55 protein-coding genes, 1 tRNA gene and 1 riboswitch (2 of these 57 only partly in view) are annotated in these 55,774 nt (G+C 62.2%); of the genes, 26 read left to right on the plus strand and 30 right to left on the minus strand.

Annotation, left to right across the window (positions count from 1 at the left end; genetic code table 11):
• The 4 genes in view from FDP25_RS07310 to FDP25_RS07325 are tightly spaced (at most 15 nt apart) and all read right to left on the minus strand, a layout consistent with a single transcriptional unit that may run on beyond the window.
• Positions 1-375 carry the 5' end (the start) of an acetylornithine deacetylase/succinyl-diaminopimelate desuccinylase family protein gene (locus FDP25_RS07310; RefSeq protein ID WP_154150340.1) on the minus strand. The gene continues 900 nt to the left of window position 1, outside the view, so 375 of the gene's 1,275 nt are visible here — the first part of the coding sequence; the start codon lies at positions 373-375; its stop codon lies off the left edge, out of view.
• A gap of 3 nt (positions 376-378) precedes the next feature.
• Positions 379-1,497, minus strand: coding sequence for a CaiB/BaiF CoA transferase family protein (locus tag FDP25_RS07315; RefSeq protein WP_154150341.1), 1,119 nt, complete (start codon positions 1,495-1,497; stop codon positions 379-381).
• Positions 1,494-2,168, minus strand: coding sequence for a DsbA family protein (locus FDP25_RS07320; protein WP_154150342.1), 675 nt, complete (start codon positions 2,166-2,168; stop codon positions 1,494-1,496). The genes FDP25_RS07315 and FDP25_RS07320 overlap by 4 nt, the downstream gene beginning before the upstream one ends.
• Before the next feature lie 15 nt (positions 2,169-2,183).
• Positions 2,184-2,693 (minus strand): DUF721 domain-containing protein, encoded by a 510-nt coding sequence (locus FDP25_RS07325; RefSeq protein ID WP_154150343.1) that lies wholly within the window; start codon positions 2,691-2,693, stop codon positions 2,184-2,186.
• An 80-nt stretch (positions 2,694-2,773) separates the two neighbouring features.
• Between FDP25_RS07325 and mutY the strand changes: the two genes are divergently transcribed.
• Positions 2,774-3,853: an A/G-specific adenine glycosylase gene (gene mutY, locus FDP25_RS07330; protein ID WP_154150344.1), complete on the plus strand. Its 1,080-nt coding sequence runs from the start codon at positions 2,774-2,776 to the stop codon at positions 3,851-3,853.
• Positions 3,854-3,889: 36 nt separating this feature from the next.
• Positions 3,890-5,032 (plus strand): alkane 1-monooxygenase, encoded by a 1,143-nt coding sequence (locus tag FDP25_RS07335; protein ID WP_154150345.1) that lies wholly within the window; start codon positions 3,890-3,892, stop codon positions 5,030-5,032.
• A gap of 69 nt (positions 5,033-5,101) precedes the next feature.
• On the opposite strand, the gene glpK is transcribed toward FDP25_RS07335, so the two are convergent.
• The 8 genes from glpK to glpD form a co-directional block, all read right to left on the minus strand.
• The gene (glpK, locus tag FDP25_RS07340; RefSeq protein WP_154150346.1) at positions 5,102-6,610 is read right to left on the minus strand and encodes a glycerol kinase GlpK; all 1,509 of its coding nucleotides are present in this window, start codon (positions 6,608-6,610) and stop codon (positions 5,102-5,104) included.
• A 163-nt stretch (positions 6,611-6,773) separates the two neighbouring features.
• On the minus strand, positions 6,774-8,495 hold the full coding sequence (locus tag FDP25_RS07345; RefSeq protein WP_154150347.1) for an ABC transporter substrate-binding protein: 1,722 nt from the start codon (positions 8,493-8,495) through the stop codon (positions 6,774-6,776).
• Positions 8,496-8,583: 88 nt separating this feature from the next.
• A complete protein-coding gene (locus FDP25_RS07350; protein WP_154150348.1) occupies positions 8,584-8,856 on the minus strand; it encodes a DUF2160 domain-containing protein in 273 nt (90 codons plus the stop codon).
• Between the two features lie 15 nt (positions 8,857-8,871).
• On the minus strand, positions 8,872-9,723 hold the full coding sequence (locus FDP25_RS07355) for a carbohydrate ABC transporter permease (RefSeq protein WP_154150350.1): 852 nt from the start codon (positions 9,721-9,723) through the stop codon (positions 8,872-8,874).
• Positions 9,724-10,599, minus strand: coding sequence for a carbohydrate ABC transporter permease (locus tag FDP25_RS07360; RefSeq protein ID WP_154150352.1), 876 nt, complete (start codon positions 10,597-10,599; stop codon positions 9,724-9,726). It lies immediately after the preceding gene.
• The gene (locus FDP25_RS07365; protein ID WP_154150354.1) at positions 10,599-11,675 is read right to left on the minus strand and encodes an ABC transporter ATP-binding protein; all 1,077 of its coding nucleotides are present in this window, start codon (positions 11,673-11,675) and stop codon (positions 10,599-10,601) included. Before FDP25_RS07365 ends, FDP25_RS07360 begins: the two co-directional genes overlap by 1 nt.
• Before the next feature lie 14 nt (positions 11,676-11,689).
• Positions 11,690-12,778 carry an ABC transporter ATP-binding protein gene (locus FDP25_RS07370; RefSeq protein WP_154150356.1) on the minus strand — a complete coding sequence of 363 codons (1,089 nt, stop codon included), beginning with the start codon at positions 12,776-12,778 and terminating at the stop codon, positions 11,690-11,692.
• A gap of 33 nt (positions 12,779-12,811) precedes the next feature.
• Entirely contained in the window at positions 12,812-14,404 is a 1,593-nt protein-coding gene (gene glpD, locus FDP25_RS07375) for a glycerol-3-phosphate dehydrogenase (protein ID WP_343031984.1), read from the minus strand.
• A 274-nt stretch (positions 14,405-14,678) separates the two neighbouring features.
• Here glpD and FDP25_RS07380 point away from each other — a divergent pair, with 274 nt between their 5' ends.
• The gene (locus FDP25_RS07380) at positions 14,679-15,440 is read left to right on the plus strand and encodes a DeoR/GlpR family DNA-binding transcription regulator (RefSeq protein ID WP_154150358.1); all 762 of its coding nucleotides are present in this window, start codon (positions 14,679-14,681) and stop codon (positions 15,438-15,440) included.
• Here FDP25_RS07380 and FDP25_RS07385 read toward each other — a convergent pair.
• The gene (locus tag FDP25_RS07385) at positions 15,437-16,354 is read right to left on the minus strand and encodes a LysR family transcriptional regulator (protein ID WP_154150360.1); all 918 of its coding nucleotides are present in this window, start codon (positions 16,352-16,354) and stop codon (positions 15,437-15,439) included. The two genes, FDP25_RS07380 and FDP25_RS07385, sit on opposite strands and share 4 nt — an antisense overlap.
• 104 nt (positions 16,355-16,458) lie before the next feature.
• Here FDP25_RS07385 and metF point away from each other — a divergent pair, with 104 nt between their 5' ends.
• The gene (metF, locus tag FDP25_RS07390) at positions 16,459-17,325 is read left to right on the plus strand and encodes a methylenetetrahydrofolate reductase [NAD(P)H] (protein WP_154150362.1); all 867 of its coding nucleotides are present in this window, start codon (positions 16,459-16,461) and stop codon (positions 17,323-17,325) included.
• A 64-nt stretch (positions 17,326-17,389) separates the two neighbouring features.
• A complete protein-coding gene (locus tag FDP25_RS07395) occupies positions 17,390-17,875 on the plus strand; it encodes a PaaI family thioesterase (RefSeq protein WP_154150364.1) in 486 nt (161 codons plus the stop codon).
• 85 nt (positions 17,876-17,960) lie between these two features.
• On the opposite strand, the gene FDP25_RS07400 is transcribed toward FDP25_RS07395, so the two are convergent.
• The 3 genes from FDP25_RS07400 to FDP25_RS07410 all read right to left on the minus strand — a co-directional run bounded on the left by FDP25_RS07400 (position 17,961) and on the right by FDP25_RS07410 (position 22,571).
• Positions 17,961-19,022 (minus strand): DUF2235 domain-containing protein, encoded by a 1,062-nt coding sequence (locus FDP25_RS07400; protein ID WP_154150367.1) that lies wholly within the window; start codon positions 19,020-19,022, stop codon positions 17,961-17,963.
• A complete protein-coding gene (locus FDP25_RS07405) occupies positions 19,000-21,297 on the minus strand; it encodes a xanthine dehydrogenase family protein molybdopterin-binding subunit (protein ID WP_154150369.1) in 2,298 nt (765 codons plus the stop codon). The genes FDP25_RS07400 and FDP25_RS07405 overlap by 23 nt, the downstream gene beginning before the upstream one ends.
• Positions 21,298-21,440: 143 nt before the next feature.
• On the minus strand, positions 21,441-22,571 hold the full coding sequence (locus FDP25_RS07410; protein ID WP_154150371.1) for a type III PLP-dependent enzyme: 1,131 nt from the start codon (positions 22,569-22,571) through the stop codon (positions 21,441-21,443).
• A gap of 114 nt (positions 22,572-22,685) precedes the next feature.
• Between FDP25_RS07410 and FDP25_RS07415 the strand changes: the two genes are divergently transcribed.
• The gene (locus tag FDP25_RS07415) at positions 22,686-23,120 is read left to right on the plus strand and encodes an Lrp/AsnC family transcriptional regulator (protein ID WP_154150373.1); all 435 of its coding nucleotides are present in this window, start codon (positions 22,686-22,688) and stop codon (positions 23,118-23,120) included.
• A 28-nt stretch (positions 23,121-23,148) separates the two neighbouring features.
• Here the strand turns inward: FDP25_RS07415 and FDP25_RS07420 are convergent.
• Together FDP25_RS07420 and FDP25_RS07425 are read right to left on the minus strand one after the other, a co-directional pair.
• Positions 23,149-23,224, minus strand: a tRNA-Ala gene (locus FDP25_RS07420).
• 97 nt (positions 23,225-23,321) lie between these two features.
• Entirely contained in the window at positions 23,322-23,645 is a 324-nt protein-coding gene (locus tag FDP25_RS07425; protein ID WP_154150375.1) for a TIGR02300 family protein, read from the minus strand.
• Positions 23,646-23,746: 101 nt separating this feature from the next.
• On the opposite strand from FDP25_RS07425, the gene FDP25_RS07430 reads away from it, so the two are divergent.
• Genes FDP25_RS07430 through FDP25_RS07440 form a run of 3 tightly spaced genes read left to right on the plus strand, consistent with a single transcriptional unit; the run spans position 23,747 to position 26,289 of the window.
• Positions 23,747-24,439: a M48 family metallopeptidase gene (locus FDP25_RS07430; protein ID WP_154150377.1), complete on the plus strand. Its 693-nt coding sequence runs from the start codon at positions 23,747-23,749 to the stop codon at positions 24,437-24,439.
• Positions 24,440-24,470: 31 nt separating this feature from the next.
• Positions 24,471-25,118 carry a GntR family transcriptional regulator gene (locus tag FDP25_RS07435; protein ID WP_154150379.1) on the plus strand — a complete coding sequence of 216 codons (648 nt, stop codon included), beginning with the start codon at positions 24,471-24,473 and terminating at the stop codon, positions 25,116-25,118.
• 4 nt (positions 25,119-25,122) lie between these two features.
• The gene (locus FDP25_RS07440) at positions 25,123-26,289 is read left to right on the plus strand and encodes a cation:proton antiporter (RefSeq protein ID WP_154150381.1); all 1,167 of its coding nucleotides are present in this window, start codon (positions 25,123-25,125) and stop codon (positions 26,287-26,289) included.
• Here the strand turns inward: FDP25_RS07440 and FDP25_RS07445 are convergent.
• Positions 26,286-26,738, minus strand: a complete 453-nt coding sequence (locus FDP25_RS07445; protein ID WP_154150383.1) for an Lrp/AsnC family transcriptional regulator — start codon at positions 26,736-26,738, stop codon at positions 26,286-26,288. The two genes, FDP25_RS07440 and FDP25_RS07445, sit on opposite strands and share 4 nt — an antisense overlap.
• Positions 26,739-26,811: 73 nt before the next feature.
• Here FDP25_RS07445 and FDP25_RS07450 point away from each other — a divergent pair, with 73 nt between their 5' ends.
• The 6 genes from FDP25_RS07450 (at position 26,812) to FDP25_RS07475 (ending at position 31,710) form a co-directional block, all read left to right on the plus strand.
• Entirely contained in the window at positions 26,812-27,414 is a 603-nt protein-coding gene (locus FDP25_RS07450; RefSeq protein ID WP_154150385.1) for a LysE family translocator, read from the plus strand.
• Between the two features lie 41 nt (positions 27,415-27,455).
• Positions 27,456-28,442 carry a hypothetical protein gene (locus FDP25_RS07455; protein WP_154150387.1) on the plus strand — a complete coding sequence of 329 codons (987 nt, stop codon included), beginning with the start codon at positions 27,456-27,458 and terminating at the stop codon, positions 28,440-28,442.
• Positions 28,439-29,050, plus strand: a complete 612-nt coding sequence (locus tag FDP25_RS07460; RefSeq protein WP_154150389.1) for a hypothetical protein — start codon at positions 28,439-28,441, stop codon at positions 29,048-29,050. Before FDP25_RS07455 ends, FDP25_RS07460 begins: the two co-directional genes overlap by 4 nt.
• Before the next feature lie 92 nt (positions 29,051-29,142).
• Entirely contained in the window at positions 29,143-29,556 is a 414-nt protein-coding gene (locus tag FDP25_RS07465) for a hypothetical protein (RefSeq protein ID WP_172982765.1), read from the plus strand.
• A 137-nt stretch (positions 29,557-29,693) separates the two neighbouring features.
• The gene (locus FDP25_RS07470) at positions 29,694-30,659 is read left to right on the plus strand and encodes an acetyl-CoA carboxylase carboxyltransferase subunit alpha (RefSeq protein WP_154150393.1); all 966 of its coding nucleotides are present in this window, start codon (positions 29,694-29,696) and stop codon (positions 30,657-30,659) included.
• Positions 30,660-30,747: 88 nt separating this feature from the next.
• The gene (locus FDP25_RS07475; protein ID WP_154150395.1) at positions 30,748-31,710 is read left to right on the plus strand and encodes a hypothetical protein; all 963 of its coding nucleotides are present in this window, start codon (positions 30,748-30,750) and stop codon (positions 31,708-31,710) included.
• A gap of 8 nt (positions 31,711-31,718) precedes the next feature.
• Here the strand turns inward: FDP25_RS07475 and FDP25_RS07480 are convergent, their stop codons facing one another.
• From FDP25_RS07480 to FDP25_RS07495, 4 genes are all read right to left on the minus strand, one after another.
• Positions 31,719-33,158, minus strand: a complete 1,440-nt coding sequence (locus FDP25_RS07480; RefSeq protein ID WP_154150397.1) for a mannose-1-phosphate guanylyltransferase/mannose-6-phosphate isomerase — start codon at positions 33,156-33,158, stop codon at positions 31,719-31,721.
• Positions 33,159-33,252: 94 nt separating this feature from the next.
• Entirely contained in the window at positions 33,253-33,855 is a 603-nt protein-coding gene (locus tag FDP25_RS07485) for a glutathione S-transferase (RefSeq protein WP_154150399.1), read from the minus strand.
• A gap of 51 nt (positions 33,856-33,906) precedes the next feature.
• Complete coding sequence (dacB, locus tag FDP25_RS07490; RefSeq protein WP_154153243.1) at positions 33,907-35,397, minus strand: D-alanyl-D-alanine carboxypeptidase/D-alanyl-D-alanine endopeptidase; 1,491 nt, start codon at positions 35,395-35,397, stop codon at positions 33,907-33,909.
• A 41-nt stretch (positions 35,398-35,438) separates the two neighbouring features.
• Positions 35,439-36,056, minus strand: coding sequence for a nicotinate-nucleotide adenylyltransferase (locus tag FDP25_RS07495; RefSeq protein WP_154150401.1), 618 nt, complete (start codon positions 36,054-36,056; stop codon positions 35,439-35,441).
• 196 nt (positions 36,057-36,252) lie between these two features.
• Between FDP25_RS07495 and FDP25_RS17390 the strand changes: the two genes are divergently transcribed.
• Entirely contained in the window at positions 36,253-38,043 is a 1,791-nt protein-coding gene (locus FDP25_RS17390; protein WP_154150403.1) for an EAL domain-containing protein, read from the plus strand.
• A gap of 75 nt (positions 38,044-38,118) precedes the next feature.
• Positions 38,119-39,774: an energy-dependent translational throttle protein EttA gene (gene ettA, locus FDP25_RS07505; protein WP_154150405.1), complete on the plus strand. Its 1,656-nt coding sequence runs from the start codon at positions 38,119-38,121 to the stop codon at positions 39,772-39,774.
• 156 nt (positions 39,775-39,930) lie between these two features.
• Here ettA and FDP25_RS07510 read toward each other — a convergent pair whose 3' ends face one another.
• Complete coding sequence (locus FDP25_RS07510) at positions 39,931-40,326, minus strand: BrnA antitoxin family protein (protein ID WP_154150407.1); 396 nt, start codon at positions 40,324-40,326, stop codon at positions 39,931-39,933.
• Between the two features lie 156 nt (positions 40,327-40,482).
• On the opposite strand from FDP25_RS07510, the gene FDP25_RS07515 reads away from it, so the two are divergent.
• The 3 genes from FDP25_RS07515 (at position 40,483) to FDP25_RS07525 (ending at position 42,713) form a co-directional block, all read left to right on the plus strand.
• Positions 40,483-41,643 carry an NAD(P)/FAD-dependent oxidoreductase gene (locus FDP25_RS07515; RefSeq protein ID WP_154150410.1) on the plus strand — a complete coding sequence of 387 codons (1,161 nt, stop codon included), beginning with the start codon at positions 40,483-40,485 and terminating at the stop codon, positions 41,641-41,643.
• Between the two features lie 76 nt (positions 41,644-41,719).
• Positions 41,720-42,286 (plus strand): L,D-transpeptidase, encoded by a 567-nt coding sequence (locus FDP25_RS07520; RefSeq protein ID WP_154150412.1) that lies wholly within the window; start codon positions 41,720-41,722, stop codon positions 42,284-42,286.
• A 220-nt stretch (positions 42,287-42,506) separates the two neighbouring features.
• The gene (locus tag FDP25_RS07525) at positions 42,507-42,713 is read left to right on the plus strand and encodes a cold-shock protein (RefSeq protein ID WP_154150414.1); all 207 of its coding nucleotides are present in this window, start codon (positions 42,507-42,509) and stop codon (positions 42,711-42,713) included.
• A 54-nt stretch (positions 42,714-42,767) separates the two neighbouring features.
• Here FDP25_RS07525 and FDP25_RS07530 read toward each other — a convergent pair whose 3' ends face one another.
• Positions 42,768-43,421 (minus strand): arylesterase, encoded by a 654-nt coding sequence (locus FDP25_RS07530; RefSeq protein WP_154150416.1) that lies wholly within the window; start codon positions 43,419-43,421, stop codon positions 42,768-42,770.
• Positions 43,422-43,461: 40 nt separating this feature from the next.
• Between FDP25_RS07530 and FDP25_RS07535 the strand changes: the two genes are divergently transcribed.
• The 3 genes from FDP25_RS07535 (at position 43,462) to FDP25_RS07545 (ending at position 47,617) form a co-directional block, all read left to right on the plus strand.
• Positions 43,462-44,160 carry an ABC transporter ATP-binding protein gene (locus FDP25_RS07535; protein ID WP_154150418.1) on the plus strand — a complete coding sequence of 233 codons (699 nt, stop codon included), beginning with the start codon at positions 43,462-43,464 and terminating at the stop codon, positions 44,158-44,160.
• Complete coding sequence (locus FDP25_RS07540) at positions 44,151-46,670, plus strand: ABC transporter permease (RefSeq protein WP_154150420.1); 2,520 nt, start codon at positions 44,151-44,153, stop codon at positions 46,668-46,670. Before FDP25_RS07535 ends, FDP25_RS07540 begins: the two co-directional genes overlap by 10 nt.
• A gap of 86 nt (positions 46,671-46,756) precedes the next feature.
• Positions 46,757-47,617 (plus strand): inositol monophosphatase family protein, encoded by an 861-nt coding sequence (locus tag FDP25_RS07545; protein WP_154150422.1) that lies wholly within the window; start codon positions 46,757-46,759, stop codon positions 47,615-47,617.
• A gap of 85 nt (positions 47,618-47,702) precedes the next feature.
• On the opposite strand, the gene gcvP is transcribed toward FDP25_RS07545, so the two are convergent.
• From gcvP to FDP25_RS07565, 4 genes are all read right to left on the minus strand, one after another.
• Positions 47,703-50,552: an aminomethyl-transferring glycine dehydrogenase gene (gcvP, locus tag FDP25_RS07550; protein WP_154150424.1), complete on the minus strand. Its 2,850-nt coding sequence runs from the start codon at positions 50,550-50,552 to the stop codon at positions 47,703-47,705.
• A gap of 93 nt (positions 50,553-50,645) precedes the next feature.
• Complete coding sequence (gene gcvH / locus FDP25_RS07555) at positions 50,646-51,005, minus strand: glycine cleavage system protein GcvH (protein ID WP_154150425.1); 360 nt, start codon at positions 51,003-51,005, stop codon at positions 50,646-50,648.
• Between the two features lie 17 nt (positions 51,006-51,022).
• On the minus strand, positions 51,023-52,150 hold the full coding sequence (gene gcvT, locus FDP25_RS07560) for a glycine cleavage system aminomethyltransferase GcvT (protein ID WP_154150427.1): 1,128 nt from the start codon (positions 52,148-52,150) through the stop codon (positions 51,023-51,025).
• Positions 52,151-52,311: 161 nt separating this feature from the next.
• Positions 52,312-52,398: riboswitch (glycine riboswitch) on the minus strand.
• 25 nt (positions 52,399-52,423) lie between these two features.
• Positions 52,424-52,876: an RrF2 family transcriptional regulator gene (locus FDP25_RS07565; RefSeq protein WP_154150430.1), complete on the minus strand. Its 453-nt coding sequence runs from the start codon at positions 52,874-52,876 to the stop codon at positions 52,424-52,426.
• 93 nt (positions 52,877-52,969) lie between these two features.
• Here FDP25_RS07565 and FDP25_RS07570 point away from each other — a divergent pair, with 93 nt between their 5' ends.
• The 3 genes from FDP25_RS07570 to FDP25_RS07580 all read left to right on the plus strand — a co-directional run bounded on the left by FDP25_RS07570 (position 52,970) and on the right by FDP25_RS07580 (position 55,521).
• The gene (locus FDP25_RS07570; RefSeq protein WP_154150431.1) at positions 52,970-53,536 is read left to right on the plus strand and encodes a gamma-glutamylcyclotransferase family protein; all 567 of its coding nucleotides are present in this window, start codon (positions 52,970-52,972) and stop codon (positions 53,534-53,536) included.
• A 55-nt stretch (positions 53,537-53,591) separates the two neighbouring features.
• The gene (locus FDP25_RS07575; RefSeq protein ID WP_154150433.1) at positions 53,592-54,860 is read left to right on the plus strand and encodes a DUF2254 domain-containing protein; all 1,269 of its coding nucleotides are present in this window, start codon (positions 53,592-53,594) and stop codon (positions 54,858-54,860) included.
• A gap of 232 nt (positions 54,861-55,092) precedes the next feature.
• Positions 55,093-55,521, plus strand: coding sequence for a GFA family protein (locus FDP25_RS07580; protein WP_154150435.1), 429 nt, complete (start codon positions 55,093-55,095; stop codon positions 55,519-55,521).
• Between the two features lie 239 nt (positions 55,522-55,760).
• Here the strand turns inward: FDP25_RS07580 and gltX are convergent, their stop codons facing one another.
• A protein-coding gene (gltX, locus tag FDP25_RS07585; RefSeq protein WP_154150437.1) for a glutamate--tRNA ligase crosses the window boundary here: on the minus strand, positions 55,761-55,774 show its end. The gene runs 1,312 nt beyond the window's last position; only the last 14 of its 1,326 coding nucleotides appear in the window; its start codon lies beyond the right edge, outside the window; it ends in the stop codon at positions 55,761-55,763.

Genomic DNA, 55,774 nt, shown 5'->3' on the forward strand with positions numbered 1-55,774 from the left:
GTCACAGGCCCCGCGGCCATAGATGCGGCCCTCTTTCACCTCGCCGCCGAAGGGGTCGGTCGTCCAGCCGTGGCCTACTTCGACCACGTCGATATGACTGTTGAAATGCACGCATTGGCCGGGGGCTTTCCCCTCGCGCCGCGCCACGATGTTCCAGCGGGGGTGTTTGTCACTGTCGCCGATGGCGCCCTCGGCGCGGATCAACTCGGTATGGAACCCCGCGCGCAGCAGGCGGCGGTCGAGGTAGTCGCAAATCTCGCGGTAATTGGCCCCCGGCGGGTTAAGCGTGGGAATGCGGATCAGGTCTTGGGTCAGGGCGATCAGGTCTTCGCGCCGCGCGGCGATATCTTCGTGAAGGCGCGCGCGGATGTCCATGGTTCAGCTCCCGTTATCTTCGCCCAGTTTGGGCGAGGGGCGGGCAAGGTTCAACTCGGCCCCCGAAAAGCGGAAAGGCGAGCGCACGCCGGGAACGCCATCCAGATCGACGCGCATGTTTCGGGCCTTCACCTGCGGGTCGTCAAAGACCTCCTGCAAGTCATTTATCGGTCCGGCGGGCACGCCCTGCGCCTCGCAGGCGGCCAGCAGATCGGCCTTGGTGAAGGTGCTTGTGCGTTCGGTCAAAAGCGCATCGAGGCTTTCGCGGTTCGCGACACGGGCGGGATTGGTGGCGTAGTCCTCGTGCGTGGCCAGATCGGCACGCCCCAGAAGCTCGCAAAGACGCGCGAACTGCCCGTCATTCCCCACGGCGATGATGATATGACCATCGGCGCAATCGAAGACCTGATAGGGGGAAAGGTTGGGGTGGTAATTGCTCAAGCGCCCCGGCGCGGTGCCGGTCGAGAGGTAATTCATCGCCTGATTGGCGGTGACGGACACCGCCACGTCCAGCAGGGCCATGTCGATCTGTTGCCCCTGCCCGGTTGCGTGGCGTTGATGGAGGGCGGCCAGAATGGCGGTCGTGGCATAGACGCCGGTGAAGACATCGGTGATCGCCACGCCGACCTTTGTGGGCTGGCCCTGCGGATCGCCGGTGATCGACATCAGGCCGGACATGCCTTGAATGATGTAATCATACCCGGCGCGGTGGGCATAAGGCCCGTCCTGACCGAACCCGGTGATGGAACAGTAAATCAGGCCGGGGTTGATCTCTTTCAGGCTGTCGTAGTCCAGTCCATACTTGGCAAGCCCACCCAGCTTGAAGTTCTCGATCACCACGTCGGCCTCGCGCACCATGTCGCGCACCTGCGCCTGCCCCTCGGGCGTGCGGAAATCCACGGTGACACTGGATTTGCCACGATTGCAGGAATGAAAATAGGCCGCCGAGCGGTCATCCTCGCGGTCGATGAAGGGCGGGCCCCAGTTGCGGGTATCGTCGCCTGCGGGGCTTTCGACCTTGATCACCTCGGCGCCCAGATCGGCCAGCGTCTGACCGGCCCAGGGGCCGGCCAGAATACGGGCCAGTTCAATGACTTTCAGGCCGGCAAGCGGGGTGGTCATTCCTGGGCAAGCTCCGCCTCGACGATCTCCTTGAGGTCGGCGTAGGACATGTTGGAGTGTTTCTCGCCGTTGATGATCAGCGTCGGTGTGGCGTTGATCTCGTCCTCTTCGGCGTGTTGCTGGAACCACGCGACAAGGGCCTTGGCCTTGTCATTGTCTTGCAGGCATTGTTCGACCTGATCGTCGTCCAGACCTGCGGTCTTGCCGATCTTGCGCAGGTTGTTGGCGATCTCGACGGGATCGCCCGAGCCGATCCAGTCTTTCTGTTGCTTGTAAAGCATGTCGGCAATGCCGAAGAAACGATCCCCGCCATCACAACGCGCGATCATCGACGCCCAGAGGCCGAAGCGATCGAAGAACACGTCGCGATAGACGAATTTCACATCACCGTTGTCGATGTACTCGGCCTTCAGCTTCTTGCCCGGGCCTGTGTGGAAATTGGCGCAATGCGGGCATGTGAAGGAGGCGTATTCGACCACCGTAACCGGCGCATCCTCGGCGCCCATGGTCATTTCCACGATGCCCGAGGTATCGACCGCCTCGTCGCTTTCCTGCGCGTTGGCCGCGCCAAGCGAGATGCCCGGTTCATTTGCCGGGGTGCTGGCCAGCCAATAGGCGGCGCCTGCGACGATGGCGAGGGCCGCGGCCCCGGTAAGGAGTTTGCGTTGCATGTGCTTCCCTTTGTGTCAGCGTTTGGTCTTGGATAGTACGTTCCGCCCCAAGGCTTCAAGCGCATCGCGAAGCCCTGTGTCGCCCACTGGGGCGGCCAGCTCACTGGCGGCTCTGGTCACGGCCGGGTCGGGCTTGGCCGGGGCTTGCTTCTTGGGGCGGTGATCGAAACTGGCCTGCCCCTCGGCAAAGCCTGTGGGGGCGGTTTGGGTGATGCGGATGCGCGAGATGGCGTTGTAGCCGTAAACCCCGTTCACCTTTTCGCGCAGTTGTTCCTTTTGCATTTCCAGCATCGGGGCCTGCGCGCCGGTGGTCAGGAGGGTCAGCGTCGCGCCAAAGCCTTGGCGACCGTATTTCACATCGACGGGGCGGGCGATGGCGGCCACGTCTTCGCCCACGATCTCGGGCCAATGGGTCAGCAGCCGCGATTGCGCGAAGCCACGCGTTTCCGAGGCCCGCCTGATGCGGTCCTGCAAGAGGTTCGCGGTGCGTTTGAAACCACGGGTGGTGGAATCGCGGCGGGGCATGGTGGACTCCTGTACTTGCGTCCTATCTTAGGGCATGTAACGGGCCATGCCAGCCCATAAGGCGCGATGAGGGATAACACATGCGTGACGCCGCTTTGGACGTGCCGAAAGCCGCCGATCTGCTGGCGTGGTACGACCGCCACGCGCGTGATCTGCCGTGGCGGGTGTCGCCCGGTGACCGGGCGGCGGGGGTGGTGCCCGATCCTTACCGCGTGTGGCTGTCCGAAGTGATGTTGCAACAAACCACCGTGGCTGCCGTCAAAAGCTACTTTGAGCGGTTCACAACGCTTTGGCCCACGGTGGGCGATCTGGCCGCCGCCCCCGATGCGCAGGTCATGGGCGAATGGGCGGGGCTTGGATATTACGCGCGGGCGCGCAACCTTTTGAAATGCGCGCGGGTGGTGGCCAAGGAGCATGGCGGCACCTTCCCCACCACGCGCGAGGGCCTTTTGGCCCTGCCTGGCATCGGGCCTTATACCGCCGCCGCAATCTCGGCCATTGCCTATGATGCGCCCGAGGTGGTGGTGGATGGCAATGTCGAACGCGTGATGGCGCGGGTGCATGACATTCGCACCCCGCTTCCCGCCGCCAAGCCCGAGTTGACCGAGGCAGCTGCACACCTGACGCCGGACGCCCGCGCCGGGGATTATGCGCAGGCGGTGATGGACCTTGGTGCCACGGTCTGCACCCCGAAAAGCCCTGCCTGTGGGGTTTGCCCGTGGATGGGGGCCTGCGCCGCGCGGGCCGCCGGGGTGCAAGCCGAGTTGCCCTTGAAGACCCCCAAGAAACCCAAGCCAACCCGGCTTGGCATTGCCTATGTCGCGCGCCGGGAGGATGGGGCGTTTCTTTTGGAAACCCGGCCCGAGAAGGGCCTGTTGGGCGGGATGCTGGGCTGGCCCGGAAGTGCGTGGAACGAGGCCCCGGAACCGGCCCCGCCACTGGATGCGGATTGGCAGGACATTGGCGAGGAGGCCCGCCATACCTTCACGCATTTCCACCTGCGGCTGACCATCCGTGTGGCGCGGGTGCCGCAGGGCGTCACACCTGACCGGGGTGATTACCTGCCCAAGACCGCCTTTCGCCCCTCGGATTTACCCACCGTCATGCGCAAGGTATTTGACCTTGCGCAAGGCGCGCTGGCAAAAGGTGACGCAGGTTAACCCCAGTTTCCAGTATCGCCCTTCGGAGAAAACCCCATGATCCCCGCCACCCAAGTCGCCAAGTTCCGCAATGCCGTACCGTTCTGGATGTCGCTGCTCCTGGTGCCGGTCGCCATTCTCGGGGCGCTCAAGGGCGGGTGGACCGTTGTACTTTTGCCGGTGATGACGTGGTACCTGTTTTCAATCCTCGATGCCTTCCTCGGCCTCAACCTTGAAAACGCTGATCTGGAAACCGGCGAGGACCAGTTGAAGTGGTACAAGGCGATTACCCTGCTTTGGGCCCCCATTCAGTTCTGCCTTTTGTTCTGGATGGTCTGGTACGTGCCGGGGGCCGAGCATCTGTCGGCGCTGGAAAAGATCGTGCTGTTCTTTGGCGTGGGGGTGATCACCGGGACCGTGGGCATCGTCTATTCGCACGAATTGATGCACCAAAAGGACAAGGGTGAGCGGTGGCTGGCCGACGGATTGCTGGCGATGGTGCTGTATTCGCATTTCCATACCGAGCATTTGCAGGTGCATCACCGCTATGTCGGCACCCCGCGTGATGCGGTGACGGCGCGGTATAACGAAGGGTTCCACCGCTATTTCGCGCGGGTTCTGGGCGAGACCTATGCCTCGGCCTTCCGGGCGGAAAAAGCGATGCTGGCGCGCAAGGGGCTGCCGTGGTGGCACCATACGAACCCCTTCTGGAAATACTGGGCGCTTGATCTTTACATGATCGTGCTGGCGGTGCTTCTGGGCGGGTGGATTGGCCTGTTGCTGTTCGTCTGGCAGGCTTTCGTGTCGGTCTGGCAGTTGGAACTGACCAACTACGTCGAACATTATGGGTTGACCCGCAAACATCTGGGCGAGGGCAAGTATGAGCACGTCAAACCGCGCCATAGCTGGAACGCGGCGCATAAGGCGTCGAACTGGCTATTGATCAATCTGCAACGGCACTCGGATCACCATTACAAGCCCGACCGGCGGTTCCCACTTTTGCAAAACTATACCGAGGCCGAGGCACCGCAGCTTCCCTATGGGTATCCGATCATGACCATGGCGGCGATGGTGCCGCCCATCTGGCGGCGGGTGATGAACCCGCGTGTGCGCAAATGGCGCAAGATGTATTACCCCGAGGTGAGCGACTGGAAACCCTATAACAAGGCGCAAACCCCGATGCCGCGCGGGGCGTCGTGAGATAGGCTAAGGTTTTGGAATGGTGCGCAATGAATGCGCACCCTACGAAGTGGTCATACCCCCCGCGTTTCAAAAACTCAGCGTCGCATTCACCGCGCGTTTCCAGGCATCATATTTGCGGGCGCGGGTGGCCTCATCCATATCGGGCGTGAACTTGCGGTCCAGCGCCCATGTCTGGGCAAAGTCCTTTAGCCCCGGGTAAAGCCCCACCTGCATTCCCGCCAGCCATGCAGCACCTAGCGCGGTGGTTTCCAGAACCTCGGGGCGATCAACGGGCGCATCGATAATGTCGGACAGGAATTGCATCGCCCAATCGCTGGCACTCATCCCGCCATCGACGCGCAGGGTTTCGGCCCCGCCATCGCGCAGGGCCGCGCCGCCGTGGCTGGTCCAATCGCTGCGCATGGCCTCCAGCAAATCGCGGGTTTGATAGCCCACGCTTTCAAGGGCGGCGCGGGCGAATTCCTGTGGTCGGGAATTGCGTGTCAGGCCAAAAACAGCGCCCCGGCATTCGGCGTTCCAATAGGGCGCCCCAAGCCCGGTGAAGGCCGGCACCAGCACCACGTTTTGCGCGGGGTCCGCGGCCTCGGCCAAGGGTTGGGTTTCCGAAGCCTCGCGGATGATCTTGAGGCCGTCACGCAGCCATTGCACCACCGCACCGGCGATAAAGATCGACCCTTCCAGCGCATAGGTGGGCTTGCCATCCAGTTGATAGGCGATGGTCGTCAGCAGCCGGTTCTGCGACACAACGGGCGTGTCCCCGGTATTGAGCAGGGCAAAACAGCCCGTGCCATAGGTGGATTTGAGCATCCCCGGCGCAAAACAGGCCTGCCCGACGGTGGCGGCCTGTTGGTCGCCCGCGACGCCGCGAATGGGGATTTCGCGACCGAACAGGTCATCGCGGACCATGCCGTAATCGGCGGCGCTGTCGCGCACTTCGGGCAGCATGTTTTGCGGAATATCCAGCAACTCGCAGATGGTCGAACTCCACCGTCCCTTGCGGATGTCGTAAAGCAATGTGCGCGCGGCGTTGGTGGCGTCGGTGGCATGAACCGCCCCCCCTGTCAGCTTCCAGATCAGGAAGGTATCGACAGTGCCGAACAGCAGCTCACCCGCCTCGGCCTGGGCACGGGCGCCTTCGACATTGTCCAAAATCCACTTGAGCTTGGTGCCCGAAAAATAGGGATCAAGCAAAAGGCCGGTGCGGTCTGTGACCATCTCTTCGTGGCCTTCGTCGCGCAATTCGCGGCACAGGTCGGCAGTGCGGCGATCCTGCCAGACGATGGCGTTATAAACCGGCTCGCCGGTTGTTTTGTCCCAGACAAGGGTCGTTTCGCGTTGATTGGTGATGCCGATGGCCGTGATGTCGCGAACCCGCAGGCCCGCACGTTCGATCACCGCCCGGCATGTGCCAGCGGTGGTCGACCAAAGATCGTTCGGGTCATGTTCGACCCAGCCGGAATCGGGGTAGTGCTGGGTGAATTCTTCCTGCGCGGTGGCGACCAGTTTCATGTCTTGGTCGAACAGGATGGCCCGGCTGGAGGTGGTGCCTTGGTCGATGGCCAGAATATGGGTCATGTCATTTATCCCCCGCGCGTCGTGTTGGTCATGAAAAAGCGGCCGCCAGAGGCCCCAGCGGCCGCAGAGTAATCGGCCAGAGACATCTTGCAAGCGATGCCTTCCTTGCCGTCAGGGAGAGAAAAGGCCGGGACCACGCGGACGGCGGCCCCGGCCAATGGACTTACTGCCAGCTGGCAACCAGTTCGTCATAGCTGACGGTGATCGGCTCTTCGTCCTCGTTGTCCAGTTTCGGCTTGGGCGCCCCGGGCTGTGACAACCAGTATTCGGCGCCTTCTTCGTCATTCATGGCCGGGCCGATGTCGCCCTGGATGCCGGCGCGTTCCAGACGTTCCATCACGCTTTCCATGTCGCCGCAGAGGCTATCCAGTGCCTCTTGTGCGGTTTTCGCACCGGACATGGCATCGCCGATGTTCTGCCACCAAAGCTGTGCCAATTTGGGGTAGTCGGGCACGTTGGTGCCGGTCGGTGACCACTGGGTACGGGCGGGGCTGCGGTAGAATTCCACGAGGCCGCCCAGTTTCGACGCGCGCTCGGTGAAGCTGTCGTGATTGATCGTCGACTCGCGGATGAAGGTCAGGCCGGTATGCGCCTTCTTCACGTCCACGGTTTTCGACGTCACGAACTGTGCATACAGCCAAGCGGCCTTGGCGCGATCCACCGGGGTGGATTTCATCAAGGTCCAGCTGCCCACATCCTGGTAACCGACTTTCATGCCGTCTTCCCAATAGGCGCCGTGCGGGCTGGGGGCCATGCGCCACTTGGGCGTGCCGTCTTCGTTCATCACAGGCAGGTCAGGCTTGACCGATGCCGCAGTGAACGCGGTGTACCAGAACATCTGTTGCGCCACGTTCCCCTGCGCAGGGACCGGGCCCGCCTCGGAAAAGGTCATCCCCATGGCCGAGGGCGGCGAGTAGTTCTGGAGCCACTCGATGGCTTTATCCACAGCGTAGACCGCAGCCGGGCTGTTGGCCGCGCCGCCGCGGGCCATGCAGGCGCCCACCGGCTGGCTGTTGTCGTTGACGCGGATGCCCCATTCATCGACCGGCAGGCCGTTGGGTTCGCCCTTGTCGCCCATCCCGGCCATGGACATCCACGCGTCGGTATAGCGCCAACCAAGGCTGGGGTCTTTCTTGCCATAGTCCATGTTGCCGAAGACTTCGCCTTCGACGCCCAGGTGGCTCAGGTCGCGACCCGTGAAGAACTCGGCAATATCCTCGTACGCCGACCAGTTGACCGGAACCCCCAGATCATAGCCATAGGCCTCTTTGAAATCGGCCTTGTTCTTCTCGTCGTTGAACCAGTCGTAGCGGAACCAGTAAAGGTTCGCGAATTGCTGGTCGGGAAGCTGATACAGCTTGCCATCGGGCGCCGTGGTGAACTCGGTGCCGATGAAATCTTCTAGGTCGAGGCCCGGGTTGGTCGCGTCCGCCCCTTCGCCGCCCATCCAGTCGGTCAGGTTGCGCACTTGCTGATAGCGCCAGTGGGTCCCGATCAGGTCACTGTCGTTGACATAGGCGTCATAGATGTTCTGGCCCGACTGCATCTGTGTTTGCAGTTTCTCGACGACATCGCCCTCGCCGATCAGGTCATGGGTGACGTTGATACCAGTAATCGCCGTGAACGCCGGGGCCAGAACCTTGGCCTCGTATTCATGGGTGGCGATGGTTTCCGACACAACGCGGATGTCCATGCCCGCAAAGGGCTGTGCCGCGTCGATGAACCATTGCATTTCGGCCTCTTGCCCGGCGCGATCCAGCGCCGACAGCTCGCCGATTTCCGCGTCAAGGAACTCTTGCGCTTCCTCCATCCCGGCAAGGGCCGGTCCGGTCAGAAGCGACAAGGCAAGGCCCAGCGCGGTTGTGGATTTGAGGTTAAGGTTCATAGCTTTCCTCCCAGTTAGAACCAATCGTATCTTTGAGGATATTGAAGGTTGGCGCCCGGTCTCCTCCGCTCCCGGGCGCATGTCCGCCCTACACCCAGCGAAAGACCGCCGCGGCATAGATCAGGCAAAGGATCAGCGCATAGGGCTGATGCGCCCCGACAAGGGCCAGCCAGGCCAGGTTGATGAAGGCCGAGCCCAGAAGCGTGATGAAAAGACGATCACCGCGCGTGGTCTCGATCCGCAGAATCCCGGTACGCGGGGTCTCGGGGAATTTCACCGCGAGGATCGAAAAGGTGATGAGCAACAGGGCGATCACCCCGAAGAATGCGGCGGTCGGTAGGGTCCATGCCATCCAGTCCATAGTGTGTTTCCTCCCTTACACGCGGCCCAGGGCAAAGCCCTTGGCGATGTAATTGCGCACGAAGTAGATCACCAAGGCCCCCGGCACGAGCGTCAGCACCCCGGCGGCGGCCAACACGCCCCAATCGATCCCCGACGCCCCAATCGTACGCGTCATGGTGGCGGCGATGGGTTTGGCATCGACGCTGGTCAAGGTGCGCGACAGCAGCAGTTCCACCCACGAGAACATGAAGCAGAAGAAGGCCGCCACGCCGATACCCGAGGCGATCAGGGGCGTGAAAATCTTGATGAAGAAGCGGCCAAAGCTGTAGCCGTCGATATAGGCGGTCTCGTCGATTTCCTTGGGTACGCCGCGCATGAACCCTTCAAGGATCCAGACAGCCAACGGCACGTTGAACAGACAGTGCGCCAAGGCCACGGCGATATGCGTGTCGAACAAGCCGACCGAGCTGTAAAGCTGGAAAAACGGCAGCGCGAACACGGCGGGCGGGGCCATCCGGTTGGTCAGCAACCAGAAGAACAGGTGCTTGTCGCCCATGAAGTGATAGCGGCTGAAGGCATAGGCCGCCGGAAGCGCCACCGTGACCGAGATCACGGTGTTCATCACAACGTATGTCAGCGAATTGACGTAGCCCATGTACCAGCTTGGGTCGGTCAGGATGGTGACATAGTTCTGCAAGGTCAGGTCCCGCGGCCAGAGCGAGAACTCTCCCAATATCTCGGCATTGGTTTTCAGGCTCATGTTCAGCAGCCAATAGATCGGCAGCATGAGGAACACGAGGTAGAGGGCCATCACCACCGCGCGGCTGTTGATCCGCGGCAGGGCACGGGCACGGCGGGCACTTTGATTCACGGTCATATCGGCCATTTACTTGCCCTCCGCTTTGTCGAGGTTGGTCATCACCGTGTAGAACACCCACGAGATCAGCAGGATCACGAGGAAATACATGATCGAGAAGGCCGCCGCCGGTCCAAGGTCGAACTGCCCCAGTGCCATCTTCACAAGGTCGATCGACAGGAAGGTGGTTGCATTGCCCGGGCCGCCGCCGGTCACCACGAAAGGCTCGGTATAGATCATGAAACTGTCCATGAAGCGCAGCAGGATGGCGATCATCAGAACACCGGCCATCTTGGGTAGTTCGATATAGCGGAAGACCTTCCAGCGGCTGGCCTGGTCGATCTTGGCCGCTTGGTAATAGGCGTCGGGGATGGATTGCAGACCGGCATAGGCCAGCAGCGCCACAAGCGAGGTCCAATGCCAGACATCCATCACGATAACGGTGGCCCAAGCGGCAATGAAATCCTGCGTGTAGTTATAGGAAATACCCAGCTTATCCAGCGTATAGCCCAGAAGGCCAATATCGACGCGACCGAAGATTTGCCAGATGGTGCCGACCACGTTCCACGGGACCAGCAAGGGCAGCGACATCAGGACCAGACAGAAACTGGCCCAAAATCCGCTTTTGGGCATGTTGAGCGCGACGAAAATGCCAAGCGGCACCTCGATGGCCAGAATGATCGCAGAAAAGGCCATCTGACGGCCCAGCGCATTCCACATCCGTTCGGAATGAAGAAGGTCCTTGAACCATTCCAGACCCGCCCAGAAAAACTGATTGCCGCCGAAGGTGTCCTGCACCGAGTAGTTGACCACCGTCATCAAGGGGATGATCGCCGAGAAGGCCACCAGCACCAGTACCGGCAGCACAAGGAACCATGCCTTTTGGTTGACTGTTTTCTCCTGCATTACGCAGCCTCCCCCTGCACCCGCCAGTCATTGGCGTAAACGTTGACATGCGCAGGGTCGAAGGTGACGCGCGTCTTGTCCGCGCCAATCTCTTCGCCTTCACCTGCGATGATATTGATATCGTTGCCGAAAAACTCGGCGCGCACGATCTTGTGGCGGCCAACGTCCTCGACCCGGCGCACCTTGACGGGCAGGCCGTCGCTTTCGGAAAGGCGGGCGAATTCGGGCCGCACGCCGATTTCCACCTTGCCGTCCAGCGCGCCATAGGCCGCGCCCAGATCAAGGGCAGACCCATTGATATAGGCTTGCTTGCCTTCGACCTTGGCCGGGATCACGTTCATCCCCGGCGAGCCGATGAAATAGCCCACGAAGGTATGCTCGGGCCGCTCGAACAGTTCTTCGGGCGTGCCGATCTGCACCACGCGGCCATCGTACATGACCACCACCTTGTCAGCGAAGGTCAGGGCCTCGGTCTGGTCGTGGGTGACATAGATCATCGTGTGGCCGAAATCGTGGTGCAGCTTCTTGAGCTGCGTCCGCAATTCCCATTTCATATGCGGGTCGATCACTGTCAGTGGCTCATCGAACAGCAGGGCATTCACATCCTTGCGGACCATGCCGCGGCCAAGGCTGATTTTCTGCTTGGCATCGGCGGTCAGGCCCCGCGCCTTGCGCGACAGTTCCTCTTCCATGCCGATCATGCGGGCCACTTCCTGAACTCGCTCGGCGACATAGGCCTCGTCCCGGCCCCGGTTGCGCAGCGGGAAGGCAAGGTTATCACGCACGGTCATGGTGTCGTAGACGACAGGAAACTGGAACACCTGCGCGATGTTGCGTTCGGCGGTTGGCGCGTTGGTGACATCCTGCCCGTCAAACAGGATGCGGCCCTGACTGGGCTGCAACAGCCCCGAAATGATGTTCAGAAGCGTGGATTTCCCACAGCCCGACGACCCCAGAAGCGCATAGGCCGCGCCATCGTCCCAATCATGGTTGAGTTCCTTGAGGGCATAATCCTCCTCGCCCTGCGGCTTGGGCAGGTAGGAGTGCGCGAGGTTATCCAATGTTATCTTTGCCATCTCGTGCCCCTCCCTCAGGCCGCAAGCGCATAGGCGGCAGGCGCGACAAGCGCGCCATCCTCGCCAAAGACATAAACGTGGCTGGGATCGAGGTAGACATCCAGATCGGCCCCCAACGTCAGGTCATGCACCCCGTGCACCAGACCGACCCAGCGTTCGCCGTGGTGGTCCAGATGCACGAAGGTTTCCGAGCCGGTAAGCTCGGTCACGCTCAGTTGCGCGGTAAATTGCATCGCATCCGCCGTGTGCTTGCCGATCTCAAGGTGGTTGGGGCGGAACCCGGCGGTGTAGCGACCATCCGCCAGTTCGGCCAGCTTACCTGTGGCGGGGGCGGTCTGCCCATCACCGAACATCAGTTTGCTACCGGTTTTCGAGACTTGCAGGAAGTTCATCGGCGGGTCACTGAAAACCCGCGCGGTGGTGGCGTCGACGGGGCGGCGGTACACCTCGGGCGTACTGCCGAATTGGGTCACGCGGCCTTCCCAAAGCGTCGCGGTATTACCGCCCAGCAAAAGCGCCTCTTCCGGCTCGGTCGTGGCGTAAACGAAGATCGCGCCGGATTCCTCGAAAATCTTGGGGATTTCGATGCGCAATTCCTCGCGCAGCTTATAGTCAAGGTTCGCCAGCGGTTCGTCCAAAAGGACCAGCCCCGCGCCCTTGACCAGCGCCCGTGCCAAGGCACAGCGCTGTTGCTGCCCGCCCGATAGTTCCAGCGGCTTGCGATCCAGCATCGGGGTCAGCTTCATCAGATCGGCGGTTGCCTTCACCGCGGCGTCCACCTCGGCCCCCTTCTTGCCCATCAGGCGCAGGGGCGAGGCGATGTTGTCATACACACTCATCGACGGGTAGTTGATGAACTGCTGATAGACCATCGCCACCTGACGATCCTGCACGCGCATGCCGGTCACGTCCTTGCCATCCCACAGGATGCGCCCCTCGTTCGGCACGTCCAGCCCGGCCATCAGGCGCATGAGCGAGGTTTTCCCCGCAAGCGTCGGCCCCAGAAGCACGTTCATCGTGCCCTTTTCCAACGTCAGGTCGGTGGGGTGGATATGCACCTGCCCGTTCACCACCTTGGTCACACTATCCAGTGTCAGCGTCATCCGCGTCTTTCCTCCTTCACGCCGCGGCCTGCCTTATTCGGCGGCCATGGCCTCCCCCGACGTCATCCAATCATCCAGCGCCTTGATCTGCCCCTTGGTCATCCGCAGGCCCAGACGGGTGCGGCGCCAGACGATATCCTCGGCCCGGCGGGCATATTCGTGGCGCATCATCCATGCAACTTCGCGCGCGGTCAGAGTTGCGCCGAAATCCTGCCCCAGATCCTCGATCGTTGCGGCATCGCCCAGAACCTGCACCGCCTCGGTGCCATAGGCGCGCACCAACCGCCCGGCCCAATAGTCATCCAGAAACGGGTATGCGGACTTCAGATCATCAACCAGACGCTGCACGCCGTCCACCGCGAAATCACCCCCCGGCAGGGCAACACCCGCCGTCCAGTCACCCTTGGCGTGATCGAAGAACGGCGTGATCTTGGCCAGTGCCGCCTCGGCGAGCTTGCGATAGGTGGTGATCTTGCCACCAAAGACATTCAACACAGGCGCACCAGCTGCATCGTCCAGCTTCAGCACATAGTCGCGCGTCGCGGCCGTCGCTGATTTAGCGCCATCGTCATAAAGCGGCCGCACACCAGAGTAAGTCCAGACGATATCGTCGCGCGTCACGGGCTGCTTGAAGTATTCCGATGCGAAATCGCACAGATACTGCGCCTCGGCCTCGGTGCATTCGGGTTTGGCCGAGGGGTCTTCGTGCTCCACATCGGTGGTGCCGATCAGGGTGAAATCTCCCTCGTAAGGAATCGCGAAAATGATCCGCCCATCAGCGCCTTGGAAGAAATAGCATTTGTCGTGATCGAAAAGTCGCCGGGTCACGATATGGCTACCGCGCACAAGGCGCACACCTTCGCTGGCGTTCTGGTGCAGGGTGCTGGTGATCACGTCCTTCACCCATGGGCCACCGGCATTGACCAAGGCGCGCGCCTTGACGGTTTCGTGCCGTCCCGTCTCGGTGTTTTCCAGCTCGACAACCCAAAGGCCGTCTTGGCGCGTTGCGGTCATCACCTTGGTCCGCGTCATGATCCGCGCGCCCCGCGCCTCGGCATCCCGCGCGTTCAGCACCACAAGGCGGCTGTCTTCGATCCAGCAATCGGAATATTCGAACGCCCGTTGGAACTTGCCCTTGAGCGGCGCACCCTCGGGGGCATGGCCCAAGTTCAGCGTTTTGGTTCCGGGCAGGATTTTGCGCCCCCCCAGGTGATCATACATGAACAGGCCCAGCCGGATCAGCCACGCGGGCCGCCGTCCCTTCATCCATGGCATGACGGCATTGAGCAGCTTGGACGTGGGCGTTTCTCCCTCGAACCGCATGTCCTTGTGATAGGGTAGGACAAATCGCATCGGCCAGCTGATATGCGGCATGGCACGCAGCAGGGTTTCACGCTCGATCAGGGCCTCGCGGACGAGGCGCACCTCGAAATACTCAAGATAGCGCAACCCGCCGTGAAACAGCTTAGTCGAGGCCGAAGACGTAGCAGAGGCCAGATCGTTCATCTCGGCCAAGGTAACACTCAGGCCACGACCCGCCGCATCCCGCGCGATACCACAGCCGTTGATACCGCCGCCGATGACGAACAGATCAACCGTATCACTGGATGTGCCTTTGCCGCCCACGCGCGCTCTCCTCCCACACTTCGGGTCTGCGACAAAACGAACCACAAACGCGCGGCAATCGTCAATGAATATTGTTCGTTTATGTTCGCTTTTGGCATTTCGCTTTGTTTTTACTGGTATTTTCTTTCGAAAAGCGTCCGCTTTGTCATGACGTCTTTACAAACGAGCAACTCAACGACCCGCGAATCAATAGACTCGCACCAAAATTCATCGGATTTCTTGATTTGCCGAAAAAAACGAACATAATCGAAAAAAACACGGCAATGAGGGGCCCATGTCGCAGACGTTCCGCCAACCCGACATTCTGGAAATCGCCCGGACCGAAGGCAAGGTCATGGTCGAAGATCTGGCCGAACGCTTCAACGTCACGGTGCAGACCATCCGCCGCGACCTGACCGAACTGGCCAACGCCGGGAAGCTCGAAAGGGTCCATGGCGGGGCGATTCTGCCCTCGGGCGTCACCAATATCGTCTACGAGGAACGCCGCCGCCTGCACGAGGACGCCAAGCAATCCATCGCCCGGGCCTGCGCCGCCGCCATCCCCGACGACGCCTCGGTGTTCCTCGATATCGGCACCACGACCGAAGCCGTGGCACAGGCCCTGTTGGATCACAGCAACCTCATGGTGGTGACCAACAACATGAACGTGGCCAATATCCTGCTGGCCAACCCCGATTGCGAGATCGTGGTCGCGGGCGGCACCTTGCGCCGGTCCGACAATGGGCTGGTGGGCAACATCACCGCCCGCACCATCGAGAATTTCAAGTTCGACCATGCGATTCTTGGCTGTTCGGCCATGGACGAAGATGGCGACCTTCTGGACTTCGACATTCAGGAGGTGCTGGTCGGTCAAACCCTTCTCAAACGCTCGCGCGAAGTTCTTTTGGTGGCAGATCACTCCAAGTTTCAGCGCAACGCACCGGTGCGCATCGGCTCGCTTCAGGATATCGACCGGTTCTTCACGGATCGCCCCCTACCCCCTACCCTGATGGACCGCTGCGCAGGATGGGGAACCGAGGTGTCGATCACCGGCTAGGCTGGCTCCAACCCCCGCTGCAAGCGCACGGGTATTTCCCGCGCCAACCGGATAAGATGTGCCATGTAGGGTTTATCTGCATCGTCCTCGCGAATGGCCGCATATAGCCGCTTGGTCAGGCCAGATTCCGTAATCGGCCTAGTGACGTAGTCGCGGCTCGCCCGCGCCTCACGCACCACCCAATCGGGCAAAACCGCAACGCCTCGGTTCGAGGCCACCAAAAGCAGGATCACCGCTGTCAGTTCCACTTGGCGAATGGCGCGCGGCTCCACCTTGGCCGGGGTCAAAAGCTCGGTAAAAACATCAAGACGCGAACGATCCACGGGATAGGTGATAAGAGTCTCGTCGCGAAAATCGCCCGCCTCGACATAGGGTTTCTGCGCCAGTGGATGCTGGCTTGAGGCGACGAACACCGGCTCATAATCGAAAAGCGGCTTGAAGGTGATCCCCGGAAGGGTTTCGGGATCTGACGAGATCACCAGATCTACCTCTTCTTTCTGAAGCGCGGGCAATGCATCGAAGGCCAGACCGGGCCGAATATCAACATCCACTTCGCCCCAGTTCTTGCGAAACTGCTCCAGCACCGGGAACAACCACTCGAAACAGGCGTGGCATTCGATGGCGATATGCATGCGCCCGGCACTGCCCTCGCGCAGACCGCCGAACTCGGACTCCAAAGCCTCGATCTCGGGCAAAACCTTCTCGGCCACCCGCAACAATCGCTGCCCCGCCGCCGACAGGCGCAGGGGCTTCGAGCGGCGCACGAAGAGCTCCACCCCGGCCTGATCCTCCAAACCCTTGATTTGGTGACTCAAAGCCGATTGCGTGATGTGCAAAAGTTCGGCCGCACGGGCCAGGCCGCCTGCCTGATGAATGGCCCGGATCGTGCGCAGGTGGCGAAATTCGATGTGCATATTGTGAATGAACCTCATTCAAACCATGAATGTTATGAGGTTGTCTCACAATGCTGCACCTGCAACAAGAGGCCAGACAAAAGAATCTTGCAGGATTGAGACCGATGACCACGCCCAGCATTTCGTTCGAATTCTTCCCGCCCAAATCGCTTGAGGCGTCGTTTCGCCTGTGGGACACGGTGCAAACGCTGGCCCCGCTTGATCCGCGCTTTGTTTCGGTCACATATGGCGCTGGCGGGACGACCCGCGAATTGACGCGCGAGGCGGTGGGCACCCTGCACAAATCCTCGGGTCTCAACGTGGCAGCGCATCTGACCTGTGTCGAAGCCACCCGTGCCGAGACCCTGGAGATCGCCGACAGTTTCGCCGCCGCGGGCGTCAGCGAGATCGTCGCCCTGCGCGGCGACCCCCCCAAGGGCGCGGGCCGTTTCACGCCGCACCCCGACGGCTTTGACGACTCCTGCGAATTGATCGAAGCCCTGGCCGAGACCGGCAAATTCAACATCCGTGTCGGCGCCTATCCGGAAAAACACCCCGATGCCGCCAACGCCCAAGCCGATGTGGACTGGCTCAAACGCAAACTCGATGCCGGGGCCTCCGAGGCGATCACGCAATTTTTCTTCGAACCGGAAACCTTCTTTCGCTTCCGCGACGCCTGTGAAAAGGCAGGCATCGACGCGCCGATCATCCCCGGCGTCCTGCCGATCGAAAACTGGGCCGGTGTGCGCAAGTTCGCGCAGGCTTGCGGCACGCAAATCCCTGCGTGGCTGGATGATGCCTTCGCCAAGGCCAAACGCGACGGACGCGAAGACCTGCTGGCCACGGCGCTGGCCACGGAACTGTGCAGCGAGTTGATCGAAGGCGGTGTCGAAGACCTGCATTTCTATACGCTCAACCGCCCGGAACTCACCCGCGATGTCTGCCACGCGCTTGGCGTTACCCCGAAAGTCACGCTGCGCGACGTCGCCTGAGTCTTTCCCTTTTCAAAAAGCTGACCTAGCGTGCCCTCGGACAACACCACCCGGGGGCCGCATAATGCATATCGCTGAAACACTCGACCAACTGCCCGACATGAATGACCTTCAGTCCCGCTCGGGCCTGGAGTTCATGCAAGACATGGTGGCAGGCCGCCTGCCCGGCCCACCCATCGGCGCGACCATGGGGTTCTGGCCGATCTCGGCCGAGGACGGGTGCGTCGTTTTCGAGGGCACGCCTGAGTTTCCTGTGACCAACCCGATGCGTGGGCTACACGGCGGCTGGTACGGCGCGATTCTCGATAGCTGCATGGCCTGCGCGGTCATGACCAAGGTCCCACGCGGCTCGGTCTATACCACGCTTGAATACAAGGTGAACATCACCCGTGCGATCCCCTTGGGCCTTACGGTTCGCGCCACGGGCACGGTCCAACACGCGGGCCGATCCACCGGGGTGGCCTCCGGCGAAATACGCGGCACGGAAGATGGCAAACTCTATGCCAGCGGGTCCACAACCTGCCTGATCATGAAAGCGCCGCTAGCCTGACATGAACAGGCGTTCCGGCTTTTTTTTGGACAAAATACCCTGGGGGAGCCGCCCGCAGGGCGGTGGGGGCGAAGCCCCCTGACCCTCAGACGGTCTGCCCCTCGGTCACCTCGGAATCATCCTTTCCCGTAACCGTCTCATGAAGCCGCTCCGACGGGTCCCGCCCCACCACGCGCGGCCCGCGCAGCAGGAAGATCTTGCCCCATCCACGCCATGTGCCCACCGATGGCGCCTCGACATCCGTTCCAAAGCGCGCCCGCCATCCGGCGGGCAGCAGCAACCCGCAGGCCTCCGCGCGTTGCAGCATCCAGACCAGCGAGATATTCGCCAATGGGCGCGCGGGTTTGAAGCCGCCCAATTGCCCACCGACATCACCGTGCGAGCCACGGAACCAAACCTGCTCAACCTGCCCGTTCCAATCCGGCGCAGAGGACCACAAGATCGGATCGTAGGCATGGCGCGTTTCATCCAGCGCCAGTGCGTGAAAGCCATGCCGGATGGTCGGCCCCAAAGCGTGGCTGTGAAAGGCATGCGCCGCCTCGCTCCAGCGCCAAAGCACCGGCAAGCGCAGGCCGAGTGCCTTGACTGTATCCCAGACACCGACCATCTCGATGTCCGTTTCGGGGTGGCAGTATGCCTTCGCGAACTCTTGCGCCGCCTCGCTTCCTTGGGTGGACTGGTAGTGGCGGTAGGCAGTGACGATATTGCGTTCTGTCGCATGCTCCGCTTTCAGCAAACCCACGCAGTCGATCACACCGGCCAAGGAACGCACGGCATAGGCCCCGCGCGAATACCCCATGAGGAAAATCCGATCCCCTTCGCGGTAACGACTCGCCAAGTAGCCATAGGCGCGGCGAATTTGCCGGTTGATTCCCCGGCCCATCATGACATCCGCCGTTGCGCGCCAATCCTGCCATTGCAAACCCGCCTCGTAATACAGCGACAGGGAAGGGCCGCTGACCTCGGACAGGAGTTTATAGGTCAGCCCGGCATTGCTTTCATCACCGGGATCAAGCGACGACATGGTGCCATCAAGGATCAACACATGGGTCACCTGCCCCCGCGTGCGGGCATAGGTACTCTGCCCCTGCCGCAAGCCGGGGCGCAGAAGGGCGTATAGCCGTTTACTCCAGTTGCGCCATGGCATCGTTCAACATTGTCCATACTCGGTGCGGCGTGAAGGGCATATCCGCCTGCCGCACCCCATGATCCCACAGGGCATCGCCGACCGCATTGCCCATGGCCGCCATCGCGCCCACGGTCCCCGCCTCGCCACAGCCTTTCATGCCCATCGCATTTGCGGTCGACGGCACGGGTTCAGTTTCGAAATGGAACATGGGAACATCATCGGCCCTCGGCATCGCATAGTCCATGAAACTTGCCGTGAGGAGTTGCCCCTCCTCGTCATAAACCACGTGTTCGCACAGCGCCTGCCCGATCCCCTGCACCGCGCCGCCATGCACCTGCCCCTCGACCAGCATCGGGTTGATCAGGTTGCCGAAATCATCGACCACCGTGTAGCGCTCCAGCGTGACCTTGCCGGTTTCGGGGTCCACCTCGACCTCGGCCACATGTGCACCGTTGGGATAGGAGCGGCCCGGAAGGGTCGCGGTTTCTTCGTGTGTGAGCAAATCCGCGCGACCATCCTCGCGGGCCATCGCTGCGGCCTCAAGAAAAGTGGGTGTCATGTTCGACCCCGGCGCACGGAAGGTTTCGTCGTCAAAGCTGACGTCTCCGACATCGACCCCCATTATCTCGGCCAGATAGGCACTGAAGACCTCGACCATCCTGCCCACGGTCGCCAGTGTCGCGTTGTTTTGCGTGGTGACCGAGCGCGATCCGCCCGTACCGCCGCCATTGGCGATCCGGTCACTATCGCCCTGCACCACGGTGATTTGTTCCATCGGGATGCCCGTCTGGTCCGACAGGAAGCGGGCATAGACGGTTTCATGCCCCTGCCCGTTCGATTGGGTGCCCACATAAATCGACACGCGCCCATCCTCCTCGAAAACGACTTTGGCCGTTTCCGAAGGATTCCCCAAAATACTTTCGATATAGTAACACAGGCCCATGCCGCGCAGTTTTCCCTGCGCCTCGCTCTTGGCCTTGCGTGCGGCAAATCCGGCGCGGTCGGCTTCTGCCTCGGCCCGCTCCAAAACCCTGCTAAAATCGCCCACATCATAGGTTTCACCTGTGGAGGAGGTATAGGGAAAGGCATCCGCCGGGATGAAATTGCGCCGCCGCAACGCCCATGGATCAACACCCAGTTCCCGCGCGGCGTGGTCCATCACCCGTTCCAGCGCAAAAATCGCCTCGGGGCGGCCCGCCCCGCGATAGGCATCCACCTGCGTTGTGTTGGTAAAGAACCCTTCGACATGCAGAAACGTGTTCTGCACGTCATATGTGCCCATCAAGACCTTGGAGAACAGATCGGTCTGAATGCCCTGCCCCATGGTGCTGCAATAGGCGCCGAGGTCCACGCGGCTGTCGACACGATATGCGGTGATCCTGTGATCCGCGTCAAAGGCCAGCGTCAGGTCATGGTCCAGCCCCCGGCCCGAATTATCGCTCAGCATCGCCTCGCCCCGGTCTGACATCCAACGCACGGGTCGGTTCAGCACCCGTGTGGCATGAGCCACCAGATAGGTCTCGGGGTAATCCATCGCTTTCGTGCCGAAACCGCCGCCGACATCGGGGGTGGTCACACGGATCTCCTCGGGTGCCATACCCAGAATACGGGCCAGATTGCGCTTGGTCCCCCAAACGCCCTGCCCATTGACCGCCACATGCAGGCGGTCGCCCTCCAGTTCGGCGTAACAGCCGCGCGGCTCCATCGGGTTGGCGATGATCCGGTTGTCATGCAGGGCCAAGCGCACCACATGGGCGGCATCCTTGATCGCGACCTCGACCGCTGCTTCATCGCCCATCGCCCAATCGAAGGCGCGATTTTCAGGGGCCTCGTCATGCAGGGGCGCACCGCCGGGTCCGATCTCCATATGCACCGGCAGATCGTCAATATCCAACAAGATCGCCTCGGCGGCATCGCGCGCGGCGTCTAGGCTGTCTGCAACCACCATGGCCACGGGCTCCCCGACAAAACGCACCCGACCTTCTGCCAGAATAGGGCGGCGGGGGGCGGCGGCGGCCGTCCCATCGCGGTTTTTCACGGTGTTGAAAGCCATACCCTCCGTCACCCCGGCCTCGGCCAAATCTGCTGATGTCAGAACAAGATGCACGCCTTCCACCTGTTGGGCGCCCTCAACGTCCAGCTCCGCAATCTCGCCATGGGCCACGGGGCTACGCAGGACATAGGCATAAAGTGCCCCCTTTGGGGCGATATCATCCACATAGCGACCCTGCCCTGTCAGGAATCGCTGGTCTTCAACCCGCACCACGGGTTGGCTTTTGCCGAACTTCTCCATGACATCCCCTTTCGCGCCTGATTGATGCGAAGACTAGCGACCAGTGGCTCAGACGCAAGGGGGGCAGGAGCAGTGCACAACGCCCTGGGTTTCTTGAAAAGAAACCGGACCGAAATCTTTGCAAGATTTCGGTTGCGCACCGCTTAAGACAAGTTGGCCACGGTCACCACATCGCTCAATCCATACCCGTTGAAACGGGTCGTCAGGCTTCGGGTATAGGCCCCCATCCCGGCAAAGAGGATATAATCGCCCTCGGCCAAATCCCCGGGCAGGGGCAGCGGCTCGGGCAGCCGGTCGATACTGTCACAGGTCGGGCCGAAAACGATCCGCTCCACCAGGGCCTCTTGACGCAATGTGCCGTCGTCAGAAAGCACGGCGATCCGATCCGGCGCACCGATGTCTCGTACCTCGGTCAGGCCACCATAGACCCCGTCATTCAGGAATACGGCCCCATTGCCACGCAGCGCCTTCACCTTTGTCGCCAGGGTGAAGGCATCGGCCACCATCGCGCGTCCCGGTTCACAGACGAGTTCCGGCGTATCCGCCCCGAAACACCGGTCCACTTCGGCCCGGATATGGGCGAAAATCGCCTCCAGATCGGGCGCATCCCCACACCGATGCGAGGCAAACCCACCCCCAACATTCATCCGCGCTAGCGGGACACCCGCCGCCTTGGCCACCTGTGCAGCCTCCACGATATAGGCACCCCAAGCCTCCGGGTCATCGCACTGCGTGCCGGGGTGGAAGGTCAGCGCCGGGATGAAGGCACGCGCGGCAACCTCGCGCAAAAGGTCTGCCGCGGCCTCGGGGCCGACCCCGAATTTCTCACCGAAATCATAGGCCGCCCCCTCGACGGGCAGGGCCAGCCGAACCGATATTTCCGTACCACGTGGCACCGATGAGAGCTTTTCCAATTCACGCGGACAGTCCACCGAATAGGAGGATACGCCCAGACGCACCGCAACGGCCACCTCCTCGGGGGATCGCACCGGGTTGTTGTAATGCAGGGTCGCATCGGGGCAGACCGCGCGCACCGCGTACATTTCACGCGGGCTGGCAACGTCGAAGGCGCGGATACCCGCCGCCACCAGATTACCCAGAACCTCCTCGCCGGGGTTGGCCTTGACGGCATAGGTCACCAAGCCATCAAAGCCCGCCAAAAACCGCCGTGCCGTCGCCTGTAGTATGGCAGGGCTAAAATAAAGCACCGCATCATCGGGCGCATGGCGCATCAAATGCGCCTTGGGATCGTGCCAATTGGGAATATCACGCATGTCGTGTCTGCCGCCTCACCTGCTGTTTTCATTAGTGTGCAGGGATTTTACGTCGATTCCGCGCGTCTTATCGGCTATTCTGCATGAAATTACAGACAAATTGACGGAACAGCTATGCAATTAGACGACACTGATCGTGATCTGCTTGCCCTCTTGAGCGACAACGCACGCGCCCCCGTGGCCACACTTGCCCGTCGCCTGGGTCTTGCGCGGACGACCGTTCAGGCACGGTTGGAGCGCCTGGAGAATTCCGGCGTGATCGCGGGGTATACCCTGCGCCTGTCCGAGGCGATGCGCGCGCCCCTGCGGGCCACGGCCCTCGTCAGCATCGAACCCCGCAGCGCCCCCGCCGTCCTGTCACGTCTGAAATCCCTGCCCGATGTACGCACGGTACACACGACGTCCGGACGATTCGACCTGATCGTCGGATTGGAAGCCGATACCACCAAAGCGCTTGATGACACACTGGACCGGATCGGCGAAACGCGCGGCGTGAAAAGCTCGGAAAGCCTGATTCACCTCTCCACGAAACTGGACCGGCGCGGGTGATCGTTCATCAATGCTGACAATAAAGTTTTGGTGGAGCCTAGGGGGATCGAACCCCTGACCTCTTGCATGCCATGCAAGCGCTCTCCCAGCTGAGCTAAGGCCCCAAACCGTTGACCCGTCAGGGTCGATGTTCGCCGCTATCTAGGCAAAGCCGCGGGCGGGATCAAGTGGAAAATCCCGCCTCACGACAAGGAATCGAAATCAGCTTTCGTTATCCTCGGTCGACACGTCTGCAATCTCGTCAAGCGAGACGTTGTCGTCATCGTCGTCGTCCAGAACATCATCGCCCAGATCGACATCGACGTCATCATCATCCAGAACTTCCGTGTCGTTACCGGCGTCGGATTCTTTCATCTTCTTGGTCTCGGCATCCTCGGCGTCAGCCGTGATCGACCGGCTCTTGCCGGTTTCCAGTTCAACGATCTCGCCCGTGTAGGGGCTGACGATCGGATCCTTGTTCAGGTCATAAAACCGCTTTCCGGTGGTCGGGCAAACGCGTTTTACGCCCCATTCTTCCTTGGGCATGGGTGATCCCTTTCAACTCTTTCGATCTTGTCGACGATCCGCGCCACCTGCCATAACGGATCACGTGTGTCAAAGGCTTTAACAGCGCATGAGGGGGCTGCATGGGTCAACATATCCTGCCGGGCGATCCGCCGATTGACCTGACCCTGCGCCGGTCAGGCCGGGCCAGGCGTATTTCACTGCGTGTTTCGGGGCTTGATGGCAAGGTCACGCTAACCCTCCCGCATGGCGTACCCGAGCGCGAGGCCCTGGCCTTTGCCGCCGAAAAGCAGGCGTGGTTGCGCCGTCAACTGGACAAGCGTCCCGATCAACAGGCTATCGGCATGGGCGAGGCCCTGCCCCTTCAGGGCGTGATGCACCGAATCGCCCTCGGTACGGGCCGCCGCATCGTCGCAAAAGACGGCATTCTACATGTCCCCGGCCCCGAGGCCACGCTGGCGCCACGGCTACAGGCCTGGCTCAAGGCACAGGCGCGCGACCGGCTCGCCGCCGCATCGGATTACTATGCCGCCAAGCTGGGCCATCCCTATACCCGCCTTACACTACGCGATACGCGCTCGCGCTGGGGGTCATGCTCCTCAGCCGGTGGTCTGATGTATTCCTGGCGGCTGATCATGGCCCCGGCCCCGGTGCTCGATTACGTCGCGGCCCATGAGGTGGCGCATCTGGCCGAAATGAATCATTCCCCCGCCTTTTGGGCCACCGTGGACCGACTATACCCGGGATATGAGCCACACCGCCGCTGGCTTCGGGAAAACGGCACGACGCTACACAGCTATCGCTTTGGCGATTGACCAGCGCTGACTTTGTGATCACACTCGCGCCATGCTGCTGAATCCCCGCCCCGATCCGGCCCCATCGGCCCATGACCGTGTTTACCGCGGGCTGCGCAGCCGTATCATGCACGGGCAAATCGCCCCCGGTCAGGCCCTGACCCTGCGCGGCATCGGGGCCGAATTCGGGGTCTCGATGACCCCTGCGCGCGAGGCCGTGCGCCGCCTCTCGGCCGAAGGGGCGCTGACCATCTCAAGCTCGGGGCGCGTCACCACCCCGGAACTCAGCAATGACCGGATCGAGGAACTGGCCGCCCTGCGCGCGCTGATCGAAGTCGAGCTGGCCAGCCGCGCCCTGCCGCGCGCCCACATCGCTCTGATCGACCGGCTTCAAACCATCAACACCCGCATTGCCGAAGATATCGCCCGGCAGGATGCCGTGGCCTATATCCAGCGCAATCTTGAGTTCCACCGCACGCTTTACCTGCGCGCCCAAGCGCCCGCCATGCTGGCCATGGCCGAAACGGTCTGGCTGCAACTCGGCCCCACAATGCGCGCGCTTTACGGGCGGCTGCGCCGCAAGGAACCACCGCAATATCACCGCCTGATCATCGCCGCGCTCAAGGCCGGGGACGAACCCGGACTGCGCCTTGCCGTGCGCTCGGACGTGACCCAGGGCTTGCGTATGCTGGCGGGGTGAGGCGATGGACCTTCCCGTTCTTCTTATCGCGCTTGGTGCACTTTTTCTGACCGGGCTACTCGCCGATACCCTTGGCCATCGAACGCGCCTGCCAAGGGTGACGATCCTTTTGGCCTGCGGCATCGCGGTGGGGCCCTCGGGCCTAGATGCGATCCCGCTTGAGGCACAGGCGCTGTACGATTTCCTCTCCGTGACCGCCCTGACCATGGTGGCCTTCCTCTTGGGAAGCTCCCTGACAGTGGAAGAACTCACCACCCATGGCCGGGCGATCCTGACAATCTCGGCCCTGATCGTCGTGATTACTATGACTCTGGTGACAGGCGGCTTGTGGCTACTGGGCCTACCCCTGCCCCTGGCGATCCTTCTGGGTGCCATTGCAACGGCGACCGACCCTGCCGCTACTCAGGATGCGATTCGCCAATCCGACAAATCCGGCCCTTTCCCGGATATTCTCAAGGGGATCGTCGCGATTGACGACGCTTGGGGCCTCATAGCCTTTTCCATGGCCGTGGTTCTGGCCTTCTCACTGGGTGGCGAATTGCATCTAGGCCACTTTGGCACCGCCGCGTGGGAAGTCGGCGGCGCACTGGGCATTGGCGCCATGATAGGCCTGCCCGCCGCCTTCCTCACGGGTCGACTGCGCGACGGCGAACCGATGCAGACCGAGGCCCTCGGCATCGTCTTCCTGACCGCAGGCCTCGCAATCTGGGCCGAGGTTTCCTTCCTGCTGGCGGGGATGACAGCGGGGGCCTTGGTGGCCAACCTCGCCCGCCACCACGAGACCGCCTTTCACGAGATCGAACATATCCAATGGCCCTTCATGATCCTGTTCTTCCTGTTGGCCGGAGCCTCACTGAATCTTTCGCATCTCAATGGCGTCGGCCTTGCGCTTGGCGGCTATGTCGCCCTGCGCATTCTTGGCCGCGCCCTTGGCGGCTGGATCGGCGGGGCCGCCGCCGCCACGCCCGCCAAACACCGCCCATGGTACGGCATGGCCCTGCTGCCACAGGCGGGGGTGGCCGTAGGCATGGCCCTTGTCGCCGCACAGGAATTTCCCGAATACGCCGACCTGTTGCTGGGGCTCACCATCGCCACCACGGTCATTTTCGAACTGATCGGCCCCATCGCCACGCTATGGGCCATCAACCGCGTGCAGCGCCCGGACCGCTAGGCGCGCTCGTCCTTGGGGCTTCCCATCACCACGTAAGAGGTAATCGCGTGAACCTGCGGCAAGGTTCCCAGAACATCGGTGTGAAACCGCTTGTACGAAACAAGATCCGCGGCTTCGACCCGCAAAAGATACTCTACCGCGCCGGTGGTGTTGTGGCATTCGACCACCTCGTCGGCCTGCATCATGGCCCGCTCGAAGGCCTCTTGGCTGGATTTGATATGACTGTTCAAAGCCACGGTCACATAAGCCGTAAAGCCAACCCCCAATGCGCTCTTGTCCAGAACCGCACGATAGCCCGCGATCACCCCGCGCCGCTCCAATTCCTGCACCCGGCGCAGGCAGGCCGAAGGCGACAGCCCGACCCGATCCGCCAGATCAAGATTGCTGATCCGGCCATCGCGTGAAAGCTCATGCAATATTCGCGCGTTTATTTTGTCTATTTCCGCCATTAATTGTGCATCTATCCATCCAACGCATGAAAACGCAATCCAAATGCACACAAACCCGCGTAAGTTTGCGCGCATGACATTTGACCTTCTTGCCGCCATCTTCGGCTTCGCCCTCGTCACCGCCGGCACCCCCGGCCCGAATAACCTGATGCTCATGGCCTCGGGCGCGAACTTCGGCTTTCGCCGGACGGTGCCACATATGCTGGGCATAGGATTGGGATTTCCCACCATGGTGTTTCTGGTGGGTGTGGGCGTCATGCAGGTCTTTGATCTCTGGCCGCTCAGCTACACGATCCTCAAGGTGCTTAGCGTCGGCTACCTGCTCTACCTGGCTTGGAAAATCGCCAATGCCGCCCCCCCGAAGGCGACCGAGGCCAGTGGCCGCCCCCTCACCTTTTTGCAAGCCGCCGCCTTCCAATGGGTCAACCCCAAGGCGTGGTCCATGGCGCTTTCAGCGGTCACGCTTTACGCCGCCAGCCGTGACATCCCGGCGGTGCTTTGGGTGGCGGGCACCTATATAGCGGCGTCCCTGCTGTCCACCACGAGCTGGACAGTACTGGGCCAGCAACTCCGCCGCCTGCTCAAGCGCCCCGGCACCCTGCAAAAATTCAACTTTGCCATGGCCGCGCTTCTGGTCGCCACCCTGATCCCCGTGTTATGGCCCACAGGCGGGTGACCCTGCGGGGCACCCTTCACGCCACTTGAAGGGACATCACGATGCGCGCCTTTTTCGCCACCCTCTGGGCGGCCCTTGCCCTCTGCGCCACTCCCAGCTTTGGCCAAACCGGCTGTGACGGCACAAGGATTGATGAGTGCGAGGCCATTGCCGCCTACTACAGGCATGGCATCCCGCCTTTCCCCAAAAACCCCGACCGCGCCCAACGCCTGCTCGATACCGCCGTGGCCGAGGGCAAGGCCACCTGCCGCGCGGGCGACTTCGCCCAATGTTTCAAGTGGGTCAACCTCGTGCAAAAACAGGCCCAAACCTCCAGTGCTGCAAACCCCGCCGAGGCCACGCTTCTGCTTTTACAAACCACCGCCCAAGCCTGCGCTGAGGGCAAGGCAAACGGCTGCTACTGGCAGGCGCAGGCCCTGCGCAAAATGGGCGATGCGCGCCCCGAAAAACCCACGCATCACGAGTTGATGGCACAGGCCAAAACCCTGGCCGAAACCGAGGCCAAGGCCCTCCGCCCCGCCTGCACAAATGGCGATGCGCTGGCCTGCGGGCGGCTTGGTCGGCTGATCGAGGATTACGACCTTCCCGAAGAAACACCGTTCGAGCGCCTCGATTTCCTGACCCAAGGTTGCGTGGTGGGGTCTGACGACGCCTGCTTCTTCCTTGGTTTCGCCGTCACCAGCCTTGCCCAAGCCGAGCCCTCCAAACCCGCCGAGGCCCCGATCAAGGCCGAAACCATCACCGATCTGGAAACCCTGTGTGACGACGGCCACGGTCAGATTTGCACGCTTCTGGCCACCCGCATCCTCAAGCCCAAGGATGTACACGCCTTCCTTGCCATCGCGGAAAAGGCTTGTGACGGGGGCGACGCCATCGGCTGTTCGGCCTACGGCATGACGCAACTGGGCGAGTATCGCGAAACGCCCGAGCCCGCGACTTTGACCAAGGCCACGGATGCCCTGTCCAAAGCCTGTGATCAGGATTTCATGCTGTCGTGCCACGCCCTCGAACATATCGGCCAACAATGACCCTGACCCTGATCCACACCGCCAAGGTCCACGAGGACACCTTCAACACCCTGCGCGATCGCCTCGCACCGGGGGCCGAGATGCACCATGTCACCCGCCCCGACTGGTTGGATCGCGCCCGCGCCGGGGATGAAACCGTCGCAGACGATATGGCCCACGTCATCGCCAAGGCTCCGGGCACGACACTTTGCACCTGCACCACGTTGGGCGAGGTGGCCGAATCGCTTGGTGCGCTGCGCATCGACTGGCCGATGATGCAGGCCGCCGCGCAAACCGGCGGGGCAATCATGCTTGTCTATGCGCTCGACAGCACCTATGAACCCAGCCTCGCCCTGCTTGACCGCGCGCTTGAGGCCACGGGCACCCGGCAAAAGGTTCACCCGCTGCCCCTCACGCAATATTGGCCGCTTTTCGAAGCGGGCGAGGCTGACGCTTTCACTTCCGTCATCGCCGGTGAGATTCGTCAGGCCGCCATGACGCTGCCGAACCTTTCCTGCGTGGTGCTGGCCCAAGCCTCCATGGCGCCCGCCGCCGCGCGGCTTTCGGATATGCGTGCCCCGGTCCTTGCCTCACCCGAATTGGCCCTTCGTGCTGCGCTTGAAACATGAATCTTCGACTCTTGATTTAGATCAAGGAAAACATTCCGAATCTCGCATGTAGTGCCTGCAAGACGAACAACGCAGGCCACACAATGCGCAACATGATCAAGACCACGACCCTGATTCTTGCGATCGCCACCGGCTTTGGCGCCCATCAGGCACAGGCCAGCGACATGGGCGGTTTGTCCGCCCCTATCATGCGCCTGACCAAGACAATCGCGCAAAATGCAGATGCTCTTGATCTCAACACCGATCAACGCGCCGATCTCAAAGCATGGCTCGATGCGAAACCCGCCCAGCGCATGGCCATCGAGGCCGAGGCCCGCGGCACACGTGCCCGACTACGCGCCGCCATCATTGATGGCGCCCCACGCACAGACCGTCAGGTACTGGCGCAGGAATTGGGCGTTCTCGAAACCCGGCTGGTGATGATGCGCTCCGATTGCGTAGATCACTGGCGCGCCACCCTCACCGAAGACCAGTTTGCAAAGGCACTTGAACTGGCCGGTTACTAACCCCCCTAAAAACAAAAAATTGCGTTTCCTTCCAACTTGCAGCTCCGCGCCTTGCGCCGGAGCTGTCTTTTTATCTGACCGATTGCAAATCATGACGCACAAGGCCATATATCGCAGCGTTGAACCGGGAGCGTAGAATGACCAATTACCTCGACTTCGAGAAACCTCTGGCTGAAATCGAAGGCAAAGCCGAGGAGCTACGCGCCCTCGCCCGATCCAGCGAAGACAAGATGGATGTCGAGGAAGAGGCCGGCGCGCTCGACCGCAAGGCCGAGGGGATGCTCAAGGATCTCTACAAATCGCTGACCCCGTGGCGCAAATGCCAAGTGGCCCGCCATCCCGAACGCCCCCATTGCCGCGACTACATCGAGGCGCTCTTTACCGAATACACCCCACTGGCCGGCGACCGGAACTTTGCCGATGATCACGCCGTCATGGGCGGCCTCGCACGGCTGGATGACAAACCCGTCATGGTCATCGGCCATGAAAAGGGCAACGACACCAAGTCACGGATCGAACGCAACTTCGGCATGGCCCGGCCCGAAGGCTACCGCAAAGCAATCCGCCTGATGGAAATGGCCGATAACTTCGGCCTGCCGGTGATCACCCTTGTCGACACCCCCGGCGCCTACCCCGGCAAAGGCGCCGAGGAACGCGGTCAGTCCGAGGCCATTGCGCGCTCCACCGAGAAATGCCTGCAAATCGGCGTGCCGCTGATTTCGGGCGTGATTGGCGAGGGCGGCTCGGGCGGGGCGGTGGCCTTTGCCACCGCGAACCGCGTGGCGATGCTGGAACATTCGGTCTACTCGGTGATTTCGCCCGAGGGCTGCGCCTCGATCCTGTGGAAGGACGCCGAGAAGATGCGCGAAGCCGCCGAGGCCCTGCGCCTGACGGCGCAAGACCTTCTGAAACTGGGTGTGGCCGACAAGGTCATCGAAGAACCCCTGGGCGGCGCGCATCGCAACGCCGAAGCGGCGATCGCCTCGGTGGGCGAAAGCATCAAATCCCTGCTCTCGGAACTCGAAGGCAAAAGCCCTGAAAAACTGATCAAGGATCGCCGCAAGAAATTCCTGGACCTCGGGAACAAGGGCCTCGCGGCCTAATCCCCCGGCTGCTAACAGCCCGGCACGGCCGTTGGCCCTTGGGTGCGACCATGGACAGGCCATGTGATCCGCGTTACGCATTGAAACCATGCGTTTATTTTTACTTCTAACCGCCGCCGCACTGACCTTTTCATCCCTTCCCGCCGAGGCACAGGACAAAGCGTTTTACAACCGCCAAACCCTCGGAAGTCCCCACACCCCGACCCCCAAGCGCCACGCCGACAGCGCATGGCACGTGATCGAGGCCCGGGCGCATTCCAATGTGCGCGGCGCGGCGATGTATGTCTCGCCCCACAATACCCATGCCGACATGATGCGCGCCGCGCTGCGGTCGCGCCAAACGGAAATGACCCTGCATATAAGCTGGTATGACATGCGTCGCGGGTGGAACGATTATTTATCACGCACCCGGGATTGGGTGATAAATCACACCATTGCACTGAAAGAGCACAGGAAAACAGACTCACTTAGTCCACAACCGATCAACGCCGGCCCGGTCATCCCGGTGCGGGCCTACGAGGCCTGCGAAGATCGCATCGGTCGCGATGCCTCGATCACGGAACTGACAACCTGCATGGCGGCAAGTATTCTCAATACGGCCAGCCTTGAAATCAATGCCATGATTGACACCCGCGAGATCGAACGCAGCCTTGGCACGTCCAAGGACATCACGGGCCTCAAAGGGATCGCCCTTTACGATGCCGACACCGACGACAGGACCATGCTGCACGAACTGACGCCAGGTGAAGTCTGCAAACCCGGCGACGCGTTGACACTGTGTTCACAATGCACGGCGGATTTCACACATCTGGTTCTTGGCGGAACCGATAGCTCGGCCTGCCGGGATCGTGACACCTTCATCAGCATCAGCGCCATGATCCCCTATGGCAGCTTCATGACCCGGGCCGAAGACCTTGGTTCGCCGCGCCTCGCACTGGTTTTCAACACCTCGAATGATTCCGATTATACGCTGTGGTATCGCCTCGATGGACTGGCCGAGGCGCTGGCCTCCGAACGGCTTGTTTTCGAGGGCAAGGTTATCGGCGACTAAACCGGGGGTTAGCCCTTGGCGCCCTGCCCGCGGGCATAGACATCCTCGTAGCGAATGATGTCATCCTCACCCAGGTAACTGCCGGTCTGAACCTCGATCAGTTCCATTGGCACCTTGCCGGGGTTCTCCATCCGGTGCACGGCACCCAGAGGGATGTAAACCGACTGGTTCTCGCCCACCAGTTTGACCTCGTCATCAATGGTCACCTTGGCGGTGCCCGCCACGACGATCCAATGCTCGGCCCGGTGCATATGGCTTTGCAGGCTCAGGGCCGCGCCGGGGTTCACCACGATACGTTTGACCTGAAAGCGACCACCCAGAATGAGGGTTTCGAAAAAGCCCCATGGCCGGTGATCCTTGGGGAAGGTATCGGCCTGCGCAATGTCCGCCTTGCGCATCGCCTTCACCGCATCGCCCAGTTCCGACACTCGCGATCGGTCAGCCACCAGCACCGCGTCGGGCATGGCCACCGCCACGATGTTCTCAAGGCCCAGCCCCAGAAGCTGCTGACCGTCATTTTCCGACCGCAAAAGCGACCCCTTGCACTCGATCGCGCGCACCGGCCCCTGACAGGCCACCTCGTCGGCATCGGCCTCCGAATGCTGCAACACCGCCTCCCAGCCGCCAAGGTCGGACCAGTCCGCAGCGTGCCGGACCACCGACAGCGCGTCGAATTTTTCCATGATCGCCACGTCCACGGAAATATCCTCGCACTGCGCCCATGGTTCGGGCGCCAGACGCAGGAACCCAAGATCGGCCTGCGCCTGCGTAACCGCCGCCCGCACCTGCTCCAGCATCGCAGGCGCATGGCGCTCAAAGGCCGCGATCAGGGTCTTCGCGGCATAAAGGAAAATGCCCGAGTTCCAAAGGTATCCGCCCTGATCCAGCATCTCCTGCGCACGGTCCAGCGAGGGTTTCTCGACAAAACGGCTGAGCGGCAGCACGACATCGCCCGCGTCGCCATCGCCCAGTTCGAGATAGCCATAGCCCGTTTCGGGCCGGTCCGGCACGATGCCAAAGGTCACGATGCGCCCCGCCTCGGCGGCCACGCGCCCTGCCTCGACCGAGGCGCGAAAGGCATTGGCATCCTTGATGTAGTGATCCGATGGCGCGGCAAGGATCATCGCCTCGGGGTCGGCCTCAGCCACCACCAAGGCGGCAGCCAAAAGCGCGGGCGCGGTATTGCGCCCCTCCGGTTCGATCAGGACCGGGCCGGGGTCGATCCCCACCTCGCCCAATTGCTGGGTGACGATGAACCGGAAATCCGCGTTGGTCACCACCACGGGCGCGGCGAACTCCGCCCCGGAAAACCGCTGTGCTGATTGTTGGAACAAACTGCCATCGCCGATCATTGGCACGAACTGCTTGGGATAACTCTTGCGCGACAGCGGCCAAAGCCGGGTTCCCGACCCGCCACACAAAATAACAGGTGTGATAACACTACCCATGGGTTCAACCTCGTCTGCTCCGCGCGGCCCTTGCACCGCCCTTATCTCCTAAATCCACGCCTGCATGGATACAAACCGATACTCTGGCCCGGCGCTACTCCGGGCGCGTGGCCCGCATCGCCTCGCGCTCGGCAAAAACCGCGAACCAATCGTCCAGCGCGTCGTTGCCCTTGCGCCAGTTGCGTTCGCCATGGCGGAAATCCAGATAGGCCAAGGCACAGCCCACGGCGATCTGGCCCGCGTCCAACGGCCCGTTCAGGTGGCTCATCCATCGTGCATTCAGGGCCGCAACCGCACGGTCGATCTTGCCCCACTGCGCGTCACACCAACCGTCATAAACCTTTTCGGGCGGGCGGAACCGATGCTCATAGACGATCGAAATGGCCGCCTCCATGATGGCATCCGCCGTGGCCTCCAGCGTCAGCACCTCCCAGAGGCGCGCCTGCGGGTAAAGCCCCGCCTGCGCCCGATCATCCAGATACCGGCAGATCACCCGGCTGTCATAGATCGACGGCCCCTCGTCGCGGATCAGCGCCGGGATCTTGCCCAGCGGGTTCGCCGCCACGACTTCCGCCGGGCTGTCAAAGGGCGAGGTGGCCACCGGCACGATCTCGACCTCCTCCAGAAGGCCGGTTTCATGCAAGACGACATGCACCTTGCGCACGAATGGCGAGGCTGCGGCAAAGACAAGTTTCATGGGAACCTCCTCCCGAATTCGGCGACAAGCGCCTTCATGGCATGTCCCGGCTCAACTGCCGTAGACCATCCCCCAACGTTCGATCAGCGCCTGCTGCAACCGCTTGGCGCGCCTGTTCCACCCCCTCGCGCCCGGCGGACGCTCGGTCACGCTGGGGTCGATCTTGGCACGTTTTCCCGTATTGGAACACAAAATCGCAAAGGCCAGGTTGGTGCCATCCGGCGCGGTCATGTATCCCGCCAGCGACGACACGAAATACAGCGTCCCGGTCTTGGCCTGTACCTTCACCGGATGATTGCGATCCACGCGGCCATTCTCGTCGCGCAGGTCGATATCCTTCAGGATCGGCCGCAAGGCGCGATCCCCGTGCACCCTGACCAAGGCCTGCGTCATGGCCCGCGCCGACAGGCGCGAGGCCGCTCCCAGCCCCGAGTGATCCACAAGTTTGGCACCGCTCATGCCCAGCTCGGTGCGTGCCCAACGGCTCATCTCGCGGGCCGAAGCCTTCAGTGACGGCACCTGCCCTTTGCGCGCGCGGGTGGCGGTCATACCCACCAGTTCCGCCGTCAGGTTGGTGGAATACTTCAACATCCCGCGCAACACATCGCGCAACGGCGCACTTTGATGGGTAACCAAGGCCGTGCCCTTCGGCGTCTGGCGCAATTCACCGCCATCTTTCAAAACGATCCCCTGTGATCGTGCGAAGACGGCAAAGACCTCACCGGCATAGGCCGCCGGTTTGCGCACCGGAAGCCAACGCGCCCCGCGCCCGCCCAGCGCCCCGCGCGCCACGCTCCAACTGTCGTGGTCACCGCGGTCCTTGTAGGTATAGACCGGCGATGAGCGCGTCGAAATCACCATTCGCGCAACCCGCACCTCGGGCCGGTATCGCTTGGAGCGGGCGTCCATCGTCACCTGGTAGCCATCCCCACCACGCCGCCATTCGAAATGCACGCGGTTGTAATTCAGGTTCAGCCCGGAAATCGACGGGTTGTACCCCACATGCGCGGGCTGTCCCGGGTCGATCACCCTCTCGAATGGCAACACGCCGCCCCATGTGCGGAAGCGGCCGCGCACCTCGCGCACACCTTTTTTCTTCAGGGCCGCCGCCATATCGGCCAGGGCATCGGTGTCAAGCGTCGGGTCCCCGCCCCCTGCAAGGATCAGGTCGCCCTTGAGAACACCGCCCTCGACCGGGCCGGTGGCAATAAGTTGGGTCTTGAAGCGATATCCGGCACCAAGGGTATTCAGGGCATAAAGCGCCGTGACCGCCTTCATCACGCTGGCGGGCGGCTGGCCTTCGCTGGCCTCGTGCTCCTCAAGGATCAGGCCGGTTTTCACGTCCATCACGGAAAAGGACACATCCCCGCCCAGCTTGGCCGCCCGGATCAGGCTTTCGGCCCCCGGGGCTGCGCGCCGGACAAATCCGTCAGGCCGCAACCTGGGCCGCAGCGACACCGCGGGCGCCTTGGCCCAGGCCATACCGCCCAGCACCGACACTCCTGCCGCCAAAAAAGCCCGCCGTGACACGCCTGTTTTCATGCCATCAGTTAACCGCAGGTCAGGCGAACAGACAATCCGTTTCATTGCCCTTTTTCATCCGGGGTCCATTCTCCCCGCGCCCTCAACCGGGTCGAGGATATGTCCAGCATCGGCACATTCACAAAGGCCCAGGCCGGGGGGGCCGCAGACCCCAGCAAACGGCCCCTTTTGCCTCGCAAACGCGCGGAATCATACACCTGTGCAGCCTTCGACATGCGTGCCGAGATCCGCTGTCCGGGCCGGGCCAGAACACCCACCGGCACGCGGGCCATGATGTCCCGCCAGTCCTGCCACTGATCGAACTGCGCCAGATTGTCGGCCCCCATCAACCAGACGAACCGCACGCCCGGATAGCGCGCCTGAATCGCGCGAAGGGTCTGGGCGGTGTAGCGGGTTCCAAGCTCTGCTTCCACGTCGCTTACTTCTATCCGTGGGTGCGTCACCAAATCCCGGCAGGCCGCCATGCGCGCCTCAAGCGGTGCGGGGCCATGCTCTTTCAACGGGTTGCCGGGGCTCACCAGCCACCAGACCCGGTCAAGGCCAAACCGGCGCAGGGCCTCGCGGCTGATATGCACATGCCCTGCGTGCGGCGGGTCAAACGACCCCCCCAAAAGCCCGATCACCTGACCGGCCCGCGCCTTTGGCATGCCCATCCGCATCTACCGAATCCTCCTTCGTGCACCCCATGCCACATCGGCATGGCCAGCACCCGACCTGCCATAGTCGAAATCACGCCACGGATTCAATCATTACAAATTTATCCAAATCGCGTTTCAGGATCACGCCACAAGCTACCGGATATTAACCGCATCGCCGCACCCTGCACCGAACATACGACGGCAACAGGCGGTCCCCGTGGCGCAAAATCAACGAAAAACAGCAGTCCCTCTTCAGGCACCGGGCACATGGGCCAATGCACAGGCGATCCTCGGCCTCGTGCTGGACCATACCCGCGATGCAATCGTCGTTCAGGATGTCGAAGGTCATATTGAATGGCTCAATCCCGCCGCGGAAGCCATGTTCGGCTGGTCACTGGACGAGGCTTTAGGGAAAAAACCGCACGAATTCATCCTTCCGCCCGGCATGCGCCCGACGACTGAACGGCTCAAGTCTTTTCGCTATAACCTGAACAGCAATCTTTTCGGGCGCTACCACCTCACAGAACATCAGCGCCGCGATGGCTCGCGCTTCTGGAACCAGCAAAACTTCTCGGTGATCGATCTGGGCCCGCTGGACCACCAGAAAAAGATCGTCATCACCTGCCGCGATGTCACCGATCAGGTCGAAACCGAAGAGGAACTGCGCCGTGTGCAGGTCGACCTGCAACACGCCGCCTATCACGATGACCTCACGGGGCTGGCCAATCGCAAGCGCCTGTCAGAATACTTTGCGTCCAATCTTGTCTCGGAGCGTTTGAAATATCATGGCATCGGTGTGCTCCAGCTTGATGTCGACAAGTTCAAGGAAATCAACGACACGCTGGGCCACGCCGCTGGCGATGCCACGCTGGTTCACATCGCGGATGCCTTGCATGCCGCCTGCGACCCGAATGATCTTGTCTGTCGGACAGGTGGTGACGAATTCCTGCTCGTCTGCCTGCGGATCAACGATCCGGACACCCTCATGGACCGTGCCGAACGCCTGCTAAGCGAAATCTCCACGCCCTTACCGTGGAAGGATCAGACGATCCGCATCGGCATCTCGATCGGCGCCAGCCTTTGCACATCCGGCAACTGCACTGGCGAGGCCCTGATTCAACGGGCAGATCAAGCGCTATACGCCGCCAAGAACCGCGGCCGTGGGCAGGTCGTGCTCTACACAAAGGAGCTGGGCCGTGCCCAGAAAGCACAACAACAACTGGCCCGTGACCTCAAGTCTGCGGTGGCCGAAGACCAGTTCGAAGTTCACCTTCAACCGCAGCTTCTCCTCCCGAACAACAAGATCACGGGCTGCGAGGCCCTCTTGCGGTGGAATCATCCGGTGCGTGGGAAACTGGCCCCCGGGGTCTTTCTTGAAACCGCCCGCAAAACCGGCCTGATGGCAGAGGTCGATTATATCTCGATGAACCTGTCGCTGGATGCCCTCGTAAACCTGCGCGAAAACGGGTTTCCGGATATGTGCATGTCGATCAATGTCTCCTGCGCGATCCTCGCCGACTCCAACTATCCCGGCCTATTGGACTGGGCACTGCAATCGCGTGGCCTGCCCGCCTCCTCGGTCTGCGTCGAGATACTGGAAACCACGATCCTCGAAGGCGGCGATCTGGACGTGGTGACCGCCGTTGATCGCCTCAAGCGCCTTGGCGTGCGCGTGGCGCTGGATGATTTCGGCACCGGCTATGCGGGGCTGGCACATATGTCGGCTTTCGACATCGACGCGATCAAGTTGGATCGCTCGATGATCGGGCGGCTGGAACACGACCCCCGTAACCGGGTCATCATCCGTTCGATCATCCGGCTCTGCGCGCTTTTGAACATGAAGGTCATCGCCGAAGGCGTGGAAACCAACGCACAGCTTGAAATCCTCCGCCGTGCCAAGTGCCCGCTGATCCAGGGGTTCCACCTTGCCCGCCCCATGGAGGTCGACGCCATGATCAACTGGCTACGTCAGCACACCATGCCGAAAGCGCCCGAAAAACAGGGCTGACCGCCCATTGCCCCGCCCTGCCCCCACGGTTATATCGCCAAAGACCCAAGTCTTTCCTCGCAGGAGCGGTACACCATGGCAGCCTATCAATACGTCTATCACATGCAGGGCGTCTCCAAGACCTACCCCGGCGGCAAGAAATGCTTCGAGAATATCCACCTCAGCTTCCTGCCCGGCGTGAAGATCGGCGTGGTCGGCCCCAACGGCGCCGGTAAATCCACCCTGATGAAAATCATGGCCGGCCTCGACACCGAATTCTCCGGCGAGGCCTGGGCCGCCGAAGGCGCCAAGGTGGGCTACCTCCCGCAGGAGCCGCAACTCGACCCCGCGCTGACCGTCCGCGAAAACGTCATGCTGGGCGTGGCCGGCAAAAAGGCCAAGCTGGACCGTTTCAACGAACTGGCGATGAACTACTCGGACGAGACCGCCGATGAAATGGCCGCCCTGCAAGACGAGATCGACAGCCAGAACCTCTGGGATCTCGACGCGCAGATCGACGTCTCCATGGAGGCCCTGCGCTGCCCCCCCGATGACGCCGATGTCACCACGCTTTCGGGCGGGGAAAAGCGCCGCGTCGCATTGTGCAAACTGCTGCTCGAAGCGCCCGACATGCTGCTTCTCGACGAGCCGACCAACCACCTTGACGCCGAAACCATCGCGTGGCTGCAACAGCACCTGATCGACTACAAGGGCACCATCCTGATCGTCACCCACGATCGGTATTTCCTCGACGACATCACCGGCTGGATTCTGGAACTCGACCGCGGCCGCGGCATCCCCTACGAGGGCAACTATTCAAGCTGGCTGGAACAAAAGGCCAAGCGGCTGGAACAGGAAGCGCGCGAGGATAAATCGCGCCAGAAAACGCTGGAACGCGAATTGGAATGGATGCGTCAGGGCCAAAAGGCCCGGCAGGCCAAGTCCAAGGCCCGGATCAACGCCTATAACGACCTCGCCAACCAGTCCGAGCGCGAAAAACTCGCGCGCGCCCAGATCGTCATTCCCAACGGCCCGCGCCTCGGCTCCAAGGTGATCGAGGTCAACGGGCTGAAAAAACACATGGGCGACAAGCTCCTGATCGAGGACCTGTCGTTCTCCCTCCCCCCCGGCGGCATCGTCGGCGTGATTGGCCCCAACGGCGCGGGTAAATCGACGCTCTTCAAGGTGCTGACGGGGCAGGAACAGCCCGACGAAGGCACCGTTGAATACGGCGACACCGTTGACCTGTCCTACGTCGATCAATCCCGCGATGACCTCAAGGACGATGAAACCGTGTGGGAGGCGATCACCGGCGGCGCCGAGATCATCCAACTGGGCGACGCGCAAATGAACTCCCGCGCCTATTGCTCGGCCTTCAACTTCAAGGGCGGCGACCAGCAGAAAAAGGTCTCGCTTCTGTCGGGCGGCGAACGCAACCGCGTCCACATGGCCCGCCTGTTGAAATCGGGGGGCAACGTGCTCCTGCTCGACGAACCGACCAACGATTTGGACGTCGAAACCCTCCGCGCGCTCGAAGACGCACTCGTCGATTTCGCCGGCTGCGCCGTGGTCATCTCCCACGACCGCTTCTTCCTCGACCGTATCTGCACGCACATCCTCGCCTTCGAAGGCGAAGCCCACGTCGAATGGTTCGAAGGCAACTTCGAGGACTACGAGGAAGACAAGAAGCGCCGCCTTGGCCCGGATGCACTGGAGCCGAAGCGGATCAAGCATAAGAAGTTTAATCGGTAACGTCGAACGCCCGCGTTCGACGGGTGGGCGAAAGCGTTTCCAAAGGAAACGCGTGCCCACCCCGGTTGCAATTCTGGGTACCGCAGCAATCACAGTCAGGTCCCGGACCCGATCCGGGACCTCACACCCAACGCCCACCAAGCCGCGCGGAGGGCTTTACACCTCCGGTATCTCAGCAGTTTCCGGCGGGGTTTCTGTTTCCTCCCCCTCCGGCACCTCCACCTTCTCCCCCCAGCCCAGCCGCTCTTTCAGCTTGGCTTCCAATTCCACTTCTCCGGCGATCTTCATCTGCGCCCATGTCGCCAGCAGCCGATTGATCCGCGCGTGATACCCCTTGCCCATCGCCCGATAAAACCGGGCGACCGAGCGATCCAGGTAAAGCGTCACCTTCTCTTTGGGTTCCTCCACGTCCACATCCGCCTCCAGCGTGTGCCACGCCTCGGGGACCTCCAGCGCGATGGTCGCCGGAATCCATGTCTCCTGCGACAGGAACACGAGGTTCTTCATCAGCCCCTCACGGGCCAGCTTTTCGGTCTTGGTCATCCGGGCCATCGGCGCCCCTCCTTTTGCAGCAGGCCGACACCCTCGCGAAACGGGGTTAACGGGGCCTGAGCAGGGCGCGCGCTGCCACCGACGCGACACCGACAAATCACCGACACGATACCGACACGGGTTTTCGGCCCATGCCGCAGGGCTTATGAACAGGCTATGAAACAGGTCGATCTGGTCATTCTGGGCGCAGGCCCCGCAGGCAGTGCCGCCGCCGTCACCGCCCGGCGTGCGGGGCTTTCCGTGGTGCTGATCGACAAGGCGCGCTTTCCGCGGGACAAGCTTTGCGGCGGGTTGGTGACGGGCCGTTGCGCGGCGCATCTGGCACGGATTTTCGGGCAAGCGATCACCGAGGACCTCTTCGACACCCGCCGCAACTTCGAATTTTTCATGCAGGGTCAAGACCTTGGCAGGCTGGATGACGTCCCGCCCCTGCACCTGACCATGCGCCGCGCCTTCGATGCGCAGCTGTTGGGCCATGCCCGCGCGGCGGGGGCACAGGATTACACCGGCCACCGGGTCTCCACACTCGATCTTGCGCAGAACCGGGTCACGCTGGACCGTGGCGAGCCCCTCTCGTTCAAGGCGCTCATCGGCGCCGATGGGGTGCAAAGCATTGTCGCCAAAGAGCTTTTCAGCCGCGCCTTCGACCCCGCCCGCGTCGGCTTCGCCCTTGAAATCGAAGCCCCGGCCCAAACCGCAACCCTGGCCACGCCTATCAGGATCGATTTCGCCGCCGCCCGCTGGGGCTATGGCTGGTCCTTCCCCAAACGCGGCTCCACCACCGTAGGGGTTGCCGGGCTCCACACCCACAACCCCGATATGAAACCCTGCCTCTCCACCTATCTCGATCTGCTGGACACCGGCCAAGGCGCCAAGATCAAGGGCCATTTCCTGCCCTTCGGCGAGGGTAAATCCCGCCCCGGCCGCGGCAATATCCTGCTGGCGGGGGATGCGGCGGGCTTTGTCGATCCGATCACCGGCGAGGGCATCGGCCACGCCATCCACTCGGGTGAACTGGCGGCTCTGTCCGTCGCCCACGCCATCGGGAAAAATAAGCCGGATCAGGCCCTTACACACTATCGCCGCGCCACGCGCCCGATCCGCAACGCCATTATACAGGCCCGTCTCCTGCGCCCACTGATCTTCGCACCACACCTGCAAGCCTTCTTCGCCCGAAGCTTCGCCAATTCCCGCAGCCTCAAACGCAACTACATGCACCTTCTGTCTGGCGAGACAGAGTACCCGGCCCTTCTCCTGCGTGTCCTCACCCGCCTGCCCGCGGCGTGCTGGCGCAACATCCGCCGTAAAAATCCTTGAAACCAATCACTTGGTTTTGATTTTTCTCACGGGCGGTGGCACCATAGGTGGGCTGTGCAACAAGGGGAACGCACCAATGATCAAACGTCGCCACTTCATGGCCACCGGCATGGCCGCCCTCGCCGCACCTGCAATTCTCCCGGGGGCCGCCCATGCCTTCGAGGTTGCAGATAAATTCAAGCCCACCAAGGTCCGCGTCCGCGCCCCCTATGAACCGGGTCAATTGCTGATCCTGCCGCGGGCGCATTTCCTGTACTTCCTGACGGGCGAGCAAGAGGCCCTGCGCTATGGCGTGGGCGTCGGCAAGGCGGGTCTGCAATTCACCGGAACGGCGACCATCGACGTCAAGAAAAAGTGGCCCACATGGCGCCCCACCAACGAGATGATCGAACGTGAGCCGCAAACCTACGCCAAGTTCAAGGACAACGATTACGTCCAACCCGGCGGGCCCAGCAATCCGCTGGGGGCCCGCGCGCTCTATCTCTTCCAGAACGGGCGCGACACCTATTTCCGCATCCACGGAACGACCGCGCCACGCTCCATCGGGCGCTCGGTCTCCAACGGCTGTATCCGTATGCTGAACGCCCATGTGAAAGACCTGTATGAGCGCGTCCCACTGGGCACCACGGTCACGGTTCTGTAAGTTCACAGGCACCTAAACCCTTGGTACGTCCATGATAATTCGGGCGTAGGGCGCCAATGCCGAATCCTTGAAATTGATCCGGCATTGGCCCATATTCTTCACCGCGACGTTACCTCTATCGACCATCTGCTCCTCTAACGGCTCAGTCACTCGATCTAGCACTGACTTTGCCGGGCTGCCGCACTACCGCGGGCAGCATATGACAAAAGGAGACTGACGGATGGCAACTGGTACCGTCAAATGGTTCAACACCACCAAAGGCTACGGCTTCATCGCGCCCGAGGGCGGCGGCAAGGACGTTTTCGTTCATATTTCCGCTGTTGAGCGTGCCGGCCTGACCGGCCTGGCCGACAACCAGAAAGTGACCTTCGACATCGAAGCAGGCCGCGATGGCCGCGAAGCGGCGTCGAACATCGCACTGGCCTGATCCGGCCTTTTCGGTAAGTGATTTGACAGGGCCCTACCGGGGCCCTGTTTGCGTTCAGGCCCCCGGGTCGCCAACCCGGTCAATCAGGTCAAGAACCCTTGGCCCCAACCCCTCGACGATTTTCGCCACCCCCTCCGCATTGGGGTGAATCCCGTCATCCTGGAAAAACACCCGCGCCTGCGCCGGGTCGGATGTGCCTATCCCGTCAAAGAAGCTCTCGACATAAAGAACACCATAATCCTCGGCCAATTCCGGGTACAGGCTGTCAAAGGCCTGCTTGTACTCTGGCCCATAATTGCCCGGCGCCTGCATCCCCACCAATAGCACCTCGACCGATTTGGCCTGTGCCGCGCTCAGAATGGCCTTGATGTTGTCGCGCGTGACGTCCGGGTCGATCCCGCGCAGCAGGTCATTGCCCCCCAGCGTCACGATCATCGCATCCACATCCGGCGTCAGGCTCCAATCCACCCGCGCGGCCCCGCCCGCGCTGGTGTCACCCGAAACACCCCCGTTGATCACCGCCACCTCGGCGCCCTGCGCCTCAAGCCAGGCGTCCAGTTGCGGCACGAATCCCTCGCTCTCGATCAATCCGTACCCCTGGGTCAGGCTGTCGCCGAGGGCAAGAATCCGAAGCTCTTCGGCCATGGCGGCAAATGGCATCACCACGCAAAGAAAACCCAAGCCCGCCTTGCCCTTAAGCCAAGCCATGCCATATCTGAACCATCGTCCTCGTCTCAGGTGCCTGCGCATGTCCGATCCCGTCTTGTCTCTCGATAACGCCGCGCTCACGCTTCAGGGGAACGCGGGGCCTGTCCAGATACTTGATGCGATCACGCTCGATGTCCACCGTGGCGAGACACTTGGCCTCGTCGGGCCGTCGGGTTCCGGCAAATCCTCGCTGCTGATGCTGATGGGCGGGCTGGAGCGGGCAACAGATGGGCAGGTCACCGCCCTTGGCCACGACCTGTCGAACATGAGCGAAGATGCCCTCGCCCGCCTGCGCCGCGATCACTTCGGGGTGGTCTTTCAATCCTTCCACCTGATCCCCACCATGACCGCGCTGGAAAACGTGGCGACCCCTCTGGAACTGGCCGGAAAACGCGACGCCCAAAGCCGCGCACAGGAAGAGCTTGAGGCCGTGGGCCTCGGCGCGCGAATGCACCACTATCCCTCACAGCTTTCCGGCGGCGAACAACAGCGCGTGGCGCTCGCCCGCGCCGCCGCCCCCCGGCCCGACATCGTGCTGGCGGACGAGCCAACCGGCAACCTCGACAGCCGCACAGGCGCGGGGATCATCGAATTACTTTTCGGCCTGCGCGACCGGCATGGCGCGACCCTTGTCATGGTCACCCATGCCCCGGACCTCGCCGATCGTTGTGACCGCGTCATTGCCCTCAGCGACGGGCGCATCGCAACCGGACAAGCCGAGGATGCCGTATGCGCCTGATCACCGCTGCCCGTCTTGCCCGGCGGGAACTGCGCGGGGGGCTGCGCGGTTTCCGCATCTTTCTGGCCTGTGTCATCCTTGGGGTCGCGGCCATCGCCGCCGTGGGCACGGTGCGCGAAAGCATCGGGCAGGGCCTTGTGCAGGAGGGGGCAACCCTTCTGGGCGGCGACGCCGAGATCGAAATCACCTACCGCTTCGCCTCCGAGGCCGAGCGCGCATGGATGGACGACACCGCCCTGCGCGTTTCTGAGGTGGTCGATTTCCGCTCCATGGTCACCACGTCGGATGGCGAGCGCGGGCTGACACAGGTCAAGGCCGTCGATGATGCCTACCCGCTTTTGGGGAAGGTCACGCTTGACCCACCCATGCCACTGTCCGATGCGCTCGACGGGGCAAACGGCCTGCCCGGCCTTGTCATGCATCCCGTGCTCGTGGATCGCCTCGGGCTGACCCCCGGCGATACCGTCCGCCTTGGCTCCAAGGCGTTTCACCTCTCCGCCCGCCTGACGGGCGAGCCAGACAACGCCACCGCCGGTTTCGGCCTCGGTCCGCGCACCATCCTTCGTACCTCGGCGCTTGACGGCTCGGGCCTGCTCGCCCCCGGGACGCTTTACAGCAGCGATTACCGGCTGGACCTGCCCGAAGGCACCGATCTTGCCGCCACCCAACAGGCCGCGCTTACGGCCTTCCCCGACAGCGGCTTTCGCTGGCGCGATGCCCGCAACGGCGCCCCCGGTGTGGCCGAATTCGTGCAACGGCTGGGGGCGTTCCTCGTTCTCGTCGGGTTGTCGGGGCTGGCCGTGGGCGGGGTGGGCATTTCCGCCGCCCTGCGCGCCTATCTCGCGACCAAGACCGAAACCATTGCGACCCTGCGCACACTTGGGGCCGATGGGCAGACGATCTTCCTCACGTACCTGATCCAGACCGGGGCACTGGCCTGTCTTGGGCTTGTCATCGGCCTAGCCCTTGGTGTCGGCCTGCCCATTCTGCTTGCGCCCCTGATCGAGGCCCGCCTGCCGGTCCCCGCCGCCTTCGCCCCCTATCCCGGCCCCATGGCCGAGGCCGCGCTTTACAGCATTCTGACAGTCCTCATATTCACCCTCTGGCCTCTGGCCCGGGCACAGGAAACCCGCGCCGCCAGCTTGTTCCGCGAGGCCCTTTCCGGCACACGCAGCCTGCCCCGTTGGCCCTACCTGCTGGCGACGGCGCTTTTGACGACCCTTCTGGTCACCGCCGCCGCCACCTTCTCGGGCAACCTCGCGCTGACGCTCTGGACGGCAGGCGGCATCGCTGGCGCGCTCGTTATTCTTGCGTTGGCCGCATGGGGCATTCGCCACGCGGCGCGGCATCTCAAACCGCTGTCCCGGGGCCGTCCCGCCCTCGGCTGGGCGCTCGCGGCCATCGGTGGCCCCGGCACCACCGCCGGGCCGGTTGTCCTGTCACTGGGTCTTGGCCTTTCCGTGCTGGCCGCCGTGGGCCAGATCGACAGCAACCTGCGCGGCGCCATCGCCCGCGACCTGCCAACACGCGCACCATCCTATTTCTTCGTCGACATCCAGAAGGACCAGATGCCGCTGGTTCGCGAAAGGCTGGAAAGCGACCCGGCGGTCAGCGGCATCGACAGCGCCCCCATGCTGCGCGGCATCCTGTCCAGGATCAACGGCACCCCCGCCACCGAGGTCGCCCCCGGTCACTGGGTCGTCGAAGGGGATCGCGGAATTACCTATGCCGCCACCCTGCCGGACCGAACCCGCATTGTGGCGGGCGAATGGTGGGACCCGGACAACCAAGGCAAACCACAGGTGAGCTTCGCCGCCGAGGAAGCCGAGGAAATCGGCCTCAAGCTGGGCGACGAACTGACCCTCAACATCCTTGGCCGCGACATCACCGCCGAAATTACCTCCTTCCGCGAGGTGGATTTTTCCACCGCCGGGATGGGCTTTATCATGGTCATGAACCCCGCCGCGATCGAGGCCGCGCCACATACCTTCATCGCCACCGTCTACGCCAAGGAAGAGGCCGAGGCGCAGATCCTCCGCGACGTGGCAAACCGCTTCCCAAACATCACTGCCATTCGCGTCCGCGACGCGATCGCGCAGGTCTCCGATCTGCTGGCGGGGCTGGCCTCGGCCACCACTTGGGGGGCGGCAGCAACGCTTCTCACCGGCTTTCTGGTCCTCATCGGCGCGGCGGCGGCCGATCAATCCGCCCGCACCCGCGAGGCCGCGATCCTCAAGACACTGGGGGCCACCCGCTCCAACCTATTGATCAGCCTTGCCCTTCGCACAGCTATATTAGGCGCGGCGGCGGGCCTCGTTGCGCTTGCGGCGGGCCTGACCGGGGGATGGGCCGTCAGCCATTTCGTCATGGAAACCGAATTCTCGATTGCATGGCCCTCGGCCCTTGCCATCATCCTCGGCGGAGCACTCATCAGCCTGCTGGCGGGCCTTGCCTTTGCATGGGGTCCGCTGCGCGCCCGGCCCGCCCGCATCCTTCGCGCGCGCGAATAGCCGCCGCACACGACCTGGCCACGTTGCACATCACCGGCTAAGCTGGCACCCCTTCTTCCGAGATTCCATCACCCCCGGACCCCGCCATGACAGATTCCCTGCCCGTCGCCCTCACCACGCTCAGCACCGCGCAAAAAACCGCGCTTATCAATCTCGTGCGCCGCACCGCCAAGGCCGAGATCATGCCGCGGTTCCGCAACCTTGGTCATGCCGACATCTCGGCGAAATCCTCACCCCACGACCTGGTGACCGAGGCCGACTTGGCTGCCGAGGCGATGCTGGCCCGAGGGATTCAGGGCATGTTCCCGCACGCCCTTGTCGTCGGCGAAGAAGCCGCCAGCAGCGATCCCGACCTGCGCGGCAAGATCGACGAGGCCGAACTGGCCTTCATCCTCGACCCGCTGGACGGCACATGGAACTTCGCCCATGGCCTGCCACTCTTTGGCGTGATCCTCGCCGCAACCCGGTTCGGCACACCAGTCTTCGGCCTGCTCTACGATCCGGTCATGGACGATTGGATCACCGCCGATCTGGACAATACCGCCCACCTGTCGCGCAACGTCGGCGCCGCACGGCCCCTGTCGGTGTCTCGTGGTGGCGACCTCAGCGCGCTTTCGGGCTATGTCCACCTCTACCTCATGCCCGATGAGGTGCAGGCCCGCATGTCGGCCACCCTACCCGATTTCGCCCGCACCCTGATGTTGCGCTGCTCGTGCCACGAATACCGCACACTGGCCCAAGGCGGGATGGATTTCGCGCTTTCCAGCGTCCCCAACCCATGGGACCACGCCGCAGGGATCCTGATCTGTCAACAGGCGGGAGGTGTGGCGCGGATGCTCGATGGCCGTGACTACACCGCGGGCATCACCAAGGGGCATATCCTTGCCGCGCCCGACGAAGACACATGGAACCGCCTGCGCGACCATTTTGCTTTTTTGCTGGACTGAGGCACACCAGAAGGGTCTCAAGCCAAGGGGGTGATTTTCGTACGAAAACCACCCCCCAAGCGTACAAGTTGTACATCTGCCAAAGCTATTCGGCGGCCTCGGCATAGTCTTCCATCGGCGGGCAAGTACACACCAGATGCCGGTCACCATAAACGTTATCCACCCGGTTCACCGGTGGCCAGTATTTGTCCACCCGGAACGCGCCGGGCGGGAAGCAGGCCTGCTCCCGGGTATAGGGCCGATCCCACTCTTTCACGAGATCCTCCATGGTATGCGGGGCATGCTTCAAGGGGTTGTTTTCCTTGTCGATTTTCCCCTCCTCGATCTCACGGATTTCCTCGCGGATCGCCAGCATCGCATCACAGAAACGGTCCAGCTCGGCCTTGGTCTCCGATTCCGTCGGCTCTATCATCAGCGTCCCCGCCACCGGCCAGCTCATAGTCGGTGCGTGGAATCCGTTGTCCATCAACCGCTTGGCAATATCGTCCACCGTGACGCCCGCGCTTTCCGCATAGGGCCGGGTGTCGATGATGCACTCATGCGCGACACGTCCATTTTGTCCTTTATAAAGAACGCCATAGGACCCCTCCAACCGCTTCGCGATATAGTTGGCATTCAGGATCGCCACCCGCGTCGCCTGCGTCAGGCCCTCGCCCCCCATCAACAGGCAATACGCCCAGCTGATCGGCAGGATCGACGGCGAGCCGAAAGGCGCCGCACTCACCGGCCCCTCCTGCCCCCCGGTCTCGGGATGACCCGGCAAATGCGGTGCCAAATGCGCCTTCACGCCAATCGGCCCCATGCCCGGTCCACCCCCGCCATGCGGAATGCAGAAGGTCTTGTGCAGGTTCAAATGGCTCACGTCCCCGCCAAGGTCACCGGGGCGGCTCAGCCCCACCATGGCATTCAGGTTCGCCCCGTCGATATACACCTGTCCGCCGTGATCATGGGTGATCTGGCAAATCTCCTTCACCCCTTCCTCGAACACGCCATGGGTGCTGGGATAGGTGATCATGCAGCCGGCAAGATTCTCCGAATGCTGCTCGGCCTTGGCACGGAAATCTTCCATGTCGATGTCGCCGTTTTCATCCGACTTCACCGGCACCACCTTCCAGCCCACCATTTGCGCACTCGCCGGGTTGGTGCCATGCGCACTCATCGGAATAAGACAGATATTGCGATGCCCCTCGCCATTGGCGCGGTGATAGGCGGCAATGGTCAACAGCCCCGCATATTCCCCCTGCGCCCCGGAATTGGGCTGCATCGACAGGTCGTCATAGCCGGTGATCTCGCACAGCTTGGCCGACAAATCGCGGATCATCTCAAGATACCCTTCGGCCTGATCCTCGGGGCAATAGGGGTGCAGCCGCGAAAACTCGCGCCAACTCACCGGCATCATCTCGGCGGCCGAGTTCAGCTTCATCGTGCACGACCCCAGCGGGATCATCGCCCGATCCAGCGCCAAATCCCGATCCGCCAAGCGCCGCATATAGCGCATCATCTCGGTCTCGGCCCGGTTCATGTGGAAAATCGGATGGGTCAGGTACTCGGATCCCCGGTGCATGTCCTCGGGGATGCGGTACTCGGGCGTGAAATCATCGTCCTTCTGGGTGATCCCGAAAGCCCGCCAGACCGCTTCGATGGTCGCCGGGCGCGCCGCCTCGTCCATCGAAATGCCGACCCGGGTTTCGCCGACACGGCGCAGGTTCACGCCCTCGTCCACCGCCGATTTCAGAACCGCCGATTGCAGCGGCCCCACATCCACGGTGATCGTGTCGAAAAACACCTTCGGATCCACCTTGAAGCCCGCCGCCTCCAGCCCCTTGGCCAGACGCGCGGTCTTGCGGTGAATACGCTGCGCAATCGCCTTCAGGCCCTTGGGCCCATGGAACACGGCATACATCGAGGCCATCACCGCCAAAAGCGCCTGCGCGGTACAGACGTTGCTGGTGGCCTTTTCGCGCCGGATATGCTGCTCGCGGGTTTGCAGCGACAGCCGATAGGCCTTGTTGCCGTGGCTATCCACCGACACGCCGACAATCCGCCCGGGCATCGACCGCTTGTAGGCATCGCGACAGGCCATATAGGCCGCGTGCGGCCCGCCATATCCCATCGGCACACCAAAGCGCTGCGTGCTGCCGACGGCGATATCGGCATCCATCGCGCCCGGCTCCTTCAACAGGGTCAGCGACAGCGGATCGGCGGCCACGATGCCAATCGCCTTATGCTCGTGCAACATGCCGATATGACTGGTGAAATCCTTCACATGCCCATAGGTGCCCGGATATTGGAAAATTGCCCCGAAGACCTCTTCGGGCTTCAGCTTGTCAGGGTTGCCGACGATCACCTCGATCCCCAAGGGCGCAGCGCGTGTTTTCATCACCGCGATATTCTGCGGATGACAATCCCGATCCACGAAAAACGCCTTGGCCTTCGATTTCGCCACCCGCTGCGCCATGGTCATCGCCTCGGCACAGGCCGTCGCCTCGTCCAGAAGCGAGGCATTGGCGATCTCAAGGCCCGTCAGGTCGCTGATCATGGTCTGGTAGTTCAAAAGCGCCTCAAGGCGCCCTTGGCTGATCTCGGGCTGATAGGGGGTATAGGCGGTGTACCACGCGGGGTTTTCAAGAATGTTCCGCTGGATCGCCGGGGGCGTGACCGTGCCGTAATACCCCTGCCCGATGAGCGAGGTCAGAACCTTGTTCTTGCCCGCCGTCATCCGCATCTTGTGCATCAACTCCCGCTCCGACAGCGGTTTGCCAAAGTCCAGCGGCGCGTCCTGCCGAATGGATTTCGGCACGGTCTCATCCACCAACCCTTCAAGGCTTGTCGCCCCCAGCACCTCCAGCATCTCGTCCATTTCCTCGGGCGAGGGGCCGATGTGGCGGCGGTTGGCGAAATCATACGGCAGGTAGTCCGTCGGCTTGAACGACATCTTTCATGCTCCCCGGGGCGGCGTCTTGGCGCCCCCTGTTTCATCTTTCCCAAAATACTCCCGCCGGAGGCATCCCCGGCCAAGGCACAGGCGTTACCCGATGAAGTCCTTGTAGGCGGCTTCATCCATGTAATCGTCCATCTGGCTCAGATCGCTGGCCTTGATCTTGAAGAACCACGCATCGCCCATGGGATCGTCATTCACCTTGCCCGGCTCATCGACAAGCGCCTCGTTGACCTCGGTGATCTCGCCATCCAGCGGGGCCAGGATATCGCTTGCGGCCTTGACGCTTTCGATCACCACGACCTCGTCGTCCTTGGCCACCTCGCCGCCCACCTCGGGCAATTCCACGAAAACCACATCGCCCAGTTGCTCGCTGGCGTGCTCGGTGATCCCCACGACCACCACATCGCCCTCGACGCGCAGCCATTCGTGTTCTTCGGTAAATTTCATCGCTCTCTCCCTGTTGATCAGCGTTTGAAGTTGGCCGGGGTAAAGGGCAGGGCCGCCACCGTCACCGGCAGGCGCTTGCCCCGCACATCCCCGAAAAGTTCCGTGCCTTCGGCGGCATGGTCACTGGGGACATACCCCATCGACATCGGCCCGCCAATCGTCGGCCCGAAGGCGCCCGAGGTGACATGGCCTATCGCCTCCCCGCCCTCGGCGCTTGCGTAGATCTGCGTGCCCTCACGCATCGGCGCGCGCCCCTCGGGGCGCAGACCCACGCGCTTGCGTGGCGCGCCATTGTCCAGTTGCTCAAGGATCACGTCGGCCCCCGGAAAGCCCCCGGCCCGGTCGCCGCCCGCGCGGCGCACCTTCTGAATGGCCCAGGACAGCGCCGCCTCGACCGGCGTCGTGCCCTCGTCAATGTCATGCCCATAAAGGCACAATCCGCCCTCCAGGCGCAGACTATCCCGCGCGCCAAGGCCGATCGGTTCCACTTCGTCTTCGGCCAGCAAAGCGCGGGCAAAGCCCTCGGCCTGATCCGCCGTGACCGAAATCTCATACCCGTCTTCCCCGGTATAACCCGAGCGCGAGATCCACAGTTCGCCGAATTGGCTCACCTTCACGGCCACATCCATGAACCGCATCCCGGCCACATCCGGCACCAGACGGGCCAAAACCGCCTCGGCCTTCGGGCCTTGCAGGGCCAACAGCGCGCGGTCGGTGATCTCGTCCACCTCGCAGCCGGGCAACCCTGCCCGCATATGCGCAATATCCGCCGCCTTGCAGGCGGCATTGACCACCACGAAAAGGTGGTCGCCCCGGTTGGCCAGCATCAGGTCATCCATGATACCGCCCCGATCATTGGTGAACATGGCATAGCGCTGCCGCCCCTCGGCCAGCCCCAGCACAGACACCGGCACCAAGCCCTCCATCGCGCGGGCCACCTCGTCATAGCCGCCCGGCGCGCGGACAATCACCTGCCCCATGTGGCTGACATCGAACAGCCCTGCCGCCGCGCGGCAATGCAGGTGCTCCTTCATCACGCCCAGCTTGTATTGCACCGGCATGTCATAGCCCGCAAAGGGCACCATCTTGGCTCCCAACTCCACGTGCAATGCATGAAGGGGGGTTTGGCGCAAGGCGTCGCTCATCGGGTCATCTCCCAATTCTGCGCCGTCTGATCGGGGATCAATCCGGCATCGGTTCCGCACGTGCCACATTGGCCGTACAACGATGCCCCCTCTGTCCTTTGGCCTGAGATCGCTATCCCTTCGGCGCCCCGACCTGTGCCGGGATCTCTCCAGAGTCATTCGTCCTTCGGATGGTCCCTGTCGCCTGAGAGTTTCCGGGGCGGTTGCTCCTTCGGCACCGGCATGGCCGGTTCTCCCATCCACGGCAGACGTTAGTATACAAATACGCCTGCTTCAAGCCTGTTGGTGGCAGGCCATCGGACGGAACAACTCCATCAAGGGCGCATTGTCGCAAACAAGCGCATCAAGCGTGACACCATCCAAAGAGTAATAAAACGCCTCCGCCGCATCCGCGATCGCCAACTTCAGACGGCAGGCATCGACCAAGGGGCAGGTGTTATCGACATCCGCAAAGCACTCGGCCAAGGGCACATTGGCCTCCAACAGGCGAAAGACGTCCCCGATCACGATCTTTTCGGCGGGCCGTCCAAGCGCGATGCCACCGCTCCGCCCCCGCTGCGTGTGCAGGAAACCCAGTTGCGCAAGGCGGTTGATCACCTGCGCCAGATGGCTTTCCGAGGTGTTGCAGCGCTCCGCAATCTCGGACTTGGTCACCAGACGATCAGCATTCGACGCGCAAAACATCAGCACGCGGATCGCGATATTCGTGCGTTTGGTAATGCGCATGGTGAGCCACCTCGTTTGCTTGAACCTGCCCGAAACTGGCGTCAAAACAGGCATATCGACATGACTTAGATCAAGCACGGGCCAGAAACATACATGAAACATGCATATTTCTTCGGCTATGGCAGCCTCGTGAACCGCGACACGCACGACTTCGCCGAAGCCCACACCGCCCGCCTGCGCGGCTGGAAACGCATCTGGCGCCATACCCGCCTGCGGCCCGTGGCCTTTCTGACCGTCGTGCCCGATGACACCTCTGAAATCGACGGTCTGATCGCCGCCGTCCCGGGCGACGACTGGGCCGCGCTCGACGAACGCGAACGTGCCTACAATCGCGTCCCCGCCGCCCATCAGGTCACCCACGCCCTGACGCATCGCCCCGAGATCGCGGTCTATTCCATTCCCGACGGGGCGCATGGCCAGCCGTCCGAAACCCACCCCGCACTCCTCAGCTATATCGACGTGGTCGTTCAAGGCTACCTGCGCGAGTTCGGCGAGGAGGGCGCGCGCGCCTTCTTCGACACCACCGATGGCTGGGATGCCCCGGTTCTGGATGACCGGGCCGATCCGGTCTATCCGCGCCACCGGGTCCTGACCACCGATGAACGCAGCTTCGTCACCGATCAACTGGCCGCGCGCGACATCCGCCTGATCCACCGCTAAAGCCACTGGACCCGCCCCCGCGCTTGCCCCATGTTTAGGCGAAAAAGGGGGGCCGATGGCCGACTTCAAAACCGCCTCGCAAAGCGTCATGCTGCTTTTGCGTTTTTCCCGCAAACTCTGGGTCCGGGTTGCGCTTTTGGCGCTTTTGGCGGTGGCCGCCGCCGTGGCCGCGCTTTTTCTGGAAGAGTTCATCCCCCAAAGCCTGCGCCGCCGGATCGCGCCCGACACGGTGATGCCGATCCTCACGATTCTCGCCTCGGGCATGCTGGCGGTCAGCACCTTTTCCCTCAACGTCATGGTCTCGGCCCATAATGCCGCCGCCTCACAGGCCACGCCAAGGGCGCATCGCATCCTTCTGGCCGACACCACCACGCAAACCGTGCTGGCCACCTTCATCGGGGCCTTTGTCTATGCCCTGACATCGATCATCCTGCTGCGCGCCGGGATTCACGGGGGCGACTCCTCGGTCACGGTGCTTCTTTCCACCGTGGCCGTCGTGGTGCTTGTGATTCTTGCGCTCCTGCGCTGGATCGACCACCTCAGCGATCTGGGCAGCATGGACGCCACCCTGCGCGCCACCGAGGCCGAAGCCCGCTCAAGCCTGCAACTCACCCGCCGCGCCCCGGCCCTGCGCGCCAGTCCTCTGACTGCCGAAACCCTGATCCCGACCGAGGCCACACCTGTCCCCTCACCACGCTCGGGCTACCTTCAATTCATCGACGTCGCGCATATGAACGAGGTGATCAAGACATCCGAGGCACGCATCTATATCCACACCGCACCGGGACAATACCTGCTGACAGGTCAACCCGTCGCCTATGCCACGGGCCTGTCCGACAAACAGGTGAAATCGGTGCAAAACGGCCTGACCATCGGTCAGCACCGCACGTTTGAACAAGACGCGACCTATGGCCTGCTGGTTCTCTCGGAAATCGCCTCGCGTGCTCTTTCGCCCGGCGTTAACGATCCCGGCACCGCCATCGACGTCATCGCGCGACAAGAACGCTTGCTTTGGAACTGGGCCCGCACCGACGAGACCACTGGCGAGCCAAAGTTTCCCCGAATCTTCGTCCCCGAACTGTCGCGCACCGAAATGATCCAAAGTGCCTTTTCCAGCACCGCCCGCGATGGCGCGGGCACGATCGAGGTGGTCTGCCGATTGCTTCACGCCCTGCGCGCCTTGCAAGACACGCCCGACCCGGCCCTGGCAAAAGCCGCCGCCGAAATGTCCCAAACCACGCGCCAATACGCCGAAAGTGCCCTGACCCTCAAATGCGAAAAAGAGGTGATGCGCCAATCCCACGACGCGCCGCGCCTCTCTTGATTGCCATCAACTGCGGCGCTGCGGGACACGAATACCCATGACCGGCAGGAAGCTGGCTGTAGTACCGGGCAAATGTCCGCAAGTACGGTGTGCGCCCCAAACACGGCCTATGGAGTGTTTAGCTTCAGATCGCATCATCAATCGGTTCTCCCTACAACCCGTTGGCTGGTCTGTTTCGCGTTTGTCGACGTGACGTGCTATTTTGCACCACAGGAGAAAATGGGAGGGCATCATGTCAAATACGCTCAAAGGTCAGTGCTTTTGCGGAGCCGTCGAAATCGAAGTGACCGGAGAACCGGCGGGAATGGGTTATTGTCATTGTGAAAGTTGCAGAGCGTGGTCCGCTGGCCCGGTCAACGCGTTCACTCTCTGGCCTCCGGATAACGTCAAGGTAGTGAAGGGCGAAGAACACATACGGCAATTCAACAAGACCGAAAACAGCGACCGGAAATGGTGTAACAAGTGCGGAGGTCACCTTATGGCAGGGCACCCGGGCCTCGGCCTTACCGATGTATATGCGGCGATTATCCCGAACCTTGAGTTCAAGCCAGGCATCCACGTCAACTATGCCGAGACCGTGCTGCCCATGAAAGATGGCCTACCAAAAATGAAGGACTTCCCCTCTGAGTTCGGAGGCTCGGGAGAAACGGTTCCGGAATAGATCAATCCAGACACCAGCCTTGATTGCATCTCGGGGGTGGTGGTTGCGCCTTGCAAAGCCACCAAAACGTACGAAACTCACGTACGTTTCGTACGTTTCTAATCGCACGCCCTGTTAACCCGCCGGGGTGCGGGAAAAAATACCGACGCGATACCGACGTTATACCGACGCGATACCGAAAGGTGTTTTCGAGGTTAACCAATGGGTTAGCCCCGATTCGCGCGGGGCTCTCCGAAAGGTTAACCCTTGGCCT

The organism is Roseovarius bejariae (assembly GCF_009669325.1).
In the GTDB taxonomy this organism is placed as follows: Bacteria; Pseudomonadota; Alphaproteobacteria; order Rhodobacterales; family Rhodobacteraceae; genus Roseovarius; species Roseovarius bejariae.

What these genes read in the sequence shown, in the direction of transcription:
- FDP25_RS07315 (WP_154150341.1), bottom strand. Translation starts at nt 1,497, where the DNA reads ATGACCACCCCGCTTGCCGGCCTGAAAGTCATTGAACTGGCCCGTATT.
- FDP25_RS07320 (WP_154150342.1), bottom strand. Translation starts at nt 2,168, where the DNA reads ATGCAACGCAAACTCCTTACCGGGGCCGCGGCCCTCGCCATCGTCGCA.
- FDP25_RS07325 (WP_154150343.1), bottom strand. Translation starts at nt 2,693, where the DNA reads ATGCCCCGCCGCGATTCCACCACCCGTGGTTTCAAACGCACCGCGAAC.
- mutY (WP_154150344.1), top strand. Translation starts at nt 2,774, where the DNA reads ATGCGTGACGCCGCTTTGGACGTGCCGAAAGCCGCCGATCTGCTGGCG.
- FDP25_RS07335 (WP_154150345.1), top strand. Translation starts at nt 3,890, where the DNA reads ATGATCCCCGCCACCCAAGTCGCCAAGTTCCGCAATGCCGTACCGTTC.
- glpK (WP_154150346.1), bottom strand. Translation starts at nt 6,610, where the DNA reads ATGACCCATATTCTGGCCATCGACCAAGGCACCACCTCCAGCCGGGCC.
- FDP25_RS07345 (WP_154150347.1), bottom strand. Translation starts at nt 8,495, where the DNA reads ATGAACCTTAACCTCAAATCCACAACCGCGCTGGGCCTTGCCTTGTCG.
- FDP25_RS07350 (WP_154150348.1), bottom strand. Translation starts at nt 8,856, where the DNA reads ATGGACTGGATGGCATGGACCCTACCGACCGCCGCATTCTTCGGGGTG.
- FDP25_RS07355 (WP_154150350.1), bottom strand. Translation starts at nt 9,723, where the DNA reads ATGGCCGATATGACCGTGAATCAAAGTGCCCGCCGTGCCCGTGCCCTG.
- FDP25_RS07360 (WP_154150352.1), bottom strand. Translation starts at nt 10,599, where the DNA reads ATGCAGGAGAAAACAGTCAACCAAAAGGCATGGTTCCTTGTGCTGCCG.
- FDP25_RS07365 (WP_154150354.1), bottom strand. Translation starts at nt 11,675, where the DNA reads ATGGCAAAGATAACATTGGATAACCTCGCGCACTCCTACCTGCCCAAG.
- FDP25_RS07370 (WP_154150356.1), bottom strand. Translation starts at nt 12,778, where the DNA reads ATGACGCTGACACTGGATAGTGTGACCAAGGTGGTGAACGGGCAGGTG.
- FDP25_RS07380 (WP_154150358.1), top strand. Translation starts at nt 14,679, where the DNA reads ATGTCGCAGACGTTCCGCCAACCCGACATTCTGGAAATCGCCCGGACC.
- FDP25_RS07385 (WP_154150360.1), bottom strand. Translation starts at nt 16,354, where the DNA reads ATGCACATCGAATTTCGCCACCTGCGCACGATCCGGGCCATTCATCAG.
- metF (WP_154150362.1), top strand. Translation starts at nt 16,459, where the DNA reads ATGACCACGCCCAGCATTTCGTTCGAATTCTTCCCGCCCAAATCGCTT.
- FDP25_RS07395 (WP_154150364.1), top strand. Translation starts at nt 17,390, where the DNA reads ATGCATATCGCTGAAACACTCGACCAACTGCCCGACATGAATGACCTT.
- FDP25_RS07400 (WP_154150367.1), bottom strand. Translation starts at nt 19,022, where the DNA reads ATGCCATGGCGCAACTGGAGTAAACGGCTATACGCCCTTCTGCGCCCC.
- FDP25_RS07405 (WP_154150369.1), bottom strand. Translation starts at nt 21,297, where the DNA reads ATGGAGAAGTTCGGCAAAAGCCAACCCGTGGTGCGGGTTGAAGACCAG.
- FDP25_RS07410 (WP_154150371.1), bottom strand. Translation starts at nt 22,571, where the DNA reads ATGCGTGATATTCCCAATTGGCACGATCCCAAGGCGCATTTGATGCGC.
- FDP25_RS07415 (WP_154150373.1), top strand. Translation starts at nt 22,686, where the DNA reads ATGCAATTAGACGACACTGATCGTGATCTGCTTGCCCTCTTGAGCGAC.
- FDP25_RS07425 (WP_154150375.1), bottom strand. Translation starts at nt 23,645, where the DNA reads ATGCCCAAGGAAGAATGGGGCGTAAAACGCGTTTGCCCGACCACCGGA.
- FDP25_RS07430 (WP_154150377.1), top strand. Translation starts at nt 23,747, where the DNA reads ATGGGTCAACATATCCTGCCGGGCGATCCGCCGATTGACCTGACCCTG.
- FDP25_RS07435 (WP_154150379.1), top strand. Translation starts at nt 24,471, where the DNA reads ATGCTGCTGAATCCCCGCCCCGATCCGGCCCCATCGGCCCATGACCGT.
- FDP25_RS07440 (WP_154150381.1), top strand. Translation starts at nt 25,123, where the DNA reads ATGGACCTTCCCGTTCTTCTTATCGCGCTTGGTGCACTTTTTCTGACC.
- FDP25_RS07445 (WP_154150383.1), bottom strand. Translation starts at nt 26,738, where the DNA reads ATGGCGGAAATAGACAAAATAAACGCGCGAATATTGCATGAGCTTTCA.
- FDP25_RS07450 (WP_154150385.1), top strand. Translation starts at nt 26,812, where the DNA reads ATGACATTTGACCTTCTTGCCGCCATCTTCGGCTTCGCCCTCGTCACC.
- FDP25_RS07455 (WP_154150387.1), top strand. Translation starts at nt 27,456, where the DNA reads ATGCGCGCCTTTTTCGCCACCCTCTGGGCGGCCCTTGCCCTCTGCGCC.
- FDP25_RS07460 (WP_154150389.1), top strand. Translation starts at nt 28,439, where the DNA reads ATGACCCTGACCCTGATCCACACCGCCAAGGTCCACGAGGACACCTTC.
- FDP25_RS07465 (WP_172982765.1), top strand. Translation starts at nt 29,143, where the DNA reads ATGATCAAGACCACGACCCTGATTCTTGCGATCGCCACCGGCTTTGGC.
- FDP25_RS07470 (WP_154150393.1), top strand. Translation starts at nt 29,694, where the DNA reads ATGACCAATTACCTCGACTTCGAGAAACCTCTGGCTGAAATCGAAGGC.
- FDP25_RS07475 (WP_154150395.1), top strand. Translation starts at nt 30,748, where the DNA reads ATGCGTTTATTTTTACTTCTAACCGCCGCCGCACTGACCTTTTCATCC.
- FDP25_RS07480 (WP_154150397.1), bottom strand. Translation starts at nt 33,158, where the DNA reads ATGGGTAGTGTTATCACACCTGTTATTTTGTGTGGCGGGTCGGGAACC.
- FDP25_RS07485 (WP_154150399.1), bottom strand. Translation starts at nt 33,855, where the DNA reads ATGAAACTTGTCTTTGCCGCAGCCTCGCCATTCGTGCGCAAGGTGCAT.
- dacB (WP_154153243.1), bottom strand. Translation starts at nt 35,397, where the DNA reads ATGAAAACAGGCGTGTCACGGCGGGCTTTTTTGGCGGCAGGAGTGTCG.
- FDP25_RS07495 (WP_154150401.1), bottom strand. Translation starts at nt 36,056, where the DNA reads ATGCGGATGGGCATGCCAAAGGCGCGGGCCGGTCAGGTGATCGGGCTT.
- ettA (WP_154150405.1), top strand. Translation starts at nt 38,119, where the DNA reads ATGGCAGCCTATCAATACGTCTATCACATGCAGGGCGTCTCCAAGACC.
- FDP25_RS07510 (WP_154150407.1), bottom strand. Translation starts at nt 40,326, where the DNA reads ATGGCCCGGATGACCAAGACCGAAAAGCTGGCCCGTGAGGGGCTGATG.
- FDP25_RS07515 (WP_154150410.1), top strand. Translation starts at nt 40,483, where the DNA reads ATGAAACAGGTCGATCTGGTCATTCTGGGCGCAGGCCCCGCAGGCAGT.
- FDP25_RS07520 (WP_154150412.1), top strand. Translation starts at nt 41,720, where the DNA reads ATGATCAAACGTCGCCACTTCATGGCCACCGGCATGGCCGCCCTCGCC.
- FDP25_RS07525 (WP_154150414.1), top strand. Translation starts at nt 42,507, where the DNA reads ATGGCAACTGGTACCGTCAAATGGTTCAACACCACCAAAGGCTACGGC.
- FDP25_RS07530 (WP_154150416.1), bottom strand. Translation starts at nt 43,421, where the DNA reads ATGGCTTGGCTTAAGGGCAAGGCGGGCTTGGGTTTTCTTTGCGTGGTG.
- FDP25_RS07535 (WP_154150418.1), top strand. Translation starts at nt 43,462, where the DNA reads ATGTCCGATCCCGTCTTGTCTCTCGATAACGCCGCGCTCACGCTTCAG.
- FDP25_RS07540 (WP_154150420.1), top strand. Translation starts at nt 44,151, where the DNA reads ATGCGCCTGATCACCGCTGCCCGTCTTGCCCGGCGGGAACTGCGCGGG.
- FDP25_RS07545 (WP_154150422.1), top strand. Translation starts at nt 46,757, where the DNA reads ATGACAGATTCCCTGCCCGTCGCCCTCACCACGCTCAGCACCGCGCAA.
- gcvP (WP_154150424.1), bottom strand. Translation starts at nt 50,552, where the DNA reads ATGTCGTTCAAGCCGACGGACTACCTGCCGTATGATTTCGCCAACCGC.
- gcvH (WP_154150425.1), bottom strand. Translation starts at nt 51,005, where the DNA reads ATGAAATTTACCGAAGAACACGAATGGCTGCGCGTCGAGGGCGATGTG.
- gcvT (WP_154150427.1), bottom strand. Translation starts at nt 52,150, where the DNA reads ATGAGCGACGCCTTGCGCCAAACCCCCCTTCATGCATTGCACGTGGAG.
- FDP25_RS07565 (WP_154150430.1), bottom strand. Translation starts at nt 52,876, where the DNA reads ATGCGCATTACCAAACGCACGAATATCGCGATCCGCGTGCTGATGTTT.
- FDP25_RS07570 (WP_154150431.1), top strand. Translation starts at nt 52,970, where the DNA reads ATGAAACATGCATATTTCTTCGGCTATGGCAGCCTCGTGAACCGCGAC.
- FDP25_RS07575 (WP_154150433.1), top strand. Translation starts at nt 53,592, where the DNA reads ATGGCCGACTTCAAAACCGCCTCGCAAAGCGTCATGCTGCTTTTGCGT.
- FDP25_RS07580 (WP_154150435.1), top strand. Translation starts at nt 55,093, where the DNA reads ATGTCAAATACGCTCAAAGGTCAGTGCTTTTGCGGAGCCGTCGAAATC.